Genomic DNA, 57,671 nt, shown 5'->3' on the forward strand with positions numbered 1-57,671 from the left:
TAGTGGTATGATTCAGTAATTATAAAATTCTATTACCTTTGAAAAGAATGATAACTCATTCAATCTCAAGAGCAAAAAACTATTTCTTACCTTACAAAACCGGCTTACAATGAAAAACGAATTCACTGCTGAAGAAAAGAATCCGCTGGCTAGTCTGGATGTGTGGGAGGATGACGTACTCGAGCGTTACCCCGAACCCCAGCAAACGGCTAAAGCGAAAGATGAATTCAGAAATTATGAAAACCCCGAGCGTGATACCGTTCGTGAGTTTTATCGACTGAATCACACCTATCAGACGTATGATTTTGTTCAGCAAAAGAAAGCGGATTTTCTGAAGTTTGACCGGAAAGAAATGCCCATTTGGGAAGCTTTTGATTTTCTCAATACCCTCGTGGACGACTCTGATCCCGACATTGAACTGGATCAGTTGCAGCACTTACTCCAAACCTCAGAAGCCATTCGGGCCGACGGACATCCCGACTGGTTTGTGTTGACCGGGTTATTACATGATATGGGTAAAGTGTTATGCCTCTTCGGCGAGCCTCAATGGGCAGTCGTGGGTGATACATTCCCGGTAGGTTGCAAACCTTCAGATAAGATTGTTTATCCCCAATTCTTTGAAGCCAATCCTGATACGAAGGACGAGCGATATAACACAAAATACGGTGTTTACGAACCTAATTGCGGTTTACGAAACGTACACATGTCCTGGGGACACGATGAGTATCTGTATCACATGATGAAGGATTACCTGCCTGAATCAGCTCTGTACATGATGCGTTACCACTCGTTCTACGCTCAGCACCGCGAAGAAGCTTACGATCACCTTATGGACGATCATGACCGCGAGATGTTCAAATACGTTCGTTTATTCAATCCATATGATCTGTATTCAAAAGCTCCGGTGCCACCGAATGTGAAGGAACTGAAGCCTTACTATCAGGATTTAATTGCGAAGTATCTGCCCGCAACGATTAAATTCTAGAGATAGACCTATAATCTGTCATTTCGAACGTAGTGAGAAACCCTACTCTAGAAATCGGATAATTTATTAGGAGGCAGTTACTATCTGCCGTAGGAGAATGATTGGTAATTTGAGTTAAAGTTTTTTTCTATTGTTGTCCGCGGCTGTGTACACGGATGCCTGAGAAACACGGACGAACAGCTACTACCAATAAATAAAGGAGCCGATTCAACAGTGAATCGGCTCCTTTATTTATTCTACGTATAAAACTAAACCCTTCAGGTAATGACCTTCGGGATGGAAGAAGTTCACGGGGTGATCAGGGCCTTGTGAAAGGTGATGTAATACCCGAACCTGCCGACCGGCTTCAATGGCTGCTGCAACGATGGTATTGTAGAACAATTCACGATCTACGACTTGTGAGCAGGAGAATGTGAACAGAATACCACCCGGAGCCAATCGCTTGAGCCCTTCAATGTTGAGTCGCTTATACCCCTGTACGGCCCGGTGACGAGCGTCCATGCTTTTGGCATAAGCCGGGGGATCGAGAACAACGACGTCATACTGCTGATCGTGCGTTTTCAGATACTTCATTACGTCTTCCGCGTAGGCCTCATGCGTGGGTTGACCACCTTCGTGATTAGCAGCTACGTTTTGCTCAACCAGACGAATGGCTTTTTCGGAAACATCAACCGAATGAACCAGCGAAGCCTGAGCTGAAAGAGCATAAATCGAGAAACCACCGGAATAACAGAAGGCGTTGAGCACCCGCTTGCCTTTTACGTACTTGGTTAATAACTGACGATTTTCGCGTTGATCCAGAAAAAAGCCCGTTTTCTGGCCCGTTTGCCAGTCAATCAGGAAGGTATGACCATTTTCCAGTACGGGATGAGGTAAGCTTATCGTCTCTTTTTGCCAGAGGTAACCGTTCTGAACCGATTGGGCATAACGATCGGGTAAGGTTTCGTGGCTTTTATCGTAAACGCCTAGTAACTGATCGCCGTAAAGCGTTTGCAAAGCCTGAGTAATGCTTTCGCGTTCGCGGTGCATGCCGACGCTATGGCCCTGAAAAACGACTACGCCGTTGTACCAGTCAAGAATCAGACCGGGAAAACCATCGCCTTCGCCGTGCACGAGTCGGTAGCAGGTCGTATTCGTAAACTGAAGTGCCTGCCGTACGCGTAAGGCTTTCTCCAAACGCTTGAACCAGAAATCAGCGTCGGGCGTAATGGGTTCGAACGAAAAGAGCTTAACCGTGATCGAACCTTCGTGGTAATGACCCGTGGCGAGGTAATTTTTCTGATGATCGACAACCTCAACCACTTCGCCATCCTGTGGCTTCCCGAAGACTTTGGCAATAGCACCCGAAAATACCCAGGGGTGAAAACGACGAACGGGGGCGTCCTTTCCGGGCTTTAATATGATCTGAACAACTGATTCCATTAGGCAAAGATACGGCGGACTTGGGGTTGTTAGTTGCTGGGTGCTGGTTGTTGGGTAAAAGTTGTTGTTAGGGGGAAAATTAAGTAGGTAACCTAACCCTCCCTACCGTCAAGGTTGGTGTCTTCACCAACCATTACTTGCAGAGAAAGGCTAGTAGGGCCCCAGCCGAAGCGTCAGTGAAGAGTATGGGTGAAAATGGGTAATAAAAATCTACCAAAAGCTACTACCGCCAAGGTTGGTGTCTTCACCAACCATTACGTGCAAAGAAAGGCTGGTAGGGCCCCAGCTAGAGCGTCAGTGGTGGTTATTGGTTATTAATATAAAGCTATTCGCAGGAGAAAAATAAGCGGGTAAAAGAACATCTAGAAATTCGACTCAATGCTTTCAGGAAATTAGCTAAGAAACTAATTAATAAAGGCCCTTGACCTGGAACTTAATAGTACACAATAGCACTGTCCAACAACCAACAACCAACAACCAACAACCAACAACCAACAACCAACAACCAACAACCAACAACCAACAACCAACAACCAACAACCAACAACCAACAACCAACAACCAACAACCAACAACCAACAACTACTCCTCCGGTCGGATGCCGAGCAGTTGCTGGAGCCAGGAGCGTTTTTCCTGAGCTTCGGATTTTTTATCCTGCTCAGATAACTCTTGAAGGGTATTCAAATCGGGCTGTCCTGCGTCGATCCAGCAGGTATACCAGAAGTCACCGATCATTTTGATGGAAGCCCGCATCTGTTTTTCAACCTGATGATTCAAGGCCTGATGGTAACGCTCGGAAAAATCGCGGGAATAGGTTTTCTGATGCGTAGCTCCCCGTTCTTCAATGCTGTATTTTCGAGTTACCCCCAATTCCTGCGTTAACTGCGTTTCCAGTAAAAACAAAGAATCCAGGCAATGATGAGCCTGTTTCACATTGGCCCAGGCTCGCTGGGCGGGCGAACGCACGTATTCGGCAGGGCCCACAAAGAAGTCGTATCGCTCGGCGTATAATTCGGGCAGGCGACTTTCCCAGAAGGCATGAATGCCTTCCTGTCCCGTCAATTGACCATTGTAATTTCTAGTCGTATGTAACGGCACATTACCATCGGCAATGTAATGGCCTAACTCTGCCGAAAGCTTGAGAATGCGGGACGTATGATGCTCCTTGAAGGCCGCTGTTAGTTGATACTTCATCCGTTGAATTTGCCAGGGGACAATGCCGTGAGCATTGAGCGTATCCTCACCCCAGAATGCCACCGCTTCTTTCCAGTAAGGCTTCGCCCAGACGCTGTCGCCGTAGGCTTCCACGTCGAGGTAATGACGGGCGGCTTCTCCCACTACCGCGTAACGGCGTTTGTCGGGATTGACAGAGTTCTCCATCAAATACACCAGATGTTTTTTGTAAAAGCGGGCCATTTCTGGGGGTAAGGTAAAAATGGCGAGGCGATTGATGCGTTGATGGGCGTAGAAACCCCAACTGAAAGCCAGAGGACTAGTCAGAAAGCAAAAAATAAAGATAGATACACGTTTCATGGGTGAAGCAAGTCTTAGGGGGGTGAAGGAAGGCTGGTTACTATTTTTTTGGATAGCTAATTTGAAGTAATTCACCGGATTAGTAAAGAATTTTTGAGACAACGGCTGGAGTTTTAAAAAGAAAGACTTACTTTTGCATTCCTATTCCGAAAATCCATAGTTCCAGTAATATAAAGACATGGCAAACCACAAATCAGCTCTGAAACGGATCCGTGCTAACGAAACAAAACGCCTTCGTAACCGTTTCCAGCATAAAACGACCCGTACGTTCATCAAGAAACTGCGTAGCACTACTGATAAAGTAGAAGCTCAGGATCTGTACAAAAAAGTTTCTTCGATGTTGGATAAACTCGCGAAGAAAAATGTTATCCACAAAAACAAAGCAGCAAACAACAAGTCGAAGTTGGCAAGATTTGTCAACAAACTGTCAGTAGCAGCTTAAGTAGCGGATTGCTCATTGATCGAACGGTAGGACACCGTTTGTTCGGAAGCCTTACTTTTGTTAGTAAGGCTTTTTTGCTATATCCACCCATGAAAACTACTTACCCGGCGGCTCCAACGATTAAGACCTGGGCCGAAGAGGATCGCCCCCGCGAGAAACTGATGCTAAAAGGTAAAGCTGCTTTGAGCGATGCAGAGTTACTGGGCATTCTGATTAACTCCGGTATTCAGCAATACACCGCCGTTGATCTGGCAAAGCTGATCTTAAGCAGCGTTAATCACGATCTGAATCAACTGGCCAAGCTCAGTATTAAGGAATTATCCAAATTTAAGGGCATTGGAGAAGCTCGGGCGATTACCATCGTTTCGGCTCTGGAAATAGGGCGTCGTCGCAAAGAAACCGAACCGCAGGCCCGAGTCTCCATTACCAGTTCTTACTCGGCATATCAGGCATTCCGCCCGCATTTGATGGATTTACTGCATGAAGAATTCTGGGTGTTATTACTGAACCGAGCCAATCATGTGATTCGTCCTGTCCAGATTTCTACGGGCGGAGTCGCAGGAACGGTAGCCGATCCCAAATTAATCTTCAAACATGCTCTGGAACACTTGGCCAGCGGTATTATTCTGGCTCATAACCATCCTTCGGGTAATCTTCAACCCAGTCAGGCCGATAAAGATTTGACCCGAAAGCTGAAGGAAGCAGGAAAGTTACTCGATATTCCGGTATTGGATCACCTCATTATTTCTGATCAGAAATACCTCAGTTTTATGGATGAGGGACTTTTGTAGCAGTCCGTTTTCGATACATCAGTAATCCTATAATAACCAGTATAACTCCGGCTGCAATGCCCGCATAGGCAGGAATAACGCTGGGATTTTCAATAGGAGTGGTAGAGCCAATCTGGATTAAAGCAGCCCAGTAATAGGGTAGCTGATATTCCTGAGCATTAAGCCATTGTACTTTGGCTCTTTGCAAAGCGATGTCCTGGGGTAATCCTTCTGATAATTGCTGGTAAAAATGTTCAACTAGTGTATAAGTGGCCTGATCCTGTACGCTCCAGAGCGTAGTGACTGTACTCGGAATACCCAATGCCGCAAAGCCGCGAGCCAGACTAAAAACCCCTTCTCCTGTTTGGTTCGTCCCCAGTCCTGTCTGGCAAGCCGAGAGCACTAATAATTGCGTTCGGAAAGGGCGATTGATGTTTAATTCTGACAATTTCAGGGCCGAATCGGCAAAGTAGAGTACGGGTTCGGTATGATCTGAAACATGGGCGTCCGCGTGCGTAAAAAGCTGTAAAATTCTAAAATCGGGTGCTTCCGATAGAAAAGTAGCTTTAGTGGCCGATTGATGCGTTTTGGTCTGAGCAAAAGGGATGGACTCCGCAATATCCGTTAGCGATTGAGCGGAACCCGGCAAATTTGATTGCTTCAAGGAGGCTGAAAATTGCTCAGGAGCCATGCCTAAAAAGGGCTTTTGCCAGCTAGAAACAGGTCGTTCGCGAAGCAGAAACCGGGCCGAATAGGTATAACTAAAAGCCTGCTGATGTACTAAATAGGCATTTGGTTGGGTGGGGGAATTACTGAATGCTTCAAAGGGTAAAAAAGCCCCATCCAACGAAATGATCATTCGGGGAGAATGCAAACGCAATGGCGTTACCAAGCGACGATAAAGCTGATAACCCGTTTTCTGCAATTGCTGAACTTCCTTTTTACGAAGGTCAGGACTGGAGCATAATTTCAGAAACTGGTCGGCTTCGTGATTAAATCCGGTCAGTGGTAACTTACGGAGAACGGTTTTGTCTGGAGTAATGCCAATGGCATAAATCGCGTCATCCCCAAGAAAATAACTCACAAAAGCCTGATCTTTAGCTAATAATTTTTGCTGAATGGTAGTAATCGACGGCACCTGATTATCATAACGATACTGAAAATAGGCAGGATTACTCTTGCGTAAGGATTCAATGAACGCCTGCTGAGCTTCGTGTTGATTGAGTAATTGATTGGATAATCTTGTATAAGCCACCGAACCCGGCGTTTCTGGTTCAAGCTTTTTTAGGAGGTCTTCCTCTTGAGCCCGGAAGTATAGTTCTTTTTCAGCCAATTGAGGCGAAAGTTTCTGATTGGCATTTAACTCATTAAGTCGATCGTTTAATAATACGGCTCTACTTTTTTCCAGGTAATAAAAGGCCAGTGGTGCGTTTCGCTGAAGAAAAGAGGCTTCAATGGCCTGCTCGTATAATAAGTGAGTATAGTTTCGCCAGAGCAGTTTCGACTCTGTTGCTTCGTGACTCATCCGCATGTAATCCACCATCTGATCGGCAGTAGCGAAAGTAGCTAGGGCTTGAGCTAGGTTTTGAGCCGTAGGTTTTTGCTTATAAATCAATAATTCTACCGAGGCCTTTTGCTTGATTAACGTGAATAAATATTCTTTTCGATAAATACTCTGGATAACCTTTGCTATGGGATTAGTGGATTGATTTTCAACGTAAGAAGGGATGATACTTTTAATCCCTTTGTTGATTAACTGTAAGGCTGACGAATAATCCCCTTGTTTTAAAGCCAGCTTACCAAGAAGAGTATATAATCGAGCCTTAGCGTGAGGATTCTGGGCTATGGTTAATGCTTTTTCGTACTGTTGCCGGGCCTGGGTGAACTTATATTCATTTTCGGCTAATAAACCAGCGACAGTGGCTATTGAAACCTGGGCATCCGTTTGATTAGGGGTAAGGAGTTCCGTAGCTTGCTGTAAATAGGCTCTGCTAGCGGAGTATTCCTGGCATTGTCGGCTAATTTCGGCGGCTAATTTGTAATACGCCCAAGTAAGTAAATTAGGGTATTTGCGGGTTACTTCCAGCAGCGAAGTTATTACCACTTGAGCTTCTTCAAGACGGTTTAACTCCATCAATGCCTGAGCCTGCTGGTATGAACTCTCCAGTTCGCTGTCTAACTTTTTCGCCAGTCGGGCGAAGTGCACGCCTTCGGTGGCAGAATTCAGAGCGGACTGGTAATCGCCGAAGGAATGCTGTAGATACGAAAGCTGATAAGATGCGGCGGCGGCCCATTCCAGTTGTTTTGATTGGCGACTCACTCGAATGCTTTCCTGGAGAATTTGCTGAGCTTTCTGGCCCTGATTCATTTCGATCAGGTATGCTCCGTAGCGGTATAGGTGTTTGGCTTTTAAAGACGGAACGTCATGCTTTGTAGTTTGGATGGCTGCTTCAGCAAATTGTTTTGTTGCTGGAAAATTTCCTTTCAGGTAGTATTGTAAGGCTAATTCGCCCAGTAATTCACTGTAAATGGAATCCTGCGGAATGTGACAACGGAGCCATTGGGTTCGGAGCTGCTCCAGTTTTATTCGTGATGAAGCCTGAGCTTTCATACGAAACCACTCCCGATGCATAAAAGCGGAATTGGGGCATTGTCCGAATGCCCCAATTCCGCTGATCAGGAGTACCAGCAGTAATTTAATACGAAAGCATATAGAAGCCACCTCTGACATATTGCCTTAGGGATTGATCTTTCCGAATCACTCCTTTTTGCTGAAGAACCGAGAAGTATATTTTCTTCAAGGGCTCATTCGGGCTTTGCTGAATGGCCCTTTGAATATCCATGAAATACCGGGCGGCAATGCCCACAAAAACGGGCGTAGCGTAGGATGAACCCTGAATGGAAGCGGGTTCCTGATAGCCCGGCGTTTGAATGGGATAGAGATTCCGAAAACTTCCGTCTTGAGTCTCGATACCCAGATTGACAAAGCTGGAAGAGTAATTTTCGTAAGGGAGCCGCTCATGACCCTTAATGTCGAGGGCTTCATCAATGACTTTGGTAATAGAATTCAATACTTGTTCTGCCTTGCTTTCCTGACAGTCACATTCCTCTTTTGGCTCGCAGGTCAGGGTGGTGACGGTTACTACATTGTCCAGTTCCAGACTGTAACAGGCAGGGTATAAACGCTGTACGGAAATATCATTGGGGAATCCGTCAAAATCGGTATGGTTACCCGCCGCAGCGGCAACCAGGATTTTCCGCTCGTTCATTTGTTCCAGTAAATCCCGCAACAATGGAATTTCACTACCATAATACCCAAAGCTGGCATTGACTATTCGGGCTCCGTTATCCATGGCGTATTGAAGAGCACAAAAGACCTTATCCAGCGATCCGAAGCCGTAATGATCAAACGTTTTGAGAATCATCAATGCGGCATTTCCGGGAGCCAGGTAATGAATGATATGAGCGATTTTACTGCCATGACGCAGCACATTATCATCCGTAGGCTGATTACCAGACTCCGACTCAAGCGTGGAGAAATTCCAGCCAATCTGTTCAAGTTCATGCTGACGGCGGCAGGGGTCTTCGAATTTTTTATACCAGAAAGGCAGTGGATAACGAGGATTATCTTCAATACCCGTATCCAGAATGGCAACTACTAAACCATCCGTTTTGGCCTGAATCTGACTCCAGTCCTTTGCGTAATCATTCCAGCGTTCCAGGGGCTTTACCTCCAGCGAATCTTCATTGACCCAGGCCGAAGGCACTACATAGTTTAAAGAAGATTTGATAGGAGGCTGCGTGGTATGTGGTCCAGGAGGTTCTTGCACCCCTTTAATTTCCAGACATTCGTGCAATCCTTCACCCTTGAGTAGAAACAGACTATCATTTAGACACTGACATTCTTCAACGGACTGAATTTGTGTTTTTTTACCATTTTGATCCACTAAATAAATAGGAAGGCCACCAGTTTTATTTGCGTTTTTGAAGAAATTCATTATTTCCTCACGACCCTTAAAGATTTTATAGGGGTTAGATTCGTCAGCGGGAAATTCGAGGTAATCCAGTTGAATTAACAACTGATCTTTCACCGCAAAGCCGGTTCCCGAAGAAACCTCTACAATGTGATCGTACGTACGGTTATTCCGGAAAAAATTTCTAATCTGCTTTTGAGTTCTAAAAGTGGGCGAGGGAGCCTGTCGTTTAGGATTTTTTTCGGACTGGCTGGAAGGACGCTCCGGTCCATCGGGGGAGTAGTGTTTCATAGAAGCAATGAGGTAAAAAAAGGTTGATTGGTTGGGATAAATAATGGGTTAATCGAGCCACTCGGTGGCTTGGGTTTTGCCGGGTAAGTTTTCCTGAACGACCCTTTTCAGTAACTGTTGAGCCTTGGCCTGATCGTCAGTCTGGTTACGCTGGATACGAGCCAGGGCTTCGTAAAAGGGCCCCGGATTTTCGTACAAATCCGTTTGACTTAATTGCTGAAAATACTGAATCGCCTTATCATAGTTTTTGAGACGCATCGCCGTAATTCCGGCAAATTTCAGAGCTCGGGCATCTTTTGGGGCGTGTGTTAACTGGACTTCAAACACCTGCTCAGCCTGAGGGAATTTCCCCTGATTGTAAAGGGTAATTCCTTTCTGTAATGAATCCGTAGCGTTTCCCATCGTTAAGCTTAACTGCTGGAAATTCGTGTTGGAATAAGCCATGACACGCTCCGTCAGATTCGGTTGACTACGATTCCATACGAGCCAAAGAATGGCCAATAACACCACCACAGCAATGCCCGCAGCGATGGAAAAGCGGGGTTTTCGTAGGGGTTTAACCGCAGGTGCTTTTTCCCATTGCTTTCGCTTTTCAGCTAGTACTTCCAGCCGGGCGGCCTGATGGGCTTGCCAGTAAAAAGCCGCTGCCGAAGCCAGTTGAGGGTTTTCCTGAATTTGTTTTTCAAAGGAAGCCTGTTCAGTAGCTGACATCTCTCCCTGAAAAAAACGTTCAATTTGTTCTAATTCATTCATTGGATGGTGGGTCTCGTTAACGGGTACGGTAGAGTGTCCTTAACTTTTCCAGGCACCGCAGTCGGCTGGTTTTGGCTACTGCCGAGCTTTGGTAATCCAAATTCCGGGCGATCTCTTCGTCAGAGAATCCTTCTCCCCAGGCCAGAAGCATACGCTGACATTTTTCGCCCAGCAGGGTTAATTGTTGTCGGAGGTAGCTTATTTCACTGTCCGAAATCAGGTTTTGCAGGATGGAACGGGTTTCGTCTGCAATACTTAGATTATCGAGTGAGAGGCCCTGATGGACACTTTCGCGATTAGTCGAATTTTTACGAACGAGGTCAACACATTTGTTATAAAAAATTTGATAGAGGTACGTTTTCAGGCCCGAACGACCTTCGTAACGCTGGGAAGAAATATGTTCAATGACGGTAAGAACGGCGTCGGAATAAGCACTGGCAGATTCGTCGGGGAGCAGTTGATGCTTAAACGTGGCTTCCCGAATCAGATAGCGAAACTGATCGTACAAACAGTTTTCACAATTCCGGCGATTCAGGCCTCCAGCCCGGATTCCTGCGATGAGATCAGCATCGGAAAGGGTACGTTTAAAAAAAATCATGTAACTGAAGTTAAGCTTAGAGTTCCTGTAAACTAGGGAGTTACTGATTGATTTTTTAAATGTGGGAATTTTTTTTGAAAAGTTGTTACCCGAAGTGCCTGAATAATCGACTAAGAAAGCAGAACGCAAAAAACAGCTTTGTCATGTCAAGTCTACCTCAGTCTCATCGTCTGTACGTCTCTCCGAGAGAATTGCAGTCTGCCAATACCTCTTTAACCCTTCGGGAAGGCGAAATTCTGGCCTGTCTAGCTCAGGGAATGAGTTACAAAATGATTGCGGCTGAATGCGGCATTACCTTCAATACGGTGCAAACCCACCTGAAACGAATCTACATGAAACTGAACGTAAACTCAGCCACAGAAGCCATTCTGACGGGTTTGCGTAAGGGAATTATCTCCTTATAGTAGTAAAGTTCAACCTTCAACTGATGAACAATAAAGGGCTGACTCCGCAGGAATCAGCCCTTTATTACTTGTGAATAGGTAATTAGAGAAAGAAAAGCATACTCAAAATAATTGAAGAACTTGTGAAACAGAAGTGAGTATGATGAGCCATAAAAAACCGGATCAGTTAATTCCTGATCCGGTTTTGCATTCGTTATCTTTTCTTCTTTTTTTTCTGGATTGCCGCCTTTTTCCTGATGGGTGCTCGGCGGGAAACGGCTTTTTTCTTCACGGCCCCTTTCGCTCTGAGGTGTGAACGATGCACCACTTTTTTCTTGACTACCGGAGCTGCCGGTAACATCTTGTAAAGATCGGCGAGAGATAACTCGGGAGCGTTGTCGCCGCCACCCTGAAGGCCCTCGCTAATCATGGTATCATCGCCATTTTCCGGATCAACGTTTTCGCCCCGCAAGAAGAACCGGGCCTTCTCGGGATATAAAATAGCCTGCACCATTTTTACCTGAGAAAGGTAACTGTTGGCCACGTTTGAAAGTAGAATAATCGTACTTTGATCGGGGCGATTTCGCATAAAGTAATTCTTGAATCCATGCCACCAGCCCGTGTGAAACGTTAACCACTGGTTATTGGGGACTTTTTGTAAACGCCAGCCAAAGCCGTAGTTTTTAGTTACGAGACGGGTGTCATTGCTGGCAGGTAAAAAGGCCTCCTGCAAGGCTTTCTGACTGATGATCTGCTCGGTATACAAACCCCGGTCCCACTTGAACATATCTTCTGCGGTGGAATACAGGCTTTTGTCGCCGGTAACGCTGTCGAGGTAATCAATTGCAAAAGAACGTCTGCTACCGGTATAGCCCGTGGCGGCGGTGAGTAAGCGATTGGTGTTGGTGCCGTCAAAAACGAAGGTACTTGTCATGCCAAGCGGCTTGAACAGATGTTCTTCCGCATATTTACTGAAGGGCTTTCCGCTCAATTTTTCGACGATGTATGATAACAAGACGTAGTTAGTATTATTATAATGAAACCGAACGTCGGGGTGACCATACGGAACGGGCTTGTACTGGCAAAGCTTTTCTACTACTTCTTTATTACTCAGCGGTTGTGATTTGTCGCAATATTTTTCTAACCCATACTGATAACTCGGTAGACCGGAGCGGTGGGTGAGCAAAAGCCGGATGGTAATCGAAGAATCGTAAGGGAAATTGGGAATGTATTTATAAACCGGATCGTCGTAATTCAGTAAGCCTTTTTCTTTCATCTGCATGATAGAAATCGCCGTGAATTGCTTGGAAACCGAAGCCAGCTGAAAAGGAGTGGTAGTCGTAAGGGTATCACGTAAGGTCAGGTTTTTGTAACCAAACGCTCCTTTGTAAATCACCTGCCCGTATTGAGCGACGAGCACGGTTCCATTAAAACCGTATTTGCTGTGTAAATTATGAAAGAACGTATCGAGCTGACCTGCTTTCCGGGTTGCCTCGATTGGATTGAAGCGTTTGGCGATGCTGTCGTTATAATGAGCTAGCATCGGATTTTCTGCCACAGTTACTTCCGAGGCGTCTTTGGGACCCTGGGAACAACCTAACAAACAAAATAAACCCGAGATGATAACAACAGAACAGAAACGAGCAACAGACACAGCAAATCGGAGTTTTAATATGGGAACTGAACAAAATTAACCGTTAATCTTTTTTAAATCATACAAGCCAACAACGAAAATGTTGCAGGTAGATTATGAATTAATTTGAAATTCAGTCCAGGCATATACGGATAGACACCTGAGCTGGCTTTAAGTAAAGTGAAAGTTTATAGAGCTATTTTAAGACTACGATGGATTGAATGTCAGCATATTTCAGCATATTGTTTCCGAATTCCCGCACGAATAGCCCCATCATCTTTCACTCAATGAACCGACTCTTTACTTGCCTGTTCTTACTATTGACTCATTCTTTTTTAAACGCCCAAATCACCTTTACTAAAGCTCCACTCGATTATCAGCTATTTCCCCGAAATGCTCAGTCGGAGGGGCAGATTCTCATTAAAGGAACCGTAACCGACGCGGCAGCAACCAGGGTTTCGGTACTGATTCTGAGAGGTCAACAACCGTATCGCTATAGCTCCCAGAACTTAACTTTTCAGAATGGCCAGGCAGCTTTTTCGCTGAAACCTTCCATCAAAGCTGAAGCCGTGGAATATTTGGCTCGCATTTATCTGATAAAAAATCGGGATTCCTCTTTGGTAATGACGCGTATGAATCTGGTAGCAGGCGATGTCTTTCTGATTGGCGGGCAATCCAACGCCGTTGCCGGGGGCGAGGGCGGAAGTTACCAATCCTACAATCCGCAACTGAATGAATTTTGTCGAACCTTTACTACCAATTACCCCGGAGAAGGCCCGAAATGGGCTGTTGCCAATGGAAATAATATCAACGTGGGGGTTTGGGGAACGGAAATTCAGCGGCTTATTCACCAGAATCATCAGATGCCAACCTGTATTCTGAATAATGGGAATGGCGGTATGCCGATTCGTTACTTTAGTGATCGAAATGATGATAACCCCACGGATGATAACACGGCGTACGGGCAATCGCTCAATCGGAGTATTCAGGCGGGAGTCAGGGATTTTGTAAAAGCCATTTTCTGGCGACAGGGGGAATTTGAAGTAGGAGGTACCTCATCTGAAATCACTAGTTATCCCCAGTATTTTGACCGACTCTATAAAGGCTGGCATCTGGATTATCCGAGTCTTAAGAAAGTATACGTAACGCAGACGGGCATTCAGCCTGTGATGACGAGTTCTTTAGCTCCAGCCCTGCGGGATTTTCAGCGACGCACGTCCCGGATTTACCCGGATGTACAGACGATTACCGCCATCGGGCTGAAAGAGTCAGACGGCATTCATTATGGAAGCGGCGGACACGTGCAGTTTGCCCATAATTTATACCCACTGGTTGACAGAGATTTCTATAACTCAACGGATACACTTCAAATCCAATCGCCCGACCCTCGCCGGATTTATTACTCCAATCCCGAACGAACGCAGGTAACGTTAGAATTCGACGTGGATCAGCAAATGGTTTTTCAGAACCAGGTCAATGTTATCTCTAAACTCAATGGCTGGGTTGTTACCTATCACATGCGGGAGTTTATGTATTTCGATGGGGTAAATAACCAACTGGATTCGGGTTGGGTAGAAGGGTATAAAGTGCATCTGAAATTGAAGCAACCATCTTCCGCTCAGAAGCTTACCTATTTGCCGGATTATTTTCCGGTGGGGCATACGGATGTTTACCCAGGGCCGTACATGCTGAATCAGCGGAATCTTTATGCCTTTAGTTTTTACGAAGTCCCAATTGAAAGTTATCGACCTTCCCAAACCCTGCAACTGGTTCAGGTAGGCTTATACCAAACGCAGTTGAGATGGAATACGCTGGCCAATACACGGCAACTGGTACTGGAACGGCAGGGTGATCAGAAAGCGTTCAAAACAATTGCTACCCTTGCTTCAGGAGTCTCGAATTACACCGATGACAGTGCTCTGCCGGGGCAACGCTACATTTACCGACTTCGAACCAGCTTAACCACGGGTGAGGAAATTGAATGCCGTTTGCTGGTTATCATGCCCTTACCTACTATGACGAAATCATTACAATCGTGGGAGGTGATCGTATCGCCTAACCCTGTTCAACAGGAGGCTTTGCTGAAATTCAATCGGGCAATGGTTTCTGAAGTCACTATTTACGACCTAAATGGACGCCAGTGCTGGCACCAAACCAGTTCCGAAAGTCAGGTTAGGGTATCGCTTGGTAACCTTCCTGATGGGGTTTATGTGTTACGGGTACAAAGTTCGGCGGGAATGCATACGCAACGTTTACTGGTTCACCATTAATAAATTACCAGAATTTTTGAAAAAAATCCATCGAGCGTTCCGTTCGCTTGGTAGCTTTGCGGCAAAAATCAGGCCCGATCTGGTTGCATACCCGAATGGGCCTGAAACGCTGAACTGTTAACAGACAAATCATGGAATACCGTATTGAGAAAGACACCATGGGCGAAGTGCAAGTGCCCGCTCATGTGTACTGGGGAGCTCAAACCCAACGTTCAATCCTGAACTTTCCCATTGCTCAGGATATCAATAAAATGCCAAAAGAAATCATTGCGGCATTTGCTTACCTGAAAAAAGCGGCGGCTATTACTAACTTCGAATTGGGCGTTCTGGCTGAAGATAAGAAAAATCTGATTGCTCAGGTTTGTGACGAAATTCTGGATCGTAAACTCGACGATCAGTTCCCACTGGTGGTTTGGCAAACGGGTTCAGGTACGCAGTCCAACATGAACGTGAACGAGGTAGTAGCTTACCGTGCTCACGTGATTAACGGGGGTGATCTGGGAGACAAACAGAAATTCGTTCACCCAAATGATGACGTGAACAAGTCACAATCATCGAATGATACTTTCCCAACGGCCATGCACATTGCGGCCTACAAAATCCTGATCGAAATCACGATTCCCGGTATCGAAAAACTGCGGGATACGTTACAGGCGAAAGCAGAAGCGTTCAAAAACGTAGTGAAGATTGGTCGTACGCACTTCATGGATGCTACTCCTCTGACGCTCGGTCAGGAGTTTTCAGGGTATGTTTCTCAACTGAACCACGGCCTGAAAGCCATCAAAAATACGCTGGAGCATTTATCGGAACTGGCATTAGGTGGAACGGCAGTAGGAACGGGTATCAATACCCCAGAAGGTTACTCGGAGCTGGTAGCGAAGCACATCGCTGACCTGACGGGCTTACCTTTTGTAACGGCTGAAAACAAATTTGAAGCACTGGCGGCTCACGATGCTATTGTGGAAGCTCACGGAGCGTTGAAAACCGTAGCGGTTAGTCTGATGAAAATCGGTAATGATATTCGAATGTTATCGTCTGGCCCACGGGCGGGTATCGGTGAAATCTTCATTCCTGATAACGAACCCGGCAGCTCGATTATGCCCGGTAAGGTAAACCCTACTCAGTGCGAAGCGATGACGATGGTAGCCGCTCAGGTTTTAGGTAATGACGTGGCCATTAACATTGGTGGCTCGAATGGTCACTTTGAACTGAACGTGTTCAAGCCCGTTATGATCTACAACTTCCTGCATTCGGCTCGTCTGATTGGTGACGTTTGCGTGGCCTTCAACGACAAATGTGCGGTAGGGATCGAGCCTCTGACGGAAAATATCAGAAAGCACGTGAACAACTCCCTGATGCTGGTCACGGCTTTGAATACGAAAATTGGTTATTACAAAGCTGCCGAAATCGCTCAGACCGCTCACAAAAACGGCTCTACGCTGAAAGAAACGGCCATTGCTTTAGGTTACCTGACTTCTGAAGAATTCGACGAGTGGGTGAAACCAGAGAATATGGTTGGAAAGATCGAAATCTAGTTTTCCAACGAATCAGGAAAGCGTCGGACGGAAAGTCTGACGCTTTTTTTATATCCTTATCGTAGAGACGTGATGGAGTCGCGTCTGGCTTCCCCGCCATGCCTAGTGTCTCACCAACCATGGTGCAGACTAGTAATAAAAAAAGCCTCTCCCCAGACGCTATGAAGCCGTGTCTCTACGGGTTAGGCTTCAATCCAGTGGCAACCCGCTTCCTGATATTGTTGGATCAGTTTCTGATCCAGCCCGGCATTGGTAATGATGTGGTGAATAGCCGTGAGTGGAGCAAATTTCAGGTAACTATCATTCTCAAATTTTCCAGAATCAGCTAGTAGAAAACGCTTTTTCGCATGGGTCAGTAGAGCGTTGGTAAAGGACGCTTCCGTTTCGCTGCGGGCCGTTAACCCGTTTTTTAGCGAAATACCATCTACGCCCACAAACGCCTTCGTCGCGTGATACCGGGCAACGTGTTCAAGAGCAACGGATCCATGTACGGCTTGACGATTTAAGATCCAGTTCACCGCCGATGAGATTAATAGACAGATGAGGAGCTTCCCGCAGCTCCCAAATCAGAGGCAATGAATTCGTAATGATTTTAAGGTTTCGGAAGGCTTTCAAATGCGGAGCCATGGCTAGCACGGTGCTCCCACAGTCCAGAAAAAGTACGTCATTTTCTTCTACTAATGAAGCCGCCCGCTGTCCAATCTGCCTCTTGGCCTGCGTCTGAAGGGAGGCTTTTTGTACGAAAGGAATAAAGGGAAGCTCATTACGCATCGCTCCGCCGTGGGTGCGAATTAGTTTGCCTTGTTCCGCCAAGGTATTCAAATCCCGGCGAATGGTTATTTCGGAGGTTTCCAACTGCTCGGCTAGAAAGCTTACGCTTCGCTCGTCACCGTCAGCCAAAAACGCCAGAATTTGTCTATGTCTGGTAATGCTCATTTTTGATTATGATTGATCATTTATTGTTATTTTTGATTGTTAATATTTTATTTTGATCAAAAATGATCGAATATTGTAAATGAATAATAATCAACTAACAAAAATGAACATTTATGAATACGGTTCAAATCGTAAGCACAGAAGTACTTTCGGATCATTGGTATACGCTTCGCAAAGTTACTTTCGATTATATCAGGAAAGATGGGTCGAGTCAGCGACAGTCGCGAGAATGCTATGACCGAGGAAACGGGGCGGTCATTCTGCTTTACAATGGAGAAAAAAATACAGTAATTCTAACCCGGCAATTTCGTATGCCGACGTACGTCAATGGGAATAAGGATGGCATGCTGATTGAAGCCTGTGCCGGATTACTGGACGCTGATAGCCCTGAAGATTGCATTCGACGGGAAACCGAGGAAGAAACAGGGTATCGCATTACTAAACCCGAACGAGTATTTGAGCTGTACATGAGCCCGGGGTCAGTTACCGAAATTCTGTATTTTTTTATCGCCGAATATCAGGAAGCCCACAAAATGAATGAAGGAGGTGGAGTGGAGGCAGAGGAAGACATTCAGGTGTTGGAACTTTCTTTCCCTCAAGCTTTGAAGATGATTGATACGGGTGAGATCAAAGACGCCAAAACCGTTTTGTTACTTCAGCATTTGCAGTTGAAAGATCGGATGAAAGCGTAATCAAGGTTACTGCCAAAGGAGGCCTTTTACTTTTTCATTAAATCCGGGTAGGAAACTATGGGTTTGCTCAAGGCGTGACAAAGCAGGAAAATCCAGTCCTGACCCTGTTCAGCATATTCTTTCCGAAAGGCCCTGGCTCGTTTACCGTCATAATCGTTTTTATAGGCGAAATTTTGCTGGATGTAACTTTTCTGGGGTAATACATCCGCTCCGTAAAAATACCTTTTTCCATCATGGGTGATGGTCAACGTCTGGTGGTAAGGCGTATGCCCGCCCGTAACCTGAAAGGAAATATCTGGAGTTAATGCCCCTTCCTCTTCATTCAGAAAATGAACATTGGGATGTAGAGCTAAAGCCTGAAGCGTAGCGGGATGATACGAGGGGTTATCCTTTTGAGCCAGGGCAAAGGTTAACTCCCGTTCCTGAACGTAATAAATGGCATTAGGAAAGTTAAACTGAAACGTCCCGTTTGCCTGAATGGTGCCCACGCCGCCCGTATGATCTTTATGCAAATGGGATAGAAATACTTTCGTTACCTGAGTGGGCTCAAGTCCTTCCCGGCGAAGGGAACGATACAATTGAAGTTCATGGCCTTCACTCAACCCCAAACCTGTATCCAGTAGTATGACCTCTTCCGAAGTAACGACCAAAAACGGATGTACCGATAACAGCGTGGTTCCGGCGGGGTGATGTTCTGGAACGTACGTATCTAGCTCGACGGGCGTAAATACTTTACTAAAATCAACGGAAAACGGACCTTCAGATAAAGCAGTGATTTTCATACATTCAAGGTTAATGCGAGAGCCGTGGCGTCATTTGCTGTTTGATGGCAACGGTAACGCCGATATTTAAAAAGGCTAAAGCAGCTAAAACGGCCAGTAAAGTTAGAGGCCCTCCGTGTTGCACAAGATAACCTCCAAGTAAGGGCGTAAGGGCCTGGGCAATGAGAGCCGGACGAGCCAGTCGACCCAGTACAACCGCAAAGGATTCCGGGCCAAATAGCTCCAGCGGTAAGGTTCCCCTCAGAATGGAGCGAATACCATTTCCTAAACTATATAAAACCACGCCAATCGTCGCCAGACTCACGTCCAAACCTAACAGTAGTAATCCGACTAAAACCAGAATGGATGAAATCAGGGCACTCCAGATTGGATGTTTTTTGGGACCCATCAAATCCAGCAATCGTACGCCAACCTGACAGGGACCGATCAAGGCCCCTAACTGAATGGCTGCCTTAAGGGTTAATCCTTTGGCCTGTAAAATGGATAGAAGTTGAACGGAAATGGCCGTCATGAGTACTGCCGCAATCATGAAGTTAATGACCACCCACCGAAACATAAGCTGGTTTTCAGTCGATAAACCTGAAGACGAAGCGTGATGCTGAGTCTGAATGGTTTGAGGGATGGTTTGCCCTCTGCAACCCCAATGATACAAAATTGGGAGAATGGTACTCAGAAAGACGGCATAACCTGTACAAGTGTGTCGCCAGCCGAACTGTTCAATTAACCAGGCTAGGCTTGGCCAGGTAATAGTCGTCGCAAAACCAGAAATAAGGGTAATATGGGTGATGATTTTTTTCGCTTCCAGTCCATGCTGTTGTCCTAACGTTGCAAAAAGGGCATCGTATAAACCCATCGACATACCCACACCAATCAGACACCAGCCTAGTATGAACAAGGGTAAGACCGGAGCCAAACCAACCACAACTAACCCTGCTCCAATGACCCAGCCGCTATGCATCAAAATAGCTTTGCCACGTTGACGGGCAATTTGTCGACCCACGCTTGGGGCTAATAGTCCCGATATAAAGATGCTTAACGAAAGAGAGCCGTATACCCAGGAAGAAGGCCAGCCTGTTTCTTTGGTAACGGGTCCGATGAGGACGGCCATCAGGAAAAAAGAACCGCCCCAGGCAAAAATCTGGGATAGTCCCAGTAACAAACTACGCAGCCACGAGGGCGTATAAGGTATTTCAGAATCAGTCATCGTTCCAGTCACACATTGCGGCTACAAAGTTCGTGAAGTCTAGTTTATTTGTGAAAGACTATTTTTTATAATAATTATTGAATGTTTTGTGTCTCATAATCAAAGAGTTATGGAATGATTTATGGCAATTTATTTTCTGCTATCCATTTCAACTATATACTCAGGATTTGCTTCGCTTAAACGGAGTTAAGGGGACACAATGCATATGCTGAACAGATCATTCTTTTTCAAGGAAAGGCCAGCAAATCATTCTTGGCAAATTGGAGATGAACGGATATAGCAAATGACCTTTTAGAAGAATTTTGAAATAAGTGCTATACTCCAGAAAGGAGAAATAAATTATAGACGATTACTGGAAGAAATTTATTGAATAATGTTACTTTTTAATTATCAATAATTCAAACATAAAAATCGAAGAAATAGAAATCAGATTTTTAGTTTAATTTCGCTTTTCGCGAACTAAAAGTATTTCAGTCATAGAAAATTCTAGAAAAAATAATTTTGACTTTCTTCGCTTAGTCTTTGCTGCGGGCGTAATTATTACTCACGCGTATCCACTGACAGCGTCTCAGGAATGCGACTGGCTTTGCAAGATGTCTCACGGGCAATATTCCTTTTCCTGGATTGCCGTAAGAGGATTTTTTGTCATTAGCGGTTATCTGATTTTTCAAAGTCTACAGAGATCCCGAAACCTGCTGGATTTCTACTGGAAGCGTGTTTTGCGGCTTTATCCCGCCTTGATCGTAGTGCTTACACTGACAATTGCATTAGGGCCACTCGTCTACAAGGGTGAGATACCTTACTGGAAGAATGAGGCCGTGAAAACTTATTTTACAAATAATCTGGGCCTTTATCGGATTCAATACGCGATTCCAGGTATCTTCGAACACAACCCTCACCCATTCGCTATTAACGGTTCTTTATGGACAATTGCGTTTGAGTTTACGATGTACATCGCCGTATCTGCATTCTTTTTTATTAAAAATAAACGGAACCTTCTTATTCCAATTCTGGCAGTTATCTACCTGATTTTAGCTAAACTTGATACCGTAAATTTTGAAGAAATTCAGAAATGGAATTACCCAATTCTTGACTGGTATTTAATTGAATTAGGCGTTTATTTCGCCGCTGGATCGTTACTGGCCGTATTAGGATTGGAACGATTACCCATTGCTTATCTAGCTGGAATTCTTCTCGTTTCGTTGAGTGTATTTATTTACATGACAAGCCGTCCGGGCTTTTTGTATGCGAGCGTTAGTATGCTACCACTCATCGTCTTATGTGCCAGTTTAATCCCGGTAAAGGGAGTTAGTACCATTACTAAATACATAGGCGACCTTTCGTACGGACTCTATATTTACGGTTTCCCGGTACAGCAGACACTCGTTTACTTCTTCAAACCCGGTGCTAATACCTTGATTATCTCAAGCCTTCTGGTATCAGCAGTGTTTGCCTATTTATCCTGGCATTGGATTGAGAAACCAGCCTTGAAGCTTAAAAACCTCAGTAAGTTTATAGGTAAAAAGAAACCCATCGCTGAGCAAACGTCGCTTCATTAGCTCAGCGATGTATGATTACATTCTATCGGATTGTAAATCTTTAAGTTGAATTCTATTTTGCATCCGAGTATGAGCTATGCCTTATTCGTTTTTATTGATTACTGATTTCTTGAATCGCAATCATTCCTACAGATAGATGATACGATCCATTTATTTTGTTTTCCTGGACGGATTAACGGGGTTTTCTATGACCGACGTAGAAAGAACGTTAGGAGAGCGAAATGGATGGCTGGAAACAGCAAAACCCAAATCTCATCGTTAAAAGAACCAGTTTAGTCCAGTCCTGTTACCATCCATCTAGTAAAGTTCATTGATTGCTCAGGGGAACTTGTATCTTCGTCCCCGTTCTCACTCATACAGGTGGAACAATCATTTTCAACACAATATATTTTACCAAAACAAACAACAAACAATGGCTTCGGGCCTTTTAGCTCTTTTAGATGACGTGGCAGCTCTGGTGAAAGCCAGTGCGGCAAGTTTGGACGACGTTCCTACTCAGGTTGCCAAAACTACCAGTAAAGTTTCGGGCGTAGTGATCGACGATACCGCTGTAACTCCTAAGTACGTGGTTGGTCTAGACCCTTCGCGTGAGCTTGCGATCATCTTCAAGATTGCCAAGAAATCGCTGATTAATAAAGTTTTCCTGTTGACGCCCGTCGTGTTACTACTGGGCTTCTACGTTTCCTGGGTTATTCCTTACATTTTGATGGTGGGGGGAGCGTACCTGTGTTTCGAAGGGTACGAAAAAGTACACTCGATGTTCAGCAAACACGAAGGTCACGACGAGTCGGATGAGGATATTAAAGCTATAACTCCAGAAGAACTGGAGAAAGTCCGTGTAGACAGTGCCGTTCGCACGGACCTGATTCTGTCGGCTGAAATTATGGTGATTACCTTTGGTACGGTGACGGGTCAGCCGCTGTTTAACCAGATCATTGTCATGTTAATCGTGGCGGTGGTGATCACCGTAGGTGTGTACGGTGCGGTAGGGGTGATCGTGAAAATGGATGACGTGGGGGTTAACCTTGCCGGCCCGAATCGTCCGGCTTCCATTCAGAAATTTGGTCGTGGACTGGTGAAAGCCATGCCTAAGTTATTAACGGCTCTGGGTTACATCGGTACTGTAGCCATGCTTTGGGTAGGGGCTGAGATCATCGTACACGGTGTTCCGTTCCTGCACCATGCTCTGGAACATTTCGAACATGCCATTCCCGGAGCTGCTTTGGCCTGGATTGCCAAAGCTCTGGTTTGTGCCGTTGGTGGGGTAATCCTGGGTTTTGTTATCGATAAAATCCTGAGCATTTTTCGGAAGAAATAATCCGTTCAAGGAATAGGTATGCGGCGGCTGGTGTCCTCACCAGCCGCTTTTTGTTTGTCAAACGCGACTTCATCGCGTCTAGCCAGAGGATGATATTCAGTTGAATGGTAACCAAACTCGTCTCTGAATCAAACGTATACTCGTCAACAAATCAAAAAGTCGCCTCTGCTCCAGATGCGATGAAGTCGCGTTTCTACTAAAAATGGTGTTAAACAATGATTTATAAAAAAAATTAATAACTCGGACTTCCAGTCGTCAGGGATTTGTATTTTTAGTTTTTGATTGACATTTCATACTTAACAACTATGCCTAAAAAACTAATAGTCAGCATGCTGATCGCATGCCTGAGTCTGACTACTTTCGCTCAAAGTAGAAAATATGTAGTCATTGGTTATGTAACCGGAGGCGGCTGGACGAAAGAAGGCCTCGAAGCTGATGCCAAGCGAATGACCCATATTAACTTCGCTTTTGCCGTTCCTAACGAGCAGGGAGTGTTGGCTCCTTTAGACAAGCAATCCATCAAAACCCTCGCCACGCTAACGGGATTGAAGAAGATAAATAAAGACCTGAAAATCCTGATTTCGATTGGTGGTTGGGGTGGTTGTAAATACTTTTCAGATGTATCCCTGAATGAAGTAGCTCGCCAGAAATTCGCCAAGAGTTGTCTGGACCTATTAAATACGCATCACCTGGATGGCGTGGATATTGACTGGGAATACCCTGATCAGATTGGAGCAGGTAACATTTTCCGACCCGAAGACAAGCAGAATTATACCTTATTACTGAAAACCCTACGCGAGCAACTGGATGAGCAGGGTAAAAAGGATAAGCGACTAAACGCAAATCATTACCTGTTGACTTCAGCCACGGGTGGCGACACGGCTTTTGTCAATCACACTGAACTGGGTAATGCCGCCAAATATCTCGATTACGTAAATATCATGACGTATGATTTGTATCACGGTAATGACGTTGTAACGGGCCATCACAGTCCTTTGTATCAATCCAAATCAAGCGATCGTTCGCGGAACAGTTCGGATGATGCCGTGAAAGGGCACGTGCAAGCGGGGGTTCCAATCAACAAAATTGTGATGGGCGTTCCGTTTTATGGTCGTGGCTGGACGAACGTGAATCCGGCTAATCAGGGATTGTTTCAGAAGACGGAAAATACCAAGCATTCCTTCATCAGTTACACTGAGCTGATGGATAAATACATCAATAAAAACGGCTGGAAAAGGTACTGGGACGATGCCGCCAAGGTGCCTTACCTCTGGAATGAAAAAGAGAAATCCTTCCTGTCGTATGCTGATGAAGAGTCGCTCAAGTACAAAACAAAATACATCAAAGATCAGGGCATGGCGGGAATTATGTTCTGGGAGTATAACCACGATTTGCCCGCCCGCACGCTGATGACCAGCATTGAAAAAGGATTGAAGTAACCCATTAGACCCCGGGACTGCCCCCGGGGTCTTTTTTTGCCAGAGCCAACTTTCAAGTGTACCTTGCTTCTTTTTTCAGCATCAACAAAGCTTACGAATGAAACTCCTGTTACCGCTAATGGTCACTGCATCGCTGGCTTTTGGGCAGCCTCGTCCCGCCACAGACAATCCCTTTTTAGCTACCTATACGACTCCGTTTGGAGTACCACCGTTTGACAAAATTCGGACGGAGCATTTTGAACCTGCTTTTGAAGAAGGTATGCGTCAGCAGACCGGCCAGATTCAGAATATGCTGCGTCGTCGGGATATGCCAACGTTTGAAAATACGATTGTCGTTCTGGATAACAGCGGCGATATTCTGGATCGGGTTAGTACCGTTTTCTATAACCTGAACTCGGCTAATACGAGTGATGAAATCCAGAAAATTGCTCAGAAACTGGCTCCCAAATTATCGAAACACCACGACGATATTCAGCTTAATGCTGACTTATTCAAACGCGTCAAAGCCATTTACGACAAACGTCAGTCTCTGAAACTGACCACTGAGCAACTGACTTTACTTGAAAAAACGTATAAGAATTTCGTCAGAAGCGGAGCTGCTTTATCTCCCGAAAAACAGGCTCGTTTGCGGGAGATTAATCAGGAACAATCGCTTTTAACGCTCAAATACGGTCAGAATCTATTGGGCGAAAACAACGCTTTTGCACTGGTCATCGACAAAGAATCTGATTTAAGCGGATTACCAGCCTCACTAGTTGCCTCCGCAGCTGAGGAAGCTAAAAAGCGTATGCTGGCGGGTAAATGGGTCTTTACGCTGCAAAATCCTAGCGTGATGCCTTTCCTACAATACGCTGATAACCGGGAACTTCGTGAGAAAATCTTCAAGGCTTATATCGAACGGGCCAATCATGATGATGCTCGCGATAACAAAGAGAACATCAAGAAAATCGTAGCTCTGCGGGCGGAACGGGCAAAGCTACTGGGTTACGAAAACCACGCGGCTTATGTGCTGGAAGAAAGCATGGCGAAAACGCCCGCGAAGGTAAATGAGCTGCTGAGTCAGTTATGGTCGGCTACGGTTCCGGTAACGAAGAAAGAAGCCGCTGATTTGCAGGCTATGATGGACAAAGAAGGTAAAAACGAAAAACTCGCGGGCTGGGACTGGCGGTATTACGCCGAGAAACTCCGCAAGGAAAAGTATAACCTCGACGAAGAAGAACTGCGGCCTTACTTCTCACTGGAAAATGTGAAGCAGGGCATTTTTACGCTTTCAGAACGCTTGTACGGACTGAAATTTGAGGCTCGCCCTGAGATTCCGGTGTATCATCCCGAAGCGATGGCGTATGAAGTAAAAGAAGCCAACGGCAAACACGTGGGCATTATTTACATGGATTTCTTCCCACGGGCCAGCAAACGTGGCGGTGCCTGGATGACGAGTTACCGCAAGCAAGAAGTGAAAAACGGTAAGTTTATCGCTCCTGTCGTTTCCATTGTTTGTAACTTTTCGAAGCCCGTAGGTAATGCACCAGCTTTACTGAGTATGGACGAAACGACCACGTTCTTCCACGAGTTATGGGCATGCGTTGCACGGCTTACTTTCGAATGTGAATTACGGTAGTTTGTCTGGAACATCGGTTCCCCGTGACTTTGTGGAGTTACCTTCTCAAATCATGGAAAACTGGGCGACGGAACCCGAAATGCTAAAACTCTACGCAAAACATTACCAAACGGGTGAAGTCATTCCAGAAGCTCTGGTAGAAAAATTGAAAAAAAGTGGATTGTTCAATCAGGGCTTCCTGACGTCCGAATACCTGGCAGCTTCAATTCTGGATATGGCGTACCACACGCTGGCTCCTGGTCAGACGCCTAGTGATGTTTTGACGTTTGAGAAAGAGACCATGAATAAAATCGGCCTGATCGAGCAGATTCCTCCCCGTTACCGTAGCACGTATTTTCAGCACTCCTTCTCTGGTGGGTATTCGGCTGGTTATTACAGCTATATCTGGTCGGCGGTGCTGGATGCGGATGCCTTTGAAGTGTTCAAACAAAAAGGATTATTCGATAAAAAATCGGCGGAATCGTTCCGTAAAAATGTCCTCGAACGTGGGGGTACTGACGAACCCATGAAGCTCTACAAAAACTTCCGTGGAGCCGAACCTGACATCAAACCGCTGTTGCGTCGTCGGGGTTTATTAACGGAAATGTAAGCGACGGTCTGAAAGGACATTTTAAATAAAATCTACCGCAGTCGCTCGGCTCTGGCCGAGTGACCACTTAGCTGTAGGCCTCCGGCCGGTAGAATGCGAAGGAGTAGCTAGTAACAAGACTTCTGTATCCATTCCAAAACAGGCTTGTACACATCGGACAGAGGCCTGTCCAACTACAGCGTTATTCGGCTAGAGCTGAGACTGCGGGGTTGGGTATCAGCAATTGGATGTTAGACGAATGATGCCAGCGAAAAAGCTGGCATCGGTTGGGCTGAAGTCTATGGATTTGTCCCTTGCATTTTCTTGCAGTCACTCGGCTAAAGCCGAGCGACTGTGACCAGCGGTCTAATAAAACGATCACAATCTTCCACTGTCATTCAGAGCGAAGAACCTTACGGTAGGATTGGATAAGACTTTCTCATTGGAAATTAATCAGCCTCTCGTTGAATCCGTCCCATGCCTTCAGAAGGTCTCTCACTTCGTTCGAGATGACAGATGGGAGAGTTAGTTTATACTCCAAGCTGTCTCTAGAGAGAAGGGGCATACAGAAGGGCTCTCATTTCATTCTAGATGACAGGTGGGAGCCTCAAGCTGTCTCCAGAGAGAAGGGGCTTGGCTCGCCTCGCCGATTCTCCATCGGTGAAGGGTTCAGCAGGGATAATTTTGTAGTAGAGACTGACTCAAAAGCAGGATGTGTTTCAGCATCCTGCTTTTTATTTTTCAGATTTATGGCCAAGAAATTGTTACCTACCCACGTAATTGGCGTCTGATTATGAAAGGTCTGATGGATCGGTACGATCTTATTTGAAAATACCGATGCGAAAAGTATCCCACTAACTGCTTTATTATGTCTACTCTATCTTCATCCTCCCGTTCATTTAATCCATTGAAAATCCTCAGTAAGATTGGCCTCGATGGCTTTATTCTGGCTTTACTGGGCATGATTGGCCTGGCGTATCTCTGGCCCGAAGGCGGACTGGGGGAAGGACCCTTTTCATTGTCTACACTGGCTAATTACGGCGTTTCGTTGATTTTCTTTTTTTACGGCCTGCGTCTGAGTAAGGAGAAACTCAAGGCGGGGCTGACCAACTGGCGGTTACACATCGTCGTTCATGTGAGTACGTTCGTCCTTTTTCCAGTGCTGGTATTAATCGCCAAGACTTTGTTCGAAAACGCCGATAATCAAATGGTGTGGATGGGTGTATTTTTCCTATCAACCTTGCCTTCCACGGTTTCGTCTTCGGTTGTGATGGTTTCCATTGCAGAGGGAAACATTCCGGCGGCCATTTTCAATGCGAGTATTTCCAGTATTATGGGCGTATTCATTACGCCCATCTGGATGCAGGTAGTGAATACCTCGGCAGAAGGCGGTGAAAGCCACCTGAGCGACATTATGGGAAAACTGGTCTTGCAGGTGTTATTACCCGTTGTTTTGGGGATTTTGCTGAATAAATACGGCGGAGCCTGGGCCGAAAGCAAGAAGAAGTTTCTTCGTTATTTTGACCAGACGATTATCTTAATTATTGTCTATACGGCTTTTAGTGAATCGTTCGATCAGCACCTGTTCAGTAACCTAAGCTGGGGCGATCTACTGATGCTCGGAGCTGGAATGTTAGCCATGTTCTTTACTGGTTACTTCATTATTACGGGCGTATGTAATTTGCTCGGTTTCAACCGGGAAGATCGGATTACGGCTGTTTTTTGCGGATCTAAAAAATCACTGGTTCATGGGACAGTCATGTCAAAAGTACTCTTTACGAACAGTGCTGCTCTGGGTATTATATTATTACCGTTAATGCTCTATCATGCCCTGCAACTGATCGTCGTTAGCGTTATTGCTCAACGCATGGCGGCGGCTCATCGTTTGCCAGCGGGAACTACTTTAGCGAATTGAGAATTACCTGATTTTGAAAGTATTGGACTTTCGCTTATCCCCCATGAAAAAAGTAAAAAAAGGCATGATTATTCTGCTGAGTATTCTTGTGATTTTAGGTCTGGTAACGGTATTGGTGTTGCAGCTACCCACCTTTGGTGGAACGGCTTCGGGTGCCCGACTGGAGCGAATTCAACACTCTCCGCAATACAAAAACGGCACCTTTGCCTATTCGCTCGAAACGCCGATGATGAACCCGGAATCTTCCTGGTTCAAACTTCTTCAGGCATACCTGAAACCATCGGAAGGTCGAGAGCCGGAACGACCTTTGCCATCCGTAAAAACCAATTTAAAAACTTTAACCGGGGCAGAACCCGTATTGGTCTGGTTTGGTCACTCGTCCTATTTCCTGCGTATCAATGGAAAAAATCTATTGGTCGATCCCGTCTTTAGTGGACGGACTTCGCCTTTTCAGTTTGTTGGGTCAAAGGCTTACCCCTGCACCGAAATGTACGCAGTAGATGATTTTCCGGAGCTGGATGCCATTATCATTTCCCACGATCATTACGATCACCTGGATTACGATACCATTCTGAAACTGGCTTCCCGAACCAAACATTTTCATGTGGCTCTGGGCGTAGGTTCGCACCTGGAACGCTGGGGCGTAAAACCCGAGGCTATTACCGAATACGACTGGTACGAATCCGGTAAAATTTCGGATGATCTGGAGTTAACGGCTACTCCAGGCAGACACTTTTCCGGGCGGGCACTGAAACGCGGGCAAACACTCTGGAATTCTTACGTGTTGAAAACACCAACGCAGAAGATCTTTTTGGGAGGTGACTCGGGATATGGCCCTCACTTTAAAGAAATTGGTGAGAAATATGGCCCTTTCAATCTGGCCCTACTGGAGTGCGGACAGTATAATGCCATGTGGCACCTCATTCATATGATGCCCGAAGAAACGGCTCAGGCGGCGAAAGATTTAAAAACCGAAGTATTAATGCCCGTTCATTGGGGCAAGTTTACGCTGGCCCTGCACCCTTGGAAAGAACCCATTGAGCGGGTAACGAAAAAAGCTCAGGAGCTTCACCAACCCATCACTACACCCCGCATTGGGGAGTTGGTGCACATTGGCGGTAACTATCCCACGGATCATTGGTGGAATGGCTATTAATTCTCTTCGTAGTTAGTTAATGGTTATTCGTTTGTAGTGCTGTCGATTCATCGCTTTTATTTTTCCAGTGTTTCGCGTTGGGAGTATAAAGTTTTAGGTTGCGGTACCCATGTCCCTGATTGTTTTGAGTTAGCATGAAGACGTTGCTCTGGTAACGTCTTTTTTGTGCTTTGCCAAATTTCCTTTTTCAGAAAGGATTTTTGGCGAAAGGAATCTGTATCAGAAAGTTAGCTAAGAAAAATTAGGATTGTGAAATAGCTCTAACCACGGCAAAAGAAGACGCGATAAATCGGTGGCTCTACGCATTGAAAACTGAAAACAGTCTACTGAAAACTCAAAACTCTGCCCTTCATTTCGTACCTTTGCGAACCCAAAATAAGTTCTTTGACTAATCGCTTTTACCGAATATGCTGAATCGGAGGACGTTGCGAATCAAGGCCATGCAAACGCTTTATGCGATCCATCAGGCCGAACGTTCCAACTACCAACTAGCCCAGGATTTCATCGTTGAAACCCTGCAACCCGACCTTAACTCCATGGAACGCCAGGACCCCGAACGCTTTGAAGGCCTTCGGAAGTTAGCCCTGATGCAACTGGAAGAGTCGGTCAATAAGAAAGAAACGGAAGAGGAGCTTCCCTTAATGGCCCGTCAGGTGGCTACGGAAGCTCTGAATTTTTACCGCCAGAAAACGCAGCAGGATCGCTTACGGTTTGTACGTGATGCTACGAATTCCATCGAGCACATCTATGATCAGTATCTGACCATATTGCTCTTATTGCTGGAGTTGGCCGATGAAGCTCAGTTGTTCCAGGAGCGTCGTTACCTTGACGATGGTCTGAACACGAAAGTATTAGCCAATAATCAATTCATTCAGGCCCTTCGCCAGAACACTACTTTCGAAAACGAAGTAATTCGCCGAAACCTGAAGTGGACGGAAGAAGATCGGGTTCAATACATTCGTCCTTTCTTCAAAGACGTACGTCAGGACGAAACCTTCCAGAAGTATTGCGAAAAAAATCAGCACACGCCCGAAGAGGATGCGGAGCTGGTGATGCACTTACTGAAGCAGGTGATTTTCAAGAATGAAATGATTAAAACAATCTTCGACGAGCAAAACCTGCAATGGTCAGAAGATAAAGACATCCTGCGGAGCTTAAGTACGAAAACGGTTAAATCCTACCAGGATGGCGACCTCCGTTTGCAGACTTTACTGCCCGGCGGTGAGGATGATATTACCTTCTTCAAAGATTTACTTCGTCATACCTTAGATAACGAAGAGCGTTTCATGCAGTTTATTGTAGATCAGGTTACGAACTGGGATTCTGAACGGATTGCCCTGACGGACCGTATCCTGCTGATGATGGCTCTGGCTGAAATGATTTACTTCTCAGGTATTCCGGTGAAAGTGACGATCAACGAATTTATTGAGGTAGCCAAAGATTATTCCACTCCCCGAAGCGGCCAGTTTTTGAACGGTGTACTGGATACACTATCAGCAAAACTGCGTGAAAACGGTACGATTCGTAAGAGCGGTCGGGGGCTGATTGACAATCGATAATTGGATTTTGATCAATCTATTTCTAGTTTTCAGGGGCCTTAGGGCTAAATTTAGAAACCTAGTACTGATTATCAGTAAGTAAAAGCCAGTTTGAATGTCCAGGATGTCTGATTTTGTTTCTGTTTTCTAGTTTTAAAAACAAAAACGGAGTGGATTTACTTTTAAAGGCATCCGAATTTTACAGCGAATGTTATGAAAAAATCAACCCTTGCTTTAATTGGCTTTTTAGCCGGAACCGCGGTTGGGGCCTCTATAGGAATTTTATACGCACCCGATTCAGGTGAAAATACACGTGACCGTTTAGCATACCGTCTTTCGAAATACCGTGAGCAGTTACAGCGTCTGATTTCAGATCTGGTTGTTCAGGGCGATTTACCCGAAAGTCTGGCAAAAACGGAAGGTAAAAAAGTAGTAGACGAAGCTCGCGAAAAAGCGGAACGCTTGTTGGCAGATGTCGAAATGCTGATGGGCCAAATCAAAGGAAACTAAGATCATAATTGGGCTTGATATGAGCTTTAAGGTTTGCTTAAAGCTCATATGCAGGACTTCACACGAGGAATGAAAAGCACATTAGTACTAGGACTGGCTTTGATGGGCCTTCTGGGACTTAGCTCTTGCGGAGATGGCAAGAAAGAAGGTTCTACCTCAGATGACCCCACGAAATTCCCAATTCTGAAATTCAATCAGCCCGAAGTAGATCTGGGGAAAGTAACCGAGGGAGATACCCTTCTGCATCGGTTTGCTTTTAAAAACACGGGGAATGCTCCGCTGGTCATTCAGTCGGCTTCCGCTTCCTGTGGCTGTACGGTTCCCATTATTCCTACGGCGGCGATTGCTCCGGGAGATACGGCCAGTTTGCTGGTCAAATTCAACAGTAAAAATAAAGTAGGAGCGAATACCAAGACGGTTACGGTGATGGCGAATACCAAGCCAGAAACAACTACGGTGGCTTTTAAGGTAGAAGTGCTGGAAGCCAAATAACGCTTTTCTCGAAACGAACCATTAATCCTAACTTAAGTAAAGATATGTTATTGCAGGCACCCGCTGGCGGAACTAACTGGTACAGCCTCGTTCTGATGGGCGGTATTTTCGTAGTTATGTACTTCTTCATGATTCGTCCTCAACAGAAGAAGGCGAAAGATCAACAGAAATTTGTTGACGAACTGAAAGAAGGCGACCAGGTAATCACGATTGGTGGTTTACACGGTAAAATCGTTGAAACGACCGATAAAACCGTTACCCTTGACGTAGGACGTGGCATGCGTCTGGTTTTCGAAAAAACGGCTATTTCTCGCGAAAGCAGCCAGCGTCTGGCTCAATAATTCCAAAGATCAGTTGATGCATTTCGGGTAAGGAATAGGTTTTTATCTGATTCCGACGAAATGAATTGTTCACTGATAATTGATCACTGATCATTGAAATGATGAAACCTGACTGGAAAGTTGCGGGTCTCTGCATGTTAGGGGCTCTGCTTTTCTGGCTGATGAATGCTTTGAATAAACAGGGCTATTCAACCCGATTAGCGTATCCATTACAAGTAGCTTACGATGATTCATTGTATGTTCCTACTTCTCCGCTTCCGCGTCAAATTCAGGCCAGTATTACCGGCAGTGGCTGGGATTTACTATGGCGTATGATTTCCCTCGGAAATGAGCCCATTCGTTACTCCGTCGTTAATCCATTACATACGAAATTTATTAATACGACTTCGTTAACGGATTTACTTTCAAATCGCTTACAGGAGACGCACGTAAATTACATCATTGCCGACTCGCTGAATATTAGTTTTGAAAGAAGAGTAGTGAAGACGGTTAAACTGATGGCGGACACCAGTGGTGTGAAATTCCCGAGTCGATTTGTTGTATCAACGGTTATTAACGTCATTCCACAAACGATTACGGTCGAAGGGCCGGAGTCAGCCATGAGGGAAATACCCAGCATCATTCAGATTCCATTACCTAAAAAAATTACGGGTGATTTTGATGAACAAATTCCAATTCCGCTGGTCAATAATCCCCATGTAAATGCTTCGTCCAAACAGGTAAATATTAGTTTTGAAATTGCTGAATTACTGAGTCCTTTACCAGTAAAAAAATAATAACGTCAAACGCGAATCAGTACGGATAAGGTACGGTTCGCGTTTTTTTATAATCCAGGAAATGAGTCCTAAAGTGATTGGCATTACGGGTGGAATTGGCTCGGGCAAAAGCCTGATTGCTAAGGTTTTTGCCTGTTTGAGTATTCCCATTTACGAAGCGGATGACCGGGCCAAACAGCTAATTAAGAACGATCCTGTTCTGAAAAATCAGTTACTGGAATTGCTGGGTCCAGAAGCCTATTTGCCTTCGGGCGAATACAACCGGACATGGGTGGCAAGCCAGATTTTTGATAAGCCGGAGTTGTTACAACAGGTGAATGAACGGGTGCATCCACGTGTTCGAAAAGATGGCGAAGAATGGGCTCAGAGCCATGCCTCGGCTCCTTATCTGTTATACGAAGCGGCGATTATGAAAGCGGCGGGAGAAGGCAATAACTTTCAAAAAGTGATCGTCGTGGAAGCTCCGCTGGAGTTACGGATTCGGCGGGTAAAGCAACGGGATAATCGCACAGAACAAGCCATTCAGGACATTATAGCCCGTCAGGCCTCCGAAGAAGAACGCCAGCGAATAGCGGACTACATCATCTGGAACGACGAAAAAACATCCGTCATCGAGCAAGTGCTGAACCTTGATGAAGAGCTACGGAAGTAATTGGTAAACTACAGAGGTGAAAGAGTATAAAAACTCTAAATCCATAACTTCAAACGCTTAGATCATTCCCCGAGCTTTTACTTCCAGGTATTTATTAATCGTATTTACCGTTAATTTTTCGGGTGGGGTTAATACCGACTGAATGCCGTATTGCTGAAGTTCACGCATGATTTGCTGCTTCTCGTAGAAAAACTTCTCAGCAATGGTTTTCAGGTAAATTTCTTCGGTAGTTTGAGCGGGCTTCGTAAGTAAGGAGCGTAACTCCGTGTTTTCAAAGAAAATAACGACAACGAGATGATCCTTGGCTAGGCGACGCAGGTAAGGAAGTACCCGCCGCATGGCGTTTACCGTTTCGAAATTCGTGAATAGCAACAGCAAACTCCGCTGCCGGATTTGCGTTTTCAGGTTTACGTATAACAGTTCATAATCCGTTTCCAGAAAACGGGTTTTCTGCCGATACAGTAACTCCATAATCCGCTGCAACTGGCCAGGCTTGCGTTCGGCGGGAAGAATTTGTCCTTTTTTATCGGAAAAGGTAAATACGCCCACTTTGTCCTGTTTGATCAGGGCAATGTTACTCATGACCAGCGTAGAATTAATGGCATAATCTAATAGGCTTAGTCCGTTGAAAGGGCTTTGCATGACGCGGCCTTTATCAATCAGGCAGTAAATTGCTTGAGATTTTTCTTCCTGAAAAGCATTAACCATCAGCTCGTTACGTCGGGCTGTTGCTCGCCAGTTGACCGTCCGCACTTCATCGCCGGGCACGTAGGGGCGAATCTGCTCAAATTCCTGACTCATCCCAACCCGCCGGATTTTCTTAATACCCAATTCGGTTAATCGACTCGAAATAGCCATGAATTCATACTGCTTCATTTGCAGAAAAGAAGGATAAACCGCTACCTGCTGATCCTGCGAAAAACGATGCCGACGCTTCACCAATTGAATGGGGCTTTGAACATATATATTAACGGCTCCGAAGGAATAAACGCCACGTTCTACGGGCCGTAACTCATACCGAATAATCTGCTGACTTTCGGTAGCTAGCTCGGTTCTGAAGAGCACGTCACGCTTCTGAAACTGAAAAGGAATTTCATCAATAATCTCCAGCTTAACTGAAAAATTATAGTGGTTTTCAAGGAAGATAGAAACCGGATTGGTATCACCGTTGGAAAAGCGTTCACCTACGTCCCGCCGGGCCATCAGGGTTTGTCCAGGCAGGTATAACAGTAAAATATCCATTACAATCAGCACTCCAAACACCAGTAAGGCGACTTGTATGATACTGAAGAGCCAGGGCATCATAAATGCCAGCAAAAACAGAAAAACGATACTGATTAATACCGTAAAGAACAGTCGGGAAAGGTAAAGAGAACGGAAGAAGGCCAAGCAGGTTTAGGGTTTAGGGTTTAGGGTTTAGGGTTTAGGGTTTAGGGTTTAGGGTTTAGGGTTTAGGGTTTAGGGTTTAGGGTTTAGGGTTTAGGGTTTAGGGTTTAGGGTTTAGGGTTTAGGGTTTAGGGTTTAGGGTTTAGGGTTTGAAAGGGAAAATCCATAAAGGTAAGGGATTTGTTTGAAATGGGAGGTATAACCCCGGAGGGGTTCAATACGCATAGCCCCAGGTGATAACACGGGGAAAAGGCGATACCCATTATATATCCATTTCGGCATAAATTTTAGCTTGGGGCTATTCATATTTAACCCCTCTTGGGTTATAGAAGCTACCGTATCGAAGTACAGTAGCTTCTATATAACGGAAAACCGTAAACAGACCCCGAAAACTATTTCAGCTTCTCAATCTCCGTTCTCACAAAATTCATCAAACTGGCGATGTGTTCTTTCGAGAAATCAAAAGGAATATTTGCCGCTGCGTAAATCTCTCCCATCGGGCAGGTATACCCCAGTTTTAGAGCATTCAGGTAACCCTCCAACCCTTTTTTCGGATCCTCCTTATAGTTCTTCCAAACGCCGATGGCTCCTAACTGAGCAATGCCGTATTCAATGTAATAAAAAGGCACTTCGTAAATGTGCAATTGCCGTTGCCACTGATACGCTTTGAAACGCTCCAGTCCGCTCCAGTCGGTAATGGTATCGCTGAATCGACCAAAGATTTGTAACCAGGCCTCATTGCGTTCGTCTATGGAATGCGTAGGATTTTCGTAGAGCCAATGCTGAAAGGCATCAACGGTAGCTACCCAAGGTAGGGTCTCAATGATATCTTCCAGATGCTCCAGCTTCGCCCGACGTAAGTCTTCAGGATTCGGGAAAAAGACATCCCAGTGATCCATCGTAATTAACTCCATGCTCATGGAAGCCAGCTCGGCTACTTCGCTGGGCACATTACGGAAGCTATTCAGGGCTAAGTCCCGGGTAACAATGCTATGAACGGCATGGCCCCCTTCGTGCAGAATTGTCACCATATCCCGCAGGTTAGAAGTGGCATTCATGAAAATAAACGGCACCCCTGATTCTTCCAGCGGATAGTTATACCCGCCCGGAGCCTTGCCCTTGCGGGATTCCAGATCAAAGCGGCCCATCGTTCGCATCACCCGCAGGTAACTGCCCAATTCAGGATCAAGTCGGTCAAAAACTTCAATGGTCTTGGTTAATAAATCTTCCCCGCCCGCGAAGGGTTTGAGTGGAGCCTGCCCGGTTGGATCGACCAGCTTGTCCCAGGGACGTAAGTCAGTCGTTTGTAAAGCTTGTTTGCGTTCCGCTGAAAGTTCGTTCAATACCGGAACTACCGTCTGAGCAATGGCATCGTGAAAGTTGAAGCAATCTTCCACAGTATAATCAAAGCGACCCATCGCGGCAAACATGTAATCCCGGAAGTTGGCAAAGCCTGCATTCTGAGCTACCTGATGCCGAAGGTCACGAAGCTGGTTGAGTAAGTCGTCCAGGGCTTCGTGATCCTGATAACGACGTTCCCAAATAGTTCTCCAGGCTTCTTCTCGTACGGCCCGATCAGGTTGCATCAGAAAATCGCCGGCCTTCTGAAGCGTCATTTCTTCCCCATTCAGGGTAACCGTCATGGCTCCGGCAATATTTCCGTACTGACTTTGTAATTGCTGAATCTGGGTGAAAAGGGGCACGTTTTCCGTTCGGAAAATTTCAATTTGCCGACGCATGGCCCGAAGGGTAATGAAATATCCTTCGTCTTTCAGGTCATCTACGTAAGGACTCGCAAGGGCTTTCTGATCCAAAACATTGGAAATTTCGGCCCAGTGCGGTTGAATATTTTCGTTAAACTCATGGAAGGCCGAGACGTACGCTTCATTACTCGTATCAGTCGTCATACGGATGTATCGCCAGGCGAAATTTTCGGAAAGGTAACTTTCCAGTTCCGAGCGATCCTGAAACCAGGTTCGTAATTCGTCGGCATTCAGGACGATGCGATCTTTCAGTTCATCAAAATAAGGCTGAACGCTCGTCCAGTCGGTTAATTCATAAGCAGCAGGCAAAAAAGCCCTCTCTCGCTGAGGCAGTGACTCGATCATGGAAATATGTTTTGAGTTTTGGGTTTAGAGTTATGAGTGAACAGAATGAATAGACCTTTTTCACAAAAGTAAAGGGTTTGGATAGCCAAGCTTTAACCCTAAACTCCCAACTCTAAACTCCAAACATTAGATTAACTAACAAAACCTGCCTTCAATCTAAAGCATTCAAGAGAAATTTCGATTAAAAAATTCTTTTCTTTGAAAGACTTAAACCTCTAGCTATTGATCAAATGCCTCTTATCCTGACCTTTCTGGCCATTGCGTTACTCATTTTTTTTATCGCCTATGTTCGGCTGGACACCTTCCTGTCCTTTCTCATCATTTGTATCGGCCTCGGTCTAGCGAGTGGGATGGAAGTGGCCGCTGTGGGCCAGGCCATTAAAAAAGGCATTGGCGACACGTTGGGTGATCTGGTGTTAATCGTTGGCTTCGGAGCCATGCTGGGAAAACTGGTGGCCGAAAGCGGGGCTGCTCAGCGAATTACGGATGCCATTGTTCAGATTTTTGGAAAGAAAAACCTACCCTGGGGCATGGCTCTGGCGGGTTTTGTTATTGGTATTCCGCTCTTCTATAATGCCGGTTTCGTCATCGTTTTCCCGCTGATCGTGGCCGTTTCGGTTTCGGCTCGGGTTCCCATTCTAACCGTTGGAATTCCCATGTTATCGGCCCTGTCAGTGGCTCACGGGTATTTGCCACCGCATCCTTCGCCAGCGGCCATTGCGGGTCGGTTTAATGCTGATTTAGGAAAGGTGTTATTATACGGAATAGCAATCGCTCTTCCAGCCATTGCCATTGCTGGCCCTATTTTCGGACGAACCTTAAAAAAATATAATCCGGTACTGGATCCCGATTTGCTTTCTGTAAAAAAGATGTCAGCCGAAGAGTTACCGGGTTTGGGCATTAGTTTGTTTACGGCCTTATTACCCGTCATTCTGCTGGCCTTAACTACGATCTTTCGGCCTTATTTACCACCCAATCCAGCCATTCAGCTCATCAGCGAGCCTTATTTTGGCATGTTTCTTTCGGTACTGGTTGCCATGTATGCCCTGGGTATTGCTCGCGGCAAAAGCATGAAGCAAGTAACGGGTCAGTTGGAAGAGGCTTTCAAAGGCTGTTCGGTTATTCTTCTGGTCGTTGCCGGAGCTTCGGCTTTGAAGGAAATCATGCAGGCCGCCGGAATTAGTACCTACCTTGGAGAGCAACTGCGAATGTTGCCCATTTCCCCGCTGGTATTGGGCTGGCTCATTGCCGGACTGATTCGTATCTGCGTGGGTTCAGCGACCGTCGCCGGACTAACCGCCGTGGGTTTAGTTGCTCCGATATTAGTTGCTCGTCCCGATGTTTCGCCAGAGTTAATGGTATTATCCATCGGAGCGGGGAGTTTGATGTGTTCGCATTTCAATGACGGCGGTTTCTGGTTATATAAAGAGTATTTTAATCTTAGTATTAAAGAAACGCTTAAAACCTGGACGGTCATGGAGACCCTGGTATCCATTATTGGTCTTTTCGGCGTATTAATTCTGGACGCCTTTATTTAAGTGTCTTGTAATTATTTAATAGTATCTTTTTGCAGTTGTAAAACGTTGATTAATAGTCTATTAACTGATAATCGCAGCGGCGGCCGCTAAAAACGATCAACTATTCAGTTAGTCATTCATCAAAATAAGAGGCGGGGTTAATTAACTCCAAACCGCTTTGGCGGCCGTTTCATTATTCCCATATCATTCATGGAAGATTGGTTTTCCCTGCAAAATCCCGACGCTGTAGCGTCACCCGGAATCGTGTTTTATCGCGACCGGATTCGTAGAAACATTGCCATTATGGTGGCCATCGCGGGAAGTCCCGAGCGACTGGTACCCCATACCAAAACCCACAAAACGGTTGAGGTGCTGAAAATGCAACTGGAAGTAGGGATTTCTAAATTCAAAGTTTCCACCCTGGCCGAAGCCGAAATGGCAGCTTTGGCAGGTGCTCCCTGGGTGTTACTGGCCTATCCGCTGGTAGGCCCTAACATTGCTCGTTTTTACGAGTTAATGCAGAAATATCCCGAAACGCAGTTTTCTGCGTTGGTAGATAACATCGCCGCAGCGGATACGATTCATACGTTTTTTGAACATCAAAAGGCATCGCTTTTCATTGATGTTAATAATGGAATGAACCGCACGGGAGCTGAAGTAGAGGACTTGCCTGCGTTGGTGGAACACATTGAATCGTTGGCAAACCTGGAGCTGAAAGGACTCCACATCTACGACGGACACCTCCGTAATCCAGACTTTGAAGAACGTAAAGTAGAAGTCAATGAAGCGTATGAACGGGTAATTACAGCGGTTGAAATTCAGGAAGACTGGATGGTTATTACCGGAGGTACGCCTTCGTTTACGGTTCATGCTTTGCGGGAAGGTAACTACCTGAGCCCGGGGACTTGTTTGCTTTGGGATTGGGGGTATGACGATTTACTGGAAGAACAGCTGTTTGAATGGGCTGCCGTACTCCTTACCCGGGTCGTCTCTAAGCCAACCGAAGGTATCATTACTATTGATTTAGGGCACAAAGCCGTAGCTGCCGAGAATCCGGTGGACCGTCGGGTAAAATTCCTTAATCTGGTGGATTATGAATTAACCGGCCAAAGCGAAGAGCATGGGGTTTTAAAAGTATCCAGTTGGGAATCACTTCAGGTAGGCGACGTATTATATGCCATTCCTTACCACGTTTGCCCAACCGTTGCTCTACACGAAACCGCCACTGTGGTGGAAGATGGGCAGGTCGTTGACGAATGGAATATTCTGTCGAGAAAACGAAAAATTACGGTTTAATAGTAGATAGTAAGGTTCAAAAGGTTCGACTCCGCAATGGGCCGAACCTTTGTTTTTTACAAGGTAGAGACGCGACTTCATCGCGTCTGGGTAGAGGCGGGTTTTACTAGTAGTCTTACAAGCCTTACGCCGTGGTTGGTGTCTCACCAACCACGGTTTGCGTACAAATGACTGGTGCGACACCAGCCATGGTGGGGAAGCCAGACACGATAAAGTCGCGTCTCTACCACATTTATAATGAACGGAAATTCCCTTTTTCATCGTTTCCAAATAGGCTTGGTTCATTCCGGGCTGGAATTGATTTTTCAGTGTATTCTATTTTGTAAACTTGAAAACCTATGGAAAAGAGACAATTAGGGAAATCGGCGGTGGAAATTGCACCCCTGATTTTTGGGGGTAACGTGTTTGGCTGGACAATTGACGAAGCGAAATCTTTTCAATTGCTGGATGCTTTTGTAGCCGCTGGATTTAATTGCATTGACACGGCAGACGTGTATTCTCGCTGGGTACCGGGTAATATTGGCGGAGAATCGGAAACGATTATTGGAAAATGGCAGCAGGCTAGGGGCAATCGCGACAAGCTGGTTATTGCCACTAAGATCGGAGCCGATAACGGTAAAGGCCAGCCGGATGTCAGTAAAGCGTATATCCTGAAAGGGGTAGAAGATTCACTTCGTCGTTTGCAAACCGATTATATTGATTTATATCAGACCCATTATGACAACGAAGCAACGCCTGTGGAGGAAACACTGGAAGCTTACGATCAGTTGGTACGTGAGGGGAAAGTACGGATCATTGGTACGTCTAATATGAGTCCTGAACGGCTGAAAGCTTCGCTGGAAGCGAGTAAGAAATACGGTTACCCGCGTTACGAAACCCTACAGCCGCATTATAATCTGCTGGAGCGGGAAGAATACGAAAAAGCCTACGAGCCGATTGTTCTGGATCATCAGCTCAGCACGATTAACTATTACGCTCTGGCGAGTGGTTTTCTGACCGGAAAATATCGCTCCGAAGCCGATTTAAATAAAAGTCAGCGGGGGCAGGGGGTAAAGAAATACCTGAACGAACAGGGGTTAACTGTATTAAGCGTGCTGGATGAACTGGCGAAGGAATACAACGTAAGTCCGGCGGCCATTTCGCTGGCCTGGCTTATCGCTCGTCCATCCGTGGCGGCTCCGATTGCCAGTGCTACCAGTGATAATCAGTTGAATTCGTTTAAAGAAGCCGTAAGTATCTCGTTGAGTACAGAAGCGATTGAAAAATTAGATCAGGCGAGTAACTGGCAATAGGTAACTCTCGAATCTTCATGAACGCAGATGGGCCAGACCTGTCTGCGTTTATTTTTTAGTGAAGGTATAGGCCCAGTAAATCAGCACGAGCTGAAGCGGGAGTCGTGCCCATAAAATCCAGGAGGGAATGTGGGAAAACTTATCGGAAATGGCCATGTACCAGTTTGCGGGAAAAACAGCAATCAGCAGCAGAATAATGCCCCAGGCCGCCCAGGCTCTGACGGAGGGAATCAATACGGCAAAGCCCAGGATTATTTCAGCAATTCCACTGAGATAAACCATCGTCAGGGGAGCCGGAATGTAGGGTGGCATGATGCGAACGTACGTTTCCGGACGGATAAAATGCAGAATCCCGGCCACAACGTAAACCAGAGACATTAGATAAAGACTCATGGTCAGATTTTTATGAATAAAGTCTTTAGCCCGGAAGTTTGTTTGCGGATTAACGGGATTTTCGTCGAAATACCTGATAATTATAGCCCGCCAGAATCGCCTGATTTCGCAGATGCGTAACCGAAAGCTGAACGGCATTAACTACCGACTGGTATTGAAGCCCGGTATGTTCCGAAATTTCCTCGATGGATCGCCCGTCCCGATACCGTAATTCCATCACCTGCCGTTTGCGGCGGGGTAAGGTGTTTAGGGATTGAGTAGCGAAGCTTTGCCAGGAAAAATCTACTTCCTTTTCGATCATACGACTTTCCGGACAATCTTCCACGGGTAAGTCGATCCCTTCCATTTCCTGATTCAGGGAAATATGGTGGGCGGGCAAAAGTTTCAGAATCTGATTCCGAAGCGAGAATTTCAGGTAAGGGGTTAAGGGAGCATTTCGATTCAGATTTTGCCGATGCTGCCAGATCCAGAGAAATAAATCCTGAATGGCATCTTCAATCATATCTGCATCTGCAAAGCGTCTAAGGGCCCAGGAACGCAGGGGTCGGTAATGTCGACTGTATAAAATACCCCAGGCATCGGCGTCGCCGTCCAGTAAGGCATTCCATAAAATTTGGTCAGAACAAGTGGACACGGTACTGAATCAGGTTAGAAAGCTCGTTTAACCTAACAAAATTGGGTAATACCTGCATACAAAACTTACCAGAGCTTGTCTTTAATTGATACTATATTTGCATAATTTTCGTAATTGTCAGGGAAGGTTTGAAAACTACGCATCATGAAGCCCCTTTATCATCGGTTTAATTTTGAAGGAAGTTCATCATTTGGACTGCGACAGGTAGTAGAACCCTACTTCTATAACCGCTGGCATTACCACCCTGAATTTGAAATTACCTGGGTTCAGAAGGGCACCGGTACGCGGCTTGTCGGGGATCACGTGGAAGCTTTTGAAAGTGGCGAGTTAATCCTGCTGGGGGCCAATGTGCCCCACCTCTGGCGATCCGACGAAGCCTATTTTCATCCCGATAATGCCGAGCTTTGTAGTTCCTTATCAATTCATTTTGCGGAAGATTTTGCGGGGAAAGAATTCACGCAGTTACCCGAAACCAAACCCCTGCGGGACTTATTTCAAAAGGCTCAGTATGGTTTAAAAGTGACGGGTGTTACCAAAGAACAGATTCAGCAACGGATGCTGGAGTTTACGGGGCAGGATGATTTATACCGATTACTGGGGTTAATGGACATTCTGCGAATACTGGCTCTGTCGAAAGAGCTAACGCCACTGGCTAGTGTGGGCTATACCGTACCCGTAGATGGTAACGATACTGAGCGTCTGGCGAAGATTTACCATTACACGTTTACTCATTTCGCCCAAAAAATTACGCTGGAAGAAATTGCGGAGGAGGTAGCTCTCAATCCGCATTCGTTCTGTCGGTATTTCAAAAGTCGGGTTCGAAAAACGTATACACAGTTTCTGTCGGAGGTACGCATTGGTCAGGCCTGCAAAGTTCTGATTTCCGGGGATTTACCCATTGCTCAGGTTTGTTACGAAAGCGGTTATGCGAACTTCTCACATTTCAACCGCCATTTTAAACGCATTACGGGATTAACTCCGGTGGAATACCGCCGGGCTTACCAGAAGGAATAAGGCTGAAGTTTGAAAGTAAAGGAATGCCTGAAGTATTTTTGTACTTTATACCAATGGCCGTTTGTGAAAGATTAGCCAACCAACCATTAACCGTATTACCGCTTTTGGGGTGACCGAACAATTTCGTTGAGCAAAATAGTCAGGTCATTGTTCATCAACTGAAGTTCAGTAGCTAGTTGCCCCAGCATCGTCGAGCGGACCGTTAAGTCTTCCGTGGTATAGAGATCTCCCGTGCCAAAGTAATCGACTTCATGACCTTTGTGCTTACGGTTTTGCTTGGCATCGGCATCAAGCGAAACCAGAATTTCCCAACGGCTTCGTAAACCCTCAATCAAAGAAGGACTATTGGCAGACTTGGGTTTGTTGAGGTAATACCAAACCAAGGGAGGAAAAACGGTCGACGTAACCGGATGTACCCATATATCCCGCAATGGATTATTTAAGTGGCGATAATCAGTCTTAGGTGGCTTTTGTAGTAAAGAGGTAATACCCAAACTAGCTTCGGCTAGTCCTCCTCCAATACCCACCCATTCGCCTGCATCCTCATGGTCACCCAATTTGAGAAAACCAACCATCAGAGCCGTTAATGCCCCAGTGGTAATGGCACTAATCGTCATACGTTTTTCCCGGCTGTTTTCCTGCCGGGTAAGTAAGGTAGCCGTCAAGGCAGCTCTTTTACTGTCGCAGTCAACGAGTGCAACTGCCGTCGCAATATCAAAGCTGGCCAGTTGAAGCTGGTCGGTCATTTTTTGCCGTATGGTCAGATACTCATTAGAGGCAGGCTCGTTAGGGTTTTGCTGTTGCTCTAGCTGTGTGGCACGTACCAGCAATGGGGTAAGTCCTACGGCCTGAGCCATTCGCAAGCCCCGATCGCCATAGCGATGTCTAAGTAAGGATTCATCGCCTGATCCCGGCTGTAAATCAGTAGGATGAAAAACGTATCCCGAAGTACCACTGGAATCAATAATGCAATTGTCAGTAGCCACTTTAGCAAGGGCTGATTTAGTTTGTCGGGAAGCCATACATCCGGTAAGAAGAATGGCAAGTAGAAAAAAGCCAGCTAACGGTGAGTAAAGACGTCGCATGATCATGATGGTATAGGTATTAATATCCTGAATACAAAGGTTGAAGACAATGAGCATTCAGAGTGTTATTCATCTATTACTAGCGTATTATCTTATAGAACCCTGAGGTAAACCTATAGGGACTCCTAAGAAATCACTAAGGACTTACATGCTGATTTAGAGTAATCAGCCTATTGAAACGGGGGCAAGATAAAAGCTAGTCAATAAGATGAAAGCTGGAAGCAAGGGGTTTAATCGTAAATTAATCCCACTCATGCTCTTTCGAACTTGCAATCCTGGGACTACGCCGGGCCGTTATGTTAGATGCTCTCAAGAATAGGGAAAAGCAAATGGTCGCAGGTGTTAAGTTTGGTAGACATGGAATCCCCCGTATCACCCGAAACAGTTTGGGGGGTAGTAATAAATACCAACGGCAGGTGGGAGCCTGCCGTTTTTGTAGGAATAAGATAGAATCTTGCAACAGAAGTATATTAAGCTTGTTAGACATGGAATGCCTAACATCATCCGAAACGTTCAATGGTATTATACTTTCGCAATGAGCTTATTCATCAATTGTTCTAAAAGTTAGATTAACCCTTGGCGTAGCTATTCTTTTACTGGGAGGGAGTCTGTGTAGCCAGAAGGTTTGCGTAGTGTCTTTCATAACCAACAGACTTCCATGCTCTAACAAAAGCTCTACTTTTTCTTTGCTCTGCTTGTGTTTAAACGCAAACTTTCTTTCAGCTCCAAAGCTTAATGAACCAATAGCTCCGTCTTTTTTCAAATCTGCTTCGGCATCGCTATGCCAGCTCATTCCTTCTTCGCCGGTATGGTAAAGATTAAGTAAACAGGAATTAAAAGTTTCACCCGTTTCTTTTTCGACTAGCGTTTTTAATACCAGCAATTCCGGCGTCCAGGGTAAGGCATGTTTGGTCGTATTGGAATACGTATACTGGTAGGGTTCTGTCCCATACCACGCTACCTTCCGTTTAGTAATGATTTCCTTACCGAATAGAACAGCCCTGTCGTTTTCCCACTGAATCTTTTCCAATAGCTTGTTTAGGAAAAAATCAGCCTCTGATTGGCTTAAGAGTTTGCCGTAATAATTTACCGTTCCGTCGTAAGGAAGCCAGTTTTTGTGCCTGGCTGGTTCGTAATCAAATAAATTCATCATACGGAATCTTGGTAACGCATGTACGAAAATGGGTAGCTATCTCTTATGATCTAATTTCCAGGCTTTGTATTTTTCTTTCAGACAATGCCCGCAGGGGCGGTAGTAATGCTGTAGGGCTTCTGCCTCGGAATGAAAAAATACCCGGTTTTCTTTTCTCATTCTTTTGCCTGACGAGCAACCCAGATTTCCGTAAATCTTTAACTTCATGTTCCCGGCTAAAACTACTTCTCTACGTCTGATTTTATGCCTTATCGTAGCCGGAGATAGGTCTGAATGCCGTATCATGATTTAACTTATGGCGTCATGAAAAATGATTCCTAACGTGTGGCGTTCGCCTGCTTTTACTTCACTTACTCCGTGTTTCATAAAGATCCGATAATAGCCTTTGGTTCCCTTTTCGGGTTTAAAGTTGGTAGTGAATATCAGGCCATCTCCTTTTTGGGGACTTACTACAAGGGCTTTGGACTGTGCCCTAGGTATTTGCTGAGTTAAGACAAACTCCCCTCCGAAATAATCCTTATTAGGTTCATTCAAAAACAACACGAGTTGGATAGGGAAATAAACGTCTCCGTATAAATCCTGGTGCAAGGTATTAAAGCCACCTGTACCGTATTTTAAAATCAAAACCGTTGCTTTTGTCTGCCCATTCTGATGGCACTGTTGTACTAATTCAGCGTGGGTTAAGGGGAACACCGTATCAATATTCAGCACTTTAAACCAGGCGTTTGCAATAGGAGCAAGGTATGGATAAAGGGTCTCTCTGATGGTTTGAATAAGATCAGGAAGGGGGTAATTGAAGTATTTATACTCTCCCAATCCAAAACGATATCGAGCCATTGTCACCGTTTTTCGATACAAAGCTGAGGTATCATAACTGGCTTTTAACGCTTCACACTGTTCGTTCGTAAGCAAATTGGAGAGGGTAGCATACCCGTTTTGATGCATGGCTTCGGTAAGGGCTGGCCAGTCTAATGCCTCTATTTTCTGGACGATAGTGCTCATAATTCCAATTCTTTGGATGAATACATTTGGGCTCCTTCCCAACCAATGATGGCTGTTTTGCGGGTGGTACCCCACATATACCCGCCCAAAGCTCCTGAGGACTGGATCACTCGATGGCAGGGAATTAAGAACGCCACAGGATTACTTCCGATGGCTGTTCCAACGGCTCTTGAAGCGTTTGGACTGCCCACTTGCTCCGCAATAGTGCCGTAAGTGGATAGCTTGCCCATGGGAATTTTTAGTAAACTTTCCCAGATCTTTAACTGAAAATCGGTGCCTTTCAGATGCAGTTTAATTTGGTTGAGTTTGCTCCAGTCATGTTGAAAAATGAATAGAGCATTTTGCTGCATGACGTCTAATTTCTGCTGAAATACAGCATTGGGAAACTTCGCTTTAAGTTTAGCAAAGGCGACTTCTTCGTTCTCTTCGAAAGCCAAGTAACAAACGCCTTTGGCGGTGGAGGCCACGAGTAAAGAGCCAAATGGACTTTCGGCATAACTGAAATTAATCCGCAGATTTTTACCGCCATTTTTATATTCAGCGGGTGTCATCCCTTCAATGTTGATGAACAAATCATGCAGACGGCTGGTGCTGGAAAGTCCTGTTTCAAAGGTGGCATCAATCAGCGTAGTCCGGGTTTCTCCTAAGATTTTTTTCGCGTGTTCTACGCTGACATATTGCAGAAATTTCTTGGGACTTGTTCCTGCCCATTCGGTAAATAGCCGTTGAAAATGGGCCGGACTTAGATGAACCTTCTCGGCAACGTCGTCTAAATTGGGTTGTGCTCTGAAGTTATCCTTGATGTACGCAATCGCTTCTGCGATTCGACTGTAATTAAGGGCTGCCTGTGTTTCCATGATCGTTCGTTTTGTGAGACAAATTTCTATGATCGCAGGCCGTCATAAAATCCGAAATATGCTGAATGTGAATTCCATCCGATGTTAGCTGAGATAGCAAAGCAGGAATGATCGGGACGATGAGTTAGGATGCAGAATTACAAAGTAAACGGTACACTCTACGCTTTTCAGATCTATAATACGAAAGCGATTTGATGAAAACAGTGAGAACAAAAACCTTTGCTAATGGGGACTACAAACGTTTGTAACTACACTTCGTTCCATTTTTCGATCGCCTGTTTTAACCATCCTGGAGCCTTATCCAGCGGAGGCATTTTGCCCTGGTTGGCGAAGGTCAATTGCCGGGCTCGCTGCTCCATTTCGGCTAAACTAGGCACATCCCATTGGGCTCTCTCTTCATCGGTAGTAGCCGGATCGATATCCCACAGTCGGTAACGAATACCGTCAGGAACCATTTGGGTGCCATATTTCTGCGGTTGTCCCTGATACATATGCCAACGGTCTAAGGCCGCCGCAGCCAACCATTTTCCAGCCGGATTACCCAATTCAACACTCGTCAAAGCCCAGAGATGAGCCATCCAGATTTCATCGATGGTGTCGCCGTGCTGAAAAATTAACGCAGCATGGTAATAGTCCTGAGCGGTAATTACCTGCTTTTCTTCCACCATCTTTTGGACCCATTTGCGTCGTTCCTGATCACGTTGCCGTAAGGATTCATAGGCAAGTGTCCCCACTTCTGGGTGATTTACTCGCTCCTCCTGATCTGCTAGAAAAAGTTTCTGTAACGCTTCGTTCATAAGTTAATGAATATCAAAAATGGCGTGATACATACGTTCGGATTAGCAATCCTAGTCGATACGATTTAGGCATAGATTAGGTCCATCTCTAGGCTAGACGTGATGAAGTCGCGTCTCTACATTTTTAATGGCATCGTTCTTAAAAGCTCTTTCGGATTGGCAACCCCAGTAAGTAAATCAAAAATTAGTAAATAGGAAGGTAACTGGAAATAGGGGGGACATGAAAGGGGCGAAAACTCCGCCCTGGTTGGTGTCCTCACCAACCACCAGGCTTTTAGTAAGGGCTGGTGAGGACACCAGCCAGGGCGGGAGATAAAAATTTCTCAACTGAAAACCGAATATAAATAACTAAAAAGTGAAAAAGCCGCACTTCTTTCGAAGTACGGCTTTGCTGCAATGAACAAATCATTCCTTTTCATTAGCCGGTTCCCAAAGTTCGATTTTATTATTTTCTGGATCGAGAATCCAGGCAAATTTGCCGTATTCGTGTACTTCCATGTTGCCAACAAATTTCACGCCTTCTTCCTTAAGAACTACTATTAACTCTTCTAGGTTAGCTACTCGGAAATTAAGCATGAATTCTTTTGGAGATGGATTAAAATAAGCAGTTGCTTCAGGAAAAGGACTCCAGGTGATGTCACCTGTCTGATTATCCTTCCATTCAAAAGTGGCTCCGTATTCATTGGTATTAAAGCCCAGATGCTGTTTATACCAGTCACGCATCGCCTGTGGATCTTTCGTTTTGAAGAAGATGCCGCCAATACCCGTTACTCGTTTCATAAAATTTGATAGATGTTATCAAGTGCAACTGAGCTTAAAATTCAAGAGTTACGAAGATAATGATTACAGTCATCAACAAAGTTTATAGGCCATAAAACATTACAGGAGTCAGATGAACCCTAACTGAAACCAGAGACTAAAAAAAGCCGCACCTCTTTCGAAGTACGGCTTTGCGGCAATAAACAAATCATTGGGTTAATTTCTGCTTCCTCTGGAACGAGCTCCACCACCACCTCCTGGATTACCAGGAGCCGCATTTTCACCGCCGCCCCGGGGAGAAAATCCGCCGCCCCGGTTCTCAGAAGGTTGTCTCATGCCTCCATCCGAAGGCATTCCACCATTTCGTTCAATCCGACTGCCGCCCATGGAAGGGGCAGAAGGCTGGTTCATGGATGGCTGACGATTCGAGCGGAAGTCAGGTGAACCACTACGGTCGGGACGACTCATGCCACCAAAGGGATTATTGCTTTCCCGACCTGGTTGAGTAGGGCTGGGCGAGTCGTTGCGGCCTGGGTTCCATTGACGGCTGGGCTGACTGTTACCAAAGGGATTGTTATCCCGATTGGGCGTTGAAGGCTCTCCTGAGTTCTGATTCCATCCACGACTGGCTCGATTTCCCGCATCACCAAAAGGATTATTATCCCGATTGGGCGTTGAGGGTTCTCCTGAGTTCTGATTCCATCCACGTCTGGCCCGATTCCCTGCATCGCCAAACGGGTTGTTAGATTCCTGGCCGGGTTGGGGGTTGGGAACGTTTTCGTTTCGTCCTGAAGTCCAGGGGGTATTGTTATTACCACCACGGTCAGGACGAACGGTTCCGTCAAAACCATTCATGCCATTGTTACGACGGTTTCCCTGATAATCGGGAGTACCATTTCTGTCAGGACGGTTGGGCGTATTATCCCGGTCGCCGGGACGATTCCAGTTTCCTCCATTCGTATGGTCCCAATTGCCATTGCGATCCCCTCTATTGGAGGTGTAATCCCGGTTGTAAAAGCCAACTCGGCGACCAAAATCATCCGCCCGACGCACATCTACCGGACGGCCTGTAGCACGTTGAATATCCCGACGATTCGGACCGCTCACATACGTCCGGTTGTTCGACTGATAGACGTTGTTAATGATTGTCGTATTATTATAAATATTGACAACCCGCGTCCGGGGAACGCAATATGAGTAAATACGAGGACTTAGTAAGTACTGACGGGGAACAAATACCCAGTAATTCCAAGGAAGGTTAATGTTGACATTGATGTTCATGCCCGGTCCCAGCGGAGCCCAGCCGTAATAACCGCCGCCATTCCGCCAATTTACCCAGGCTGGTCCCCACTCATAATCGGGAACCCAAACCCAGCGGTTGTATGCCATGACCCAACGGCCATAGTGGAAAGGAGCCCAGCCCCAGGGATAATCTGATACCCAGGTATTCCCATACTCGGTCATTTCCCAACGTCCAGCCGTTCCGTAAGGCTGAAAACCGGGGTCTACGTTGGGTGACCAGACCTGTCCATATTCAGGGTTCTGAATCCATTCACCGTAGGGGGAAAGCTCGTTATAGAAGGTAGCAAAAGATATATTGACGCCCGGCTGAGCCTGGACGGAGGCAATGCCCAGTCCAGTGGTTAGCAAGCAGACCAAAGCGATGATTCGGGATGTTTTCATGGCTGGTATGAATCGATGAGGATTCTTTTAAAGCTTTAAAGTTGAGTAATTTATGGTGGATTCGCTACCTAAAAAATGTTAAATTCAGGGCTAGTGAGTTAACGGGTATTGGATACTTTAGATACGTAGAAGTTTATACCATAAGCAGTGGTAAGGCCGTATTTTAACATTTATTAGCGTTATGGTTATTCTGGAAATAGTTCTGATATTTATCGGACATTCATTATACCTCTAAATTCAATGAAAAAAGCCTTTCTTTTCCTATGTACGGTATTGCTGACGGGAAACCTCTTCGCTCAGAAAACACCCGAATCTAAATCGGGCTGGATGCTGGGAGCTCAGTCTTACTCGTTTCGATTATTTCCCTTTAGCGAAGCCTTACGAAAAATTGATAGCTGCGGCCTGAAATACGTCGAAGCTTTCCCCACCCAGCAAATTGGCGGGGGCATTGCCGGAACTATGAATTTCACGATGGATGCGGATACGCGTCAGGCGGTGAAAAAGTTACTGAAAGATCGGGGACTTACGCTGGTCGCTTATGGCGTGGTGCGGGCAAAAGACGAAGCCGAATGGAAATCGCTCTTTGAGTTTGCGAAGGAAATGGGCATTCGTAATATCAACACTGAGCCGGACGTTAAACAGATTTCCTACATTGGCGAACTGGCTAAGAAATACAAGATTAACGTCGCGTTGCATAATCATCCCAAGCCTTCGCATTACTGGCATCCCGATTCGGTTTTATCGGTTATTGGTACTAATCCTTACCTGGGTTCCTGCTCGGATATTGGTCACTGGGTTCGTTCGGGATTAGATCCCGTGGAATGTCTAAAAAAGCTGGAAGGTCACGTACTAGGCATGCATTTCAAGGACCTCGAAGAGAAAGCCCCCAAAACACACGACGTCGTATGGGGCACGGGCGTATGTGATATTCCCGCAGTAATCGCAGAACTGAAACGTCAGAAATTCAAAGGCCCGATTTCGGCAGAATACGAATACAAGTGGGAAAATAACGGCCCCGAAATTGCGGAAAGCGTGAAGAATTTTCGAGCCATTTATTTAAAGTAGTTGATGGTTGTTAGTTGCGTAGGAGTAATGGATTGGATAAGTAATAACTTTTCAAATCGGACAGATGCCTACAAAATGTTTACTATTAACCATTCATTCAACAAAAAAAGGGATTCGGTAATGACACCGAATCCCTTTTTCATAGCTGTAAGCCAAAATTTAATCAGCTTGCTGTTTATGCATAAATACTTCCGTAGCCTTATCCCCCTTCCGAATAAATGGACGGATAATCAGACGGGTACCGCGTTCGTAAGTGAAGAAACGATACAGCCAGTTACTCAACACTACCAGTTTATTACGGAAACCAATCAGGTAATAAATGTGAACGAATAGCCAGGCAAACCAGGCAATAATACCACCCAGGTTGATTTTACCGGGTAAATCCGCTACCGCACGTGCCCGACCAATGATGGCGAGTGAACCTTTATCGAAGTAATTGAATGGCGTCATTTCCTGTCCGGCTAACATACGCTTCAGGTTCTTCGCTAAATGCACACCCTGTTGCATAGCGGGCTGAGCTACGCCGGGGTGACCATTCGGATATTTCTCTGACTTCATCATCGCGATGTCACCAATGGCGAAAATGTCCGTATACCCTTCAATCTGGTTAAACAGGTTTACGGGGTAACGACCGCCACGCTGGATAATCGTTTCAGGAATACCTTTAATCGTTGCACCGGAAACACCCGCCGCCCAAACCAGCGTCTGTGTTTTGATTTGCTCACCACCTTTGAAGGTTACGGTTTCGCCGTCGTACGATTCCACTAGCGTTTTCGTTTTTACGATTACGCCCATTTTCTCCAGGTACTTCTGCGTTTTCTGGCTCGACTCGGGTGACATCGGAGGTAATACTCGATCCAGACCTTCCACCAGATAGATGTTCATTTTGCTGAAATCCATGCCTGGATAATCGCCGGGTAATACGTGTTTACGCATTTCGGCTAAGGCACCTGCCGTTTCAACGCCCGTTGGGCCACCGCCTACAATCACGATGTTCAGCAAGCTCTGACGTAACTCGGCGTTAGTCGTCATGTTTGCTTTCTCGAAGCTTTGCAGAATCTGGCTACGCAGGTTCAGTGCATCCGTAATTTTCTTCAGCGGAAAAGAATTCTGCTTGATCTGATCATTACCGAAGAAGTTAGACTTCGTACCAGTGGCGATAACCAGATAATCGTATTTCAAATCACCAATTAACGTCGTAATGGTTTTTGTTTCGGGGCTAATGCTCGTTACGCGAACCGGACGAAAGTGAAAGTCCTCATACTCTTCATCAAACATTTTCCGAAGAGGCTCTGCAATCGCGTCGGCTTCCAGACCTGCCGTTGCAACCTGATAGAGGAGAGGCCAGAACCCATGATAGTTCTGTTTGTCGAGCATAACCACCTGAAAAGACTTCCCGGGAAGTTTTTGAGCCAGGTTAATTCCTCCAAATCCACCTCCAATGATGACAACACGCGGCTTGGTGGTTTCAGGAATATTTAGCGAAAGATCATTTAAATCAAGCATTTGACAAAGCGATGGACAACGCTCGAAGCCTAAAAAACTGAACCACTTCCTTCGGAAAAACTCCGAAGAGGAACGAATGGCTTTCGAAAACGTTTAATGGTTAATTGTTTAAAAATGGGAAAAAGAGCACTTACATGCTTGATTTCGTATTTCTACTCATTGTAAATATCAAACGGGCAAATCGAATTTTAGTACAAAAATCAACTTCTCTTTTCTAAAGAACAAAATTTTTTATACTCTGTTCATAATCAGCCTCATTTATATTTATTGTTTGTGTTTAGTGTATTGAAAATATGTACTTAAAACACCGATTAATACAAATTGTATGAGCAAGCCTCTTCGACTAAGCATATTGGATCAATCTCCTGTTCGCAAAGGTGGTTCCGCCCGCAATGCCCTGCAACAAACCATAACCGTAGCTAAAAAGGCAGATCAGTGGGGATATACCCGTTTCTGGGTTTCTGAACACCATAACGCTGCGGCCATTGCCGGGTCTGCTCCTGAAGTTTTGATGGTAAAGCTGGCTGACGAAACCGAACGCATTCGGGTGGGTTCCGGTGGGATCATGTTGCCCAATCACAGTGCTTTAAAAGTGGCGGAAAATTTCCGGTTACTCGAATCACTTTTTCCCGGTCGCATTGACCTCGGGATGGGGCGTGCTCCCGGTGGAGACCGCATTTCGTCGGCTTTACTTAATCCATCCAACGACTTCAGTGAGCAAAGTTACCGTCAACAGCTCGATTATCTGCAAACTTTCTTCACAGATTCCGCCGGAACGCAGTACGGTCCCATCCTGGCCGTGCCGCAGGCGGATACGATTCCGGCTCAGTGGATTTTAAGTTCAAGCGGCGGTAGTAGTCAGTTAGCCGCCCAGTATGGCATGGGTCTGGCCGTGACCCGTTTCATCAATGGACAAGTTTCGCCGCAAATTGTCGAGCAGTATAAACGTGCATTCCGACCTTCCGAAACGATGGCAGAGCCCGCTGCCTTATTGGCTCTGTTTGTCATTTGTGCCGATACCGAAGAGAAAGCTCGGCAACTACGTAAGGTGCTGGACTATAGATTGGTGCAAATGGATAAAGGACGCTTTGAAGGCGTAGATGATTACGAAACCATCAAAGATTACGAGTTTACACTGGCTGAAGAAGACCGACTTCGCTACGTTCATGCCGACCGGGTGGTATCGGGAACGCCCGATCAGGTAAAGGACGAATTAACCCGTCTGGCTATCGAATATGACGTCGATGAAATCATGGCTTCGACCATGACTTACCACTTCGAAGATCGTTTACGGACGTTTGAATTGTTAGCGGAAGCCTTTGAAACGGTGGCTCCCGTTCACAATTAATTAATAAAAAACCGGGGTTATTTTTTGCTAAAATGAAATAGCCCCGGTTTTTTTCGGCTTGTTAATCCTCTTTTCGGGCTCCAATCAAACCGTATTCCAACTGCGTGGGGATGGCATCACCCAAGGGTGTTAAACCAACCGATTTAAACCATTCTCCATGTTCCTGCCGACTGTAAATTCGTCCTTTGGTCGCCCAGAACAAGGCCGCCGAATAATCGGTTGCGGGTTTGGGGCCATCCAGGGTATCATGCAAAAATGTATCATGCACCCAGATTTCGCCGTTGGGTCGTAGAGCCGCCGCAAAACGTTTGGCTAGTAATAAACAGGTTTCAGTAGGCCAGTCGTGAAAAAGGCTGGCGGCCAGTAATACATCCGTTTCGGGTAACTCGTCGGTCAGCATGTCGCCGGGGTGGAAGATTAGGCGTTCTTTGACTGAATCGGCTCCTTCTTTTCCACTCGTACTAAATTCTTCCAGTAACTCTTTCGCCACTTCCAGCACCTGCGGACGGTCAAACAAGGTGGCCGTTGCTCCCGGATTCAGCCGTAACCATTCAAAGGTATAATAACCCGAACCACCCGCTACATCCAGCAAATGCCCCTGACTTTGAGGTAAGCGGGCCGCTACCAGCGGCGACAGCTTCCGGGCTCTTCCGGCCAGACCTAGGGTAAAGAAACGGGCTGCTTCGGCATCGTCCATTGGCGAGGGGCCTTCGCCTTCTTTTACGTAGGAAAATCCTTCGGAAGTATCCAGAGGACCGTCATTTTTCAGGCGGGTAACCATTTCCAGTACGCCCGAATCATCCTTTTCAAGTCCTACATACCCAATCAGATTATCCGGATTTGATTCGCTCAGGTAGGTGCCCAGTTCCGTGAGTTCGAGCGTACCCTCAGGCGTATACGCCAGTAATTCCATTGCACATAAGCTGGGGATAAGTACGTAGGCGGCACGATCTTTCAGTTTTAATTTTTTCTGTAAATCAGAAAAAGAAAGCGGACCCTTTTTAAATAATTCAAAAATCTGAAAGTGGTTAACTGCCGCCACCAGTAGCCGGGAGCCGTACATGGCCCGAAGGTGTCGGGTAATGGGAGCCAAATCAATAGACATAGGAGTAGAGTATAAGATCAGAAAGCTACAAACCTACGGATTCCGGCTGTTTACCGTACAGATTTTTGCTTTGGAATTCACTTTTGTAGTTTCAGCATCAGAAATACAATCCGAAACAAAGGCATGAAAAAAAGTATCTATCGAACGCTGGGACTGGTAATCGCCGGCGTAGCATTTTTCATTCTGCCTTACGTTTTTTCGCCGTATGGTTTTCCTGAGTTATTACAACTGGGCACCAATCCACACGAGCAGAGTAACCTGATTTCAACGGTATTAATCGTTGCCTTTTTTTACCTGAGTTACTTCGTCCTGATTCCCCGTTTTTTCTTTCCGAAGAAATACGTAGTCTTTGCGGGCCTCTCATTCATGGCTTTTTTATGCATTGTTGGAACATTCCCTAAGGAAGATTTTAAACGGGAGCGACCCCGCCAGGAGAAATTCTCGCGGTCTTGGGTTATGCCGTCAGGGGAGGAAAAGAATTTGCCTCCACCGCAGGAATTTTGGGAAAAAACCACCGCTGGATTTTGCCCTGAGTCAGAAGTTATTCATGTTTTTGCTGGCCCTATTTTTGTCTTTGTCGCTTCGCATTAACGACCGCTGGCAGCAATCCGAGCAGGATCGTCTGCAGACGGAGTTATCGTACCTGAAAGCTCAAATAAACCCTCATTTTCTCTTTAATACCCTCAACAGTATTTATTCGCTGGCGATCGAAAAATCAGATGCTACCGCTGATGCCATTGTACAGTTATCGTCTTTCATGCGGTACGTGATTCGCGATGCTCAGAATGATCTGGTTCCGCTGAAAAAGGAACTGGATTATATTGAGCAGTACGTGGCTCTTCAGAAAATCCGGCTGGATGATACCGTGCAGCTACAGTATAGCAATCAGGGACAAGCGTCTCAGCAAAAAATTGCTCCGTTGCTACTGATTTCATTCATTGAAAATGCGTTTAAATACGGAGTAAACCCGGAAGGAAGATCGGAAATAATCATTCGGGTAAGGGTGGACGAACACCAGTTACGGTTGTTCGTTTTTAACCAGAAAGTACGCCTTATACCCTCCGACGAAAATGCTGGTGGGATTGGGTTACGAAATACCAAAGCCCGCCTGGAATTACTCTATCCAGATCGCCATGACCTGCACATTCAGGATACTGAGAACACTTTTACGATTGAACTAACCCTAAAGTTATGAAAGCGATTGCCATTGATGATGAACCGCCTGCCCTTCGCATTATTACCCATTTTTGCAGTAAGGGGGCAGAAGTGGAGCTTTTGAAGACGTTCACCAGCACCGCCGAAGCATTGCAGTTTTTGCAGGAAAATCCGGTCGATCTGCTCTTTCTGGACATTAATATGCCCGCCATTTCCGGGATTGATTTCTACCGAACTTTACCCGAAAAATGCATGGTTATTTTTACAACGGCTTACGCGGAATACGCCGTGGAGGGTTTTAATCTTCAGGCCGTCGATTATCTATTGAAACCCTTTACGGCTGAACGTTTTCAGCAGGCGGTTACCAAAGCCAGCGAGTATTATCGCTCTCTGAATCAATCGGAACCTTCGCGTTACCTCTACATTCGGGC

General features: G+C 45.7%; 52 protein-coding genes and 1 pseudogene (1 of these 53 only partly in view). 28 read left to right on the plus strand and 25 right to left on the minus strand.

Annotated elements, in window-relative coordinates:
• The first annotated feature begins 109 nt into the window (after window positions 1–109).
• Entirely contained in the window at window positions 110–985 is an 876-nt protein-coding gene (locus QE390_RS10765) for an inositol oxygenase family protein (protein WP_307142132.1), read from the plus strand.
• A 231-nt stretch (window positions 986–1,216) separates the two neighbouring features.
• Here QE390_RS10765 and QE390_RS10770 read toward each other — a convergent pair whose 3' ends face one another.
• Together QE390_RS10770 and QE390_RS10775 are read right to left on the minus strand one after the other, a co-directional pair.
• Complete coding sequence (locus tag QE390_RS10770) at window positions 1,217–2,407, minus strand: class I SAM-dependent rRNA methyltransferase (protein WP_307142133.1); 1,191 nt, start codon at window positions 2,405–2,407, stop codon at window positions 1,217–1,219.
• 582 nt (window positions 2,408–2,989) lie between these two features.
• A complete protein-coding gene (locus QE390_RS10775; protein ID WP_307142134.1) occupies window positions 2,990–3,940 on the minus strand; it encodes a zinc dependent phospholipase C family protein in 951 nt (316 codons plus the stop codon).
• A 178-nt stretch (window positions 3,941–4,118) separates the two neighbouring features.
• Between QE390_RS10775 and rpsT the strand changes: the two genes are divergently transcribed.
• Both rpsT and radC read left to right on the plus strand, forming a co-directional pair.
• On the plus strand, window positions 4,119–4,382 hold the full coding sequence (rpsT, locus tag QE390_RS10780) for a 30S ribosomal protein S20 (protein ID WP_106635137.1): 264 nt from the start codon (window positions 4,119–4,121) through the stop codon (window positions 4,380–4,382).
• Window positions 4,383–4,471: 89 nt separating this feature from the next.
• The gene (gene radC, locus QE390_RS10785; RefSeq protein ID WP_307142135.1) at window positions 4,472–5,173 is read left to right on the plus strand and encodes a DNA repair protein RadC; all 702 of its coding nucleotides are present in this window, start codon (window positions 4,472–4,474) and stop codon (window positions 5,171–5,173) included.
• Here the strand turns inward: radC and QE390_RS10790 are convergent.
• The 4 genes from QE390_RS10790 to QE390_RS10805 are packed head-to-tail and all read right to left on the minus strand — an operon-like array spanning window position 5,151 to window position 10,768.
• The gene (locus tag QE390_RS10790) at window positions 5,151–7,883 is read right to left on the minus strand and encodes a CHAT domain-containing protein (RefSeq protein WP_307142136.1); all 2,733 of its coding nucleotides are present in this window, start codon (window positions 7,881–7,883) and stop codon (window positions 5,151–5,153) included. The genes radC and QE390_RS10790 overlap by 23 nt on opposite strands.
• Window positions 7,849–9,417, minus strand: coding sequence for a S8 family serine peptidase (locus tag QE390_RS10795; protein ID WP_307142137.1), 1,569 nt, complete (start codon window positions 9,415–9,417; stop codon window positions 7,849–7,851). Before QE390_RS10795 ends, QE390_RS10790 begins: the two co-directional genes overlap by 35 nt.
• Before the next feature lie 48 nt (window positions 9,418–9,465).
• The gene (locus tag QE390_RS10800) at window positions 9,466–10,170 is read right to left on the minus strand and encodes a tetratricopeptide repeat protein (protein ID WP_307142138.1); all 705 of its coding nucleotides are present in this window, start codon (window positions 10,168–10,170) and stop codon (window positions 9,466–9,468) included.
• Window positions 10,171–10,186: 16 nt separating this feature from the next.
• Window positions 10,187–10,768, minus strand: a complete 582-nt coding sequence (locus tag QE390_RS10805) for an RNA polymerase sigma factor (protein WP_106635141.1) — start codon at window positions 10,766–10,768, stop codon at window positions 10,187–10,189.
• Window positions 10,769–10,911: 143 nt separating this feature from the next.
• Between QE390_RS10805 and QE390_RS10810 the strand changes: the two genes are divergently transcribed.
• Window positions 10,912–11,172 carry a response regulator transcription factor gene (locus QE390_RS10810; protein WP_232793547.1) on the plus strand — a complete coding sequence of 87 codons (261 nt, stop codon included), beginning with the start codon at window positions 10,912–10,914 and terminating at the stop codon, window positions 11,170–11,172.
• Between the two features lie 193 nt (window positions 11,173–11,365).
• Here the strand turns inward: QE390_RS10810 and QE390_RS10815 are convergent, their stop codons facing one another.
• Window positions 11,366–12,805: a serine hydrolase gene (locus tag QE390_RS10815; protein ID WP_106635143.1), complete on the minus strand. Its 1,440-nt coding sequence runs from the start codon at window positions 12,803–12,805 to the stop codon at window positions 11,366–11,368.
• A 266-nt stretch (window positions 12,806–13,071) separates the two neighbouring features.
• On the opposite strand from QE390_RS10815, the gene QE390_RS10820 reads away from it, so the two are divergent.
• Both QE390_RS10820 and fumC read left to right on the plus strand, forming a co-directional pair.
• Window positions 13,072–15,054: a T9SS type A sorting domain-containing protein gene (locus QE390_RS10820; protein WP_307142139.1), complete on the plus strand. Its 1,983-nt coding sequence runs from the start codon at window positions 13,072–13,074 to the stop codon at window positions 15,052–15,054.
• A 131-nt stretch (window positions 15,055–15,185) separates the two neighbouring features.
• Window positions 15,186–16,589, plus strand: a complete 1,404-nt coding sequence (fumC, locus tag QE390_RS10825; protein WP_106635146.1) for a class II fumarate hydratase — start codon at window positions 15,186–15,188, stop codon at window positions 16,587–16,589.
• A 182-nt stretch (window positions 16,590–16,771) separates the two neighbouring features.
• Here fumC and QE390_RS10830 read toward each other — a convergent pair whose 3' ends face one another.
• On the minus strand, window positions 16,772–17,107 hold the full coding sequence (locus QE390_RS10830) for a hypothetical protein (protein WP_307142140.1): 336 nt from the start codon (window positions 17,105–17,107) through the stop codon (window positions 16,772–16,774).
• Window positions 17,058–17,525 carry a DeoR/GlpR family DNA-binding transcription regulator gene (locus tag QE390_RS10835; protein WP_307142141.1) on the minus strand — a complete coding sequence of 156 codons (468 nt, stop codon included), beginning with the start codon at window positions 17,523–17,525 and terminating at the stop codon, window positions 17,058–17,060. Before QE390_RS10835 ends, QE390_RS10830 begins: the two co-directional genes overlap by 50 nt.
• Window positions 17,526–17,638: 113 nt before the next feature.
• On the opposite strand from QE390_RS10835, the gene nudK reads away from it, so the two are divergent.
• Complete coding sequence (gene nudK, locus QE390_RS10840) at window positions 17,639–18,217, plus strand: GDP-mannose pyrophosphatase NudK (RefSeq protein ID WP_307142142.1); 579 nt, start codon at window positions 17,639–17,641, stop codon at window positions 18,215–18,217.
• Between the two features lie 26 nt (window positions 18,218–18,243).
• Here nudK and QE390_RS10845 read toward each other — a convergent pair whose 3' ends face one another.
• Complete coding sequence (locus QE390_RS10845; RefSeq protein ID WP_307142143.1) at window positions 18,244–18,999, minus strand: MBL fold metallo-hydrolase; 756 nt, start codon at window positions 18,997–18,999, stop codon at window positions 18,244–18,246.
• Window positions 19,000–19,009: 10 nt separating this feature from the next.
• A complete protein-coding gene (locus QE390_RS10850; protein ID WP_307142144.1) occupies window positions 19,010–20,203 on the minus strand; it encodes a hypothetical protein in 1,194 nt (397 codons plus the stop codon).
• A 476-nt stretch (window positions 20,204–20,679) separates the two neighbouring features.
• Between QE390_RS10850 and QE390_RS10855 the strand changes: the two genes are divergently transcribed.
• The 12 genes and pseudogenes from QE390_RS10855 to coaE all read left to right on the plus strand — a co-directional run bounded on the left by QE390_RS10855 (window position 20,680) and on the right by coaE (window position 34,085).
• The gene (locus QE390_RS10855; protein ID WP_307143545.1) at window positions 20,680–21,762 is read left to right on the plus strand and encodes an acyltransferase; all 1,083 of its coding nucleotides are present in this window, start codon (window positions 20,680–20,682) and stop codon (window positions 21,760–21,762) included.
• A gap of 412 nt (window positions 21,763–22,174) precedes the next feature.
• Window positions 22,175–23,080: a DUF808 domain-containing protein gene (locus QE390_RS10860; RefSeq protein ID WP_106635151.1), complete on the plus strand. Its 906-nt coding sequence runs from the start codon at window positions 22,175–22,177 to the stop codon at window positions 23,078–23,080.
• A 329-nt stretch (window positions 23,081–23,409) separates the two neighbouring features.
• Window positions 23,410–24,519 carry a glycoside hydrolase family 18 protein gene (locus QE390_RS10865; RefSeq protein WP_307142145.1) on the plus strand — a complete coding sequence of 370 codons (1,110 nt, stop codon included), beginning with the start codon at window positions 23,410–23,412 and terminating at the stop codon, window positions 24,517–24,519.
• A gap of 118 nt (window positions 24,520–24,637) precedes the next feature.
• Window positions 24,638–26,726: pseudogene (locus QE390_RS10870) on the plus strand (M3 family metallopeptidase).
• A gap of 847 nt (window positions 26,727–27,573) precedes the next feature.
• Complete coding sequence (locus QE390_RS10875; RefSeq protein WP_307142146.1) at window positions 27,574–28,620, plus strand: bile acid:sodium symporter family protein; 1,047 nt, start codon at window positions 27,574–27,576, stop codon at window positions 28,618–28,620.
• A gap of 43 nt (window positions 28,621–28,663) precedes the next feature.
• Window positions 28,664–29,776, plus strand: coding sequence for an MBL fold metallo-hydrolase (locus QE390_RS10880; protein ID WP_307142147.1), 1,113 nt, complete (start codon window positions 28,664–28,666; stop codon window positions 29,774–29,776).
• A gap of 407 nt (window positions 29,777–30,183) precedes the next feature.
• On the plus strand, window positions 30,184–31,335 hold the full coding sequence (nusB, locus tag QE390_RS10885) for a transcription antitermination factor NusB (RefSeq protein WP_307142148.1): 1,152 nt from the start codon (window positions 30,184–30,186) through the stop codon (window positions 31,333–31,335).
• 192 nt (window positions 31,336–31,527) lie between these two features.
• Window positions 31,528–31,824: a YtxH domain-containing protein gene (locus QE390_RS10890; RefSeq protein WP_106635159.1), complete on the plus strand. Its 297-nt coding sequence runs from the start codon at window positions 31,528–31,530 to the stop codon at window positions 31,822–31,824.
• Between the two features lie 69 nt (window positions 31,825–31,893).
• The gene (locus tag QE390_RS10895; RefSeq protein ID WP_307142149.1) at window positions 31,894–32,316 is read left to right on the plus strand and encodes a DUF1573 domain-containing protein; all 423 of its coding nucleotides are present in this window, start codon (window positions 31,894–31,896) and stop codon (window positions 32,314–32,316) included.
• A 44-nt stretch (window positions 32,317–32,360) separates the two neighbouring features.
• On the plus strand, window positions 32,361–32,657 hold the full coding sequence (yajC, locus tag QE390_RS10900) for a preprotein translocase subunit YajC (RefSeq protein ID WP_106635161.1): 297 nt from the start codon (window positions 32,361–32,363) through the stop codon (window positions 32,655–32,657).
• A 98-nt stretch (window positions 32,658–32,755) separates the two neighbouring features.
• A complete protein-coding gene (locus QE390_RS10905; RefSeq protein WP_157830190.1) occupies window positions 32,756–33,433 on the plus strand; it encodes a hypothetical protein in 678 nt (225 codons plus the stop codon).
• Window positions 33,434–33,494: 61 nt separating this feature from the next.
• Window positions 33,495–34,085, plus strand: a complete 591-nt coding sequence (gene coaE, locus QE390_RS10910; protein WP_307142150.1) for a dephospho-CoA kinase — start codon at window positions 33,495–33,497, stop codon at window positions 34,083–34,085.
• Window positions 34,086–34,142: 57 nt separating this feature from the next.
• Here coaE and QE390_RS10915 read toward each other — a convergent pair whose 3' ends face one another.
• Both QE390_RS10915 and QE390_RS10920 read right to left on the minus strand, forming a co-directional pair.
• Entirely contained in the window at window positions 34,143–35,474 is a 1,332-nt protein-coding gene (locus QE390_RS10915) for a DUF58 domain-containing protein (protein ID WP_307142151.1), read from the minus strand.
• Between the two features lie 389 nt (window positions 35,475–35,863).
• Window positions 35,864–37,579 carry a M3 family oligoendopeptidase gene (locus QE390_RS10920; RefSeq protein ID WP_307142152.1) on the minus strand — a complete coding sequence of 572 codons (1,716 nt, stop codon included), beginning with the start codon at window positions 37,577–37,579 and terminating at the stop codon, window positions 35,864–35,866.
• A gap of 230 nt (window positions 37,580–37,809) precedes the next feature.
• Here QE390_RS10920 and QE390_RS10925 point away from each other — a divergent pair, with 230 nt between their 5' ends.
• From QE390_RS10925 to QE390_RS10935, 3 genes are all read left to right on the plus strand, one after another.
• Entirely contained in the window at window positions 37,810–39,117 is a 1,308-nt protein-coding gene (locus QE390_RS10925) for a gluconate:H+ symporter (protein ID WP_307142153.1), read from the plus strand.
• A 189-nt stretch (window positions 39,118–39,306) separates the two neighbouring features.
• Window positions 39,307–40,392 carry a D-TA family PLP-dependent enzyme gene (locus QE390_RS10930; protein ID WP_307142154.1) on the plus strand — a complete coding sequence of 362 codons (1,086 nt, stop codon included), beginning with the start codon at window positions 39,307–39,309 and terminating at the stop codon, window positions 40,390–40,392.
• A gap of 338 nt (window positions 40,393–40,730) precedes the next feature.
• Window positions 40,731–41,684 (plus strand): aldo/keto reductase, encoded by a 954-nt coding sequence (locus tag QE390_RS10935; protein WP_307142155.1) that lies wholly within the window; start codon window positions 40,731–40,733, stop codon window positions 41,682–41,684.
• A gap of 48 nt (window positions 41,685–41,732) precedes the next feature.
• Here the strand turns inward: QE390_RS10935 and QE390_RS10940 are convergent, their stop codons facing one another.
• Together QE390_RS10940 and QE390_RS10945 are read right to left on the minus strand one after the other, a co-directional pair.
• Complete coding sequence (locus tag QE390_RS10940; RefSeq protein ID WP_307142156.1) at window positions 41,733–42,077, minus strand: DoxX family protein; 345 nt, start codon at window positions 42,075–42,077, stop codon at window positions 41,733–41,735.
• Between the two features lie 49 nt (window positions 42,078–42,126).
• Entirely contained in the window at window positions 42,127–42,711 is a 585-nt protein-coding gene (locus QE390_RS10945) for an RNA polymerase sigma factor (protein ID WP_106638368.1), read from the minus strand.
• Between the two features lie 144 nt (window positions 42,712–42,855).
• Between QE390_RS10945 and QE390_RS10950 the strand changes: the two genes are divergently transcribed.
• Window positions 42,856–43,725, plus strand: coding sequence for an AraC family transcriptional regulator (locus tag QE390_RS10950; protein ID WP_307142157.1), 870 nt, complete (start codon window positions 42,856–42,858; stop codon window positions 43,723–43,725).
• A 95-nt stretch (window positions 43,726–43,820) separates the two neighbouring features.
• Here QE390_RS10950 and QE390_RS10955 read toward each other — a convergent pair whose 3' ends face one another.
• The 8 genes from QE390_RS10955 to QE390_RS10990 form a co-directional block, all read right to left on the minus strand.
• The gene (locus QE390_RS10955; RefSeq protein WP_307142158.1) at window positions 43,821–44,810 is read right to left on the minus strand and encodes a hypothetical protein; all 990 of its coding nucleotides are present in this window, start codon (window positions 44,808–44,810) and stop codon (window positions 43,821–43,823) included.
• 541 nt (window positions 44,811–45,351) lie between these two features.
• Window positions 45,352–45,963, minus strand: a complete 612-nt coding sequence (locus QE390_RS10960; protein ID WP_307142159.1) for an alpha-ketoglutarate-dependent dioxygenase AlkB — start codon at window positions 45,961–45,963, stop codon at window positions 45,352–45,354.
• 36 nt (window positions 45,964–45,999) lie between these two features.
• Window positions 46,000–46,248, minus strand: a complete 249-nt coding sequence (locus tag QE390_RS10965; RefSeq protein WP_307142160.1) for an Ada metal-binding domain-containing protein — start codon at window positions 46,246–46,248, stop codon at window positions 46,000–46,002.
• Between the two features lie 3 nt (window positions 46,249–46,251).
• Window positions 46,252–46,965 (minus strand): 2OG-Fe(II) oxygenase, encoded by a 714-nt coding sequence (locus QE390_RS10970; RefSeq protein ID WP_307142161.1) that lies wholly within the window; start codon window positions 46,963–46,965, stop codon window positions 46,252–46,254.
• Entirely contained in the window at window positions 46,962–47,822 is an 861-nt protein-coding gene (locus QE390_RS10975) for a methylated-DNA--[protein]-cysteine S-methyltransferase (protein WP_106638363.1), read from the minus strand. The genes QE390_RS10970 and QE390_RS10975 overlap by 4 nt, the downstream gene beginning before the upstream one ends.
• Window positions 47,823–48,070: 248 nt before the next feature.
• On the minus strand, window positions 48,071–48,619 hold the full coding sequence (locus QE390_RS10980) for a hypothetical protein (RefSeq protein WP_307142162.1): 549 nt from the start codon (window positions 48,617–48,619) through the stop codon (window positions 48,071–48,073).
• A gap of 405 nt (window positions 48,620–49,024) precedes the next feature.
• Window positions 49,025–49,399 carry a VOC family protein gene (locus QE390_RS10985; RefSeq protein ID WP_307142163.1) on the minus strand — a complete coding sequence of 125 codons (375 nt, stop codon included), beginning with the start codon at window positions 49,397–49,399 and terminating at the stop codon, window positions 49,025–49,027.
• Window positions 49,400–49,594: 195 nt separating this feature from the next.
• Window positions 49,595–51,061: a DUF6600 domain-containing protein gene (locus tag QE390_RS10990; RefSeq protein ID WP_307142164.1), complete on the minus strand. Its 1,467-nt coding sequence runs from the start codon at window positions 51,059–51,061 to the stop codon at window positions 49,595–49,597.
• Window positions 51,062–51,301: 240 nt separating this feature from the next.
• On the opposite strand from QE390_RS10990, the gene QE390_RS10995 reads away from it, so the two are divergent.
• The gene (locus QE390_RS10995) at window positions 51,302–52,126 is read left to right on the plus strand and encodes a sugar phosphate isomerase/epimerase (RefSeq protein WP_307142165.1); all 825 of its coding nucleotides are present in this window, start codon (window positions 51,302–51,304) and stop codon (window positions 52,124–52,126) included.
• Between the two features lie 159 nt (window positions 52,127–52,285).
• Here the strand turns inward: QE390_RS10995 and QE390_RS11000 are convergent, their stop codons facing one another.
• Window positions 52,286–53,632, minus strand: coding sequence for an NAD(P)/FAD-dependent oxidoreductase (locus tag QE390_RS11000; RefSeq protein WP_106638358.1), 1,347 nt, complete (start codon window positions 53,630–53,632; stop codon window positions 52,286–52,288).
• Between the two features lie 325 nt (window positions 53,633–53,957).
• Here QE390_RS11000 and QE390_RS11005 point away from each other — a divergent pair, with 325 nt between their 5' ends.
• Window positions 53,958–54,980, plus strand: a complete 1,023-nt coding sequence (locus QE390_RS11005; protein WP_307142166.1) for an LLM class flavin-dependent oxidoreductase — start codon at window positions 53,958–53,960, stop codon at window positions 54,978–54,980.
• 61 nt (window positions 54,981–55,041) lie between these two features.
• Here QE390_RS11005 and QE390_RS11010 read toward each other — a convergent pair whose 3' ends face one another.
• Window positions 55,042–56,085 (minus strand): methyltransferase, encoded by a 1,044-nt coding sequence (locus QE390_RS11010; protein WP_307142167.1) that lies wholly within the window; start codon window positions 56,083–56,085, stop codon window positions 55,042–55,044.
• Between the two features lie 123 nt (window positions 56,086–56,208).
• On the opposite strand from QE390_RS11010, the gene QE390_RS11015 reads away from it, so the two are divergent.
• The 3 genes in view from QE390_RS11015 to QE390_RS11025 are tightly spaced (each overlapping or abutting the next) and all read left to right on the plus strand, a layout consistent with a single transcriptional unit that may run on beyond the window.
• Window positions 56,209–56,676 carry a hypothetical protein gene (locus QE390_RS11015; protein WP_307142168.1) on the plus strand — a complete coding sequence of 156 codons (468 nt, stop codon included), beginning with the start codon at window positions 56,209–56,211 and terminating at the stop codon, window positions 56,674–56,676.
• The gene (locus QE390_RS11020) at window positions 56,633–57,280 is read left to right on the plus strand and encodes a sensor histidine kinase (RefSeq protein WP_307142169.1); all 648 of its coding nucleotides are present in this window, start codon (window positions 56,633–56,635) and stop codon (window positions 57,278–57,280) included. The genes QE390_RS11015 and QE390_RS11020 overlap by 44 nt, the downstream gene beginning before the upstream one ends.
• On the plus strand, window positions 57,277–57,671 hold the 5' portion of the coding sequence (locus QE390_RS11025; protein ID WP_307142170.1) for a LytTR family DNA-binding domain-containing protein. Its footprint extends 289 nt past the window's final position; 395 of the gene's 684 nt are visible here — the first part of the coding sequence; it begins with the start codon at window positions 57,277–57,279; the stop codon falls past the right edge of the window. The genes QE390_RS11020 and QE390_RS11025 overlap by 4 nt, the downstream gene beginning before the upstream one ends.

The organism is Siphonobacter sp. SORGH_AS_1065, from assembly GCF_030818595.1.
In the GTDB taxonomy this organism is placed as follows: Bacteria; Bacteroidota; Bacteroidia; order Cytophagales; family Spirosomataceae; genus Siphonobacter.

Coding starts and splice junctions, on each gene's coding strand:
- QE390_RS10765 (WP_307142132.1), top strand. CDS start 110: ATGAAAAACGAATTCACTGCTGAAGAAAAGAATCCGCTGGCTAGTCTG.
- QE390_RS10770 (WP_307142133.1), bottom strand. CDS start 2,407: ATGGAATCAGTTGTTCAGATCATATTAAAGCCCGGAAAGGACGCCCCC.
- QE390_RS10775 (WP_307142134.1), bottom strand. CDS start 3,940: ATGAAACGTGTATCTATCTTTATTTTTTGCTTTCTGACTAGTCCTCTG.
- rpsT (WP_106635137.1), top strand. CDS start 4,119: ATGGCAAACCACAAATCAGCTCTGAAACGGATCCGTGCTAACGAAACA.
- radC (WP_307142135.1), top strand. CDS start 4,472: ATGAAAACTACTTACCCGGCGGCTCCAACGATTAAGACCTGGGCCGAA.
- QE390_RS10790 (WP_307142136.1), bottom strand. CDS start 7,883: ATGTCAGAGGTGGCTTCTATATGCTTTCGTATTAAATTACTGCTGGTA.
- QE390_RS10795 (WP_307142137.1), bottom strand. CDS start 9,417: ATGAAACACTACTCCCCCGATGGACCGGAGCGTCCTTCCAGCCAGTCC.
- QE390_RS10800 (WP_307142138.1), bottom strand. CDS start 10,170: ATGAATGAATTAGAACAAATTGAACGTTTTTTTCAGGGAGAGATGTCA.
- QE390_RS10805 (WP_106635141.1), bottom strand. CDS start 10,768: ATGATTTTTTTTAAACGTACCCTTTCCGATGCTGATCTCATCGCAGGA.
- QE390_RS10810 (WP_232793547.1), top strand. CDS start 10,912: ATGTCAAGTCTACCTCAGTCTCATCGTCTGTACGTCTCTCCGAGAGAA.
- QE390_RS10820 (WP_307142139.1), top strand. CDS start 13,072: ATGAACCGACTCTTTACTTGCCTGTTCTTACTATTGACTCATTCTTTT.
- fumC (WP_106635146.1), top strand. CDS start 15,186: ATGGAATACCGTATTGAGAAAGACACCATGGGCGAAGTGCAAGTGCCC.
- QE390_RS10835 (WP_307142141.1), bottom strand. CDS start 17,525: ATGAGCATTACCAGACATAGACAAATTCTGGCGTTTTTGGCTGACGGT.
- nudK (WP_307142142.1), top strand. CDS start 17,639: ATGAATACGGTTCAAATCGTAAGCACAGAAGTACTTTCGGATCATTGG.
- QE390_RS10845 (WP_307142143.1), bottom strand. CDS start 18,999: ATGAAAATCACTGCTTTATCTGAAGGTCCGTTTTCCGTTGATTTTAGT.
- QE390_RS10850 (WP_307142144.1), bottom strand. CDS start 20,203: ATGACTGATTCTGAAATACCTTATACGCCCTCGTGGCTGCGTAGTTTG.
- QE390_RS10860 (WP_106635151.1), top strand. CDS start 22,175: ATGGCTTCGGGCCTTTTAGCTCTTTTAGATGACGTGGCAGCTCTGGTG.
- QE390_RS10865 (WP_307142145.1), top strand. CDS start 23,410: ATGCTGATCGCATGCCTGAGTCTGACTACTTTCGCTCAAAGTAGAAAA.
- QE390_RS10875 (WP_307142146.1), top strand. CDS start 27,574: ATGTCTACTCTATCTTCATCCTCCCGTTCATTTAATCCATTGAAAATC.
- QE390_RS10880 (WP_307142147.1), top strand. CDS start 28,664: ATGAAAAAAGTAAAAAAAGGCATGATTATTCTGCTGAGTATTCTTGTG.
- nusB (WP_307142148.1), top strand. CDS start 30,184: ATGCTGAATCGGAGGACGTTGCGAATCAAGGCCATGCAAACGCTTTAT.
- QE390_RS10890 (WP_106635159.1), top strand. CDS start 31,528: ATGAAAAAATCAACCCTTGCTTTAATTGGCTTTTTAGCCGGAACCGCG.
- QE390_RS10895 (WP_307142149.1), top strand. CDS start 31,894: ATGAAAAGCACATTAGTACTAGGACTGGCTTTGATGGGCCTTCTGGGA.
- yajC (WP_106635161.1), top strand. CDS start 32,361: ATGTTATTGCAGGCACCCGCTGGCGGAACTAACTGGTACAGCCTCGTT.
- QE390_RS10905 (WP_157830190.1), top strand. CDS start 32,756: ATGATGAAACCTGACTGGAAAGTTGCGGGTCTCTGCATGTTAGGGGCT.
- coaE (WP_307142150.1), top strand. CDS start 33,495: ATGAGTCCTAAAGTGATTGGCATTACGGGTGGAATTGGCTCGGGCAAA.
- QE390_RS10920 (WP_307142152.1), bottom strand. CDS start 37,579: ATGATCGAGTCACTGCCTCAGCGAGAGAGGGCTTTTTTGCCTGCTGCT.
- QE390_RS10925 (WP_307142153.1), top strand. CDS start 37,810: ATGCCTCTTATCCTGACCTTTCTGGCCATTGCGTTACTCATTTTTTTT.
- QE390_RS10930 (WP_307142154.1), top strand. CDS start 39,307: ATGGAAGATTGGTTTTCCCTGCAAAATCCCGACGCTGTAGCGTCACCC.
- QE390_RS10935 (WP_307142155.1), top strand. CDS start 40,731: ATGGAAAAGAGACAATTAGGGAAATCGGCGGTGGAAATTGCACCCCTG.
- QE390_RS10940 (WP_307142156.1), bottom strand. CDS start 42,077: ATGAGTCTTTATCTAATGTCTCTGGTTTACGTTGTGGCCGGGATTCTG.
- QE390_RS10950 (WP_307142157.1), top strand. CDS start 42,856: ATGAAGCCCCTTTATCATCGGTTTAATTTTGAAGGAAGTTCATCATTT.
- QE390_RS10955 (WP_307142158.1), bottom strand. CDS start 44,810: ATGCGACGTCTTTACTCACCGTTAGCTGGCTTTTTTCTACTTGCCATT.
- QE390_RS10960 (WP_307142159.1), bottom strand. CDS start 45,963: ATGATGAATTTATTTGATTACGAACCAGCCAGGCACAAAAACTGGCTT.
- QE390_RS10965 (WP_307142160.1), bottom strand. CDS start 46,248: ATGATACGGCATTCAGACCTATCTCCGGCTACGATAAGGCATAAAATC.
- QE390_RS10970 (WP_307142161.1), bottom strand. CDS start 46,965: ATGAGCACTATCGTCCAGAAAATAGAGGCATTAGACTGGCCAGCCCTT.
- QE390_RS10975 (WP_106638363.1), bottom strand. CDS start 47,822: ATGGAAACACAGGCAGCCCTTAATTACAGTCGAATCGCAGAAGCGATT.
- QE390_RS10980 (WP_307142162.1), bottom strand. CDS start 48,619: ATGAACGAAGCGTTACAGAAACTTTTTCTAGCAGATCAGGAGGAGCGA.
- QE390_RS10985 (WP_307142163.1), bottom strand. CDS start 49,399: ATGAAACGAGTAACGGGTATTGGCGGCATCTTCTTCAAAACGAAAGAT.
- QE390_RS10990 (WP_307142164.1), bottom strand. CDS start 51,061: ATGAAAACATCCCGAATCATCGCTTTGGTCTGCTTGCTAACCACTGGA.
- QE390_RS10995 (WP_307142165.1), top strand. CDS start 51,302: ATGAAAAAAGCCTTTCTTTTCCTATGTACGGTATTGCTGACGGGAAAC.
- QE390_RS11000 (WP_106638358.1), bottom strand. CDS start 53,632: ATGCTTGATTTAAATGATCTTTCGCTAAATATTCCTGAAACCACCAAG.
- QE390_RS11005 (WP_307142166.1), top strand. CDS start 53,958: ATGAGCAAGCCTCTTCGACTAAGCATATTGGATCAATCTCCTGTTCGC.
- QE390_RS11010 (WP_307142167.1), bottom strand. CDS start 56,085: ATGTCTATTGATTTGGCTCCCATTACCCGACACCTTCGGGCCATGTAC.
- QE390_RS11015 (WP_307142168.1), top strand. CDS start 56,209: ATGAAAAAAAGTATCTATCGAACGCTGGGACTGGTAATCGCCGGCGTA.
- QE390_RS11020 (WP_307142169.1), top strand. CDS start 56,633: ATGTTTTTGCTGGCCCTATTTTTGTCTTTGTCGCTTCGCATTAACGAC.